The 54,372-nt window shown below is 70.2% G+C and carries 66 protein-coding genes and 2 pseudogenes; 51 read left to right on the top strand and 17 right to left on the bottom strand.

All coding sequences use genetic code 11. The features are described 5' to 3' along the window. The first annotated feature begins 68 nt into the window (after positions 1-68). The 8 genes from AB4039_RS21815 (at position 69) to AB4039_RS21780 (ending at position 4,766) form a co-directional block, all read left to right on the top strand. A complete protein-coding gene (locus tag AB4039_RS21815) occupies positions 69-350 on the top strand; it encodes a hypothetical protein (protein WP_442271565.1) in 282 nt (93 codons plus the stop codon). Continuing rightward, a complete protein-coding gene (locus tag AB4039_RS21810) occupies positions 347-817 on the top strand; it encodes a hypothetical protein (protein WP_442271564.1) in 471 nt (156 codons plus the stop codon). Before AB4039_RS21815 ends, AB4039_RS21810 begins: the two co-directional genes overlap by 4 nt. After that, a complete protein-coding gene (locus AB4039_RS21805) occupies positions 814-1,089 on the top strand; it encodes a WhiB family transcriptional regulator (RefSeq protein WP_442271563.1) in 276 nt (91 codons plus the stop codon). Before AB4039_RS21810 ends, AB4039_RS21805 begins: the two co-directional genes overlap by 4 nt. A gap of 138 nt (positions 1,090-1,227) precedes the next feature. Continuing rightward, a complete protein-coding gene (gene dnaN / locus AB4039_RS21800; RefSeq protein ID WP_442271562.1) occupies positions 1,228-2,352 on the top strand; it encodes a DNA polymerase III subunit beta in 1,125 nt (374 codons plus the stop codon). Between the two features lie 107 nt (positions 2,353-2,459). Further along, positions 2,460-2,594, top strand: a complete 135-nt coding sequence (locus AB4039_RS21795; RefSeq protein ID WP_442271561.1) for a hypothetical protein — start codon at positions 2,460-2,462, stop codon at positions 2,592-2,594. Further along, positions 2,591-3,148 carry a hypothetical protein gene (locus tag AB4039_RS21790; protein WP_442271560.1) on the top strand — a complete coding sequence of 186 codons (558 nt, stop codon included), beginning with the start codon at positions 2,591-2,593 and terminating at the stop codon, positions 3,146-3,148. Before AB4039_RS21795 ends, AB4039_RS21790 begins: the two co-directional genes overlap by 4 nt. Next, positions 3,145-4,281, top strand: coding sequence for a hypothetical protein (locus AB4039_RS21785; protein ID WP_442271559.1), 1,137 nt, complete (start codon positions 3,145-3,147; stop codon positions 4,279-4,281). Before AB4039_RS21790 ends, AB4039_RS21785 begins: the two co-directional genes overlap by 4 nt. Before the next feature lie 35 nt (positions 4,282-4,316). After that, complete coding sequence (locus AB4039_RS21780; protein ID WP_442271558.1) at positions 4,317-4,766, top strand: NUDIX domain-containing protein; 450 nt, start codon at positions 4,317-4,319, stop codon at positions 4,764-4,766. Positions 4,767-5,053: 287 nt separating this feature from the next. On the opposite strand, the gene AB4039_RS21775 is transcribed toward AB4039_RS21780, so the two are convergent. The 6 genes from AB4039_RS21775 to AB4039_RS21750 form a co-directional block, all read right to left on the bottom strand. After that, entirely contained in the window at positions 5,054-6,223 is a 1,170-nt protein-coding gene (locus AB4039_RS21775; RefSeq protein WP_442271557.1) for a hypothetical protein, read from the bottom strand. 60 nt (positions 6,224-6,283) lie between these two features. Further along, positions 6,284-6,511, bottom strand: coding sequence for a hypothetical protein (locus AB4039_RS21770; RefSeq protein WP_442271556.1), 228 nt, complete (start codon positions 6,509-6,511; stop codon positions 6,284-6,286). Between the two features lie 209 nt (positions 6,512-6,720). After that, on the bottom strand, positions 6,721-7,203 hold the full coding sequence (locus tag AB4039_RS21765) for a hypothetical protein (RefSeq protein ID WP_442271555.1): 483 nt from the start codon (positions 7,201-7,203) through the stop codon (positions 6,721-6,723). Continuing rightward, a complete protein-coding gene (locus tag AB4039_RS21760) occupies positions 7,200-9,356 on the bottom strand; it encodes a hypothetical protein (protein ID WP_442271554.1) in 2,157 nt (718 codons plus the stop codon). The genes AB4039_RS21765 and AB4039_RS21760 overlap by 4 nt, the downstream gene beginning before the upstream one ends. Then, positions 9,353-11,050, bottom strand: coding sequence for a hypothetical protein (locus AB4039_RS21755; RefSeq protein ID WP_442271553.1), 1,698 nt, complete (start codon positions 11,048-11,050; stop codon positions 9,353-9,355). Before AB4039_RS21755 ends, AB4039_RS21760 begins: the two co-directional genes overlap by 4 nt. Positions 11,051-11,169: 119 nt before the next feature. Next, complete coding sequence (locus AB4039_RS21750; protein WP_442271552.1) at positions 11,170-12,615, bottom strand: tyrosine-type recombinase/integrase; 1,446 nt, start codon at positions 12,613-12,615, stop codon at positions 11,170-11,172. 166 nt (positions 12,616-12,781) lie between these two features. On the opposite strand from AB4039_RS21750, the gene AB4039_RS21745 reads away from it, so the two are divergent. Together AB4039_RS21745 and AB4039_RS21740 are read left to right on the top strand one after the other, a co-directional pair. Beyond that, entirely contained in the window at positions 12,782-13,009 is a 228-nt protein-coding gene (locus tag AB4039_RS21745) for a hypothetical protein (protein ID WP_442271551.1), read from the top strand. A gap of 116 nt (positions 13,010-13,125) precedes the next feature. Further along, positions 13,126-13,860, top strand: a complete 735-nt coding sequence (locus AB4039_RS21740) for a hypothetical protein (RefSeq protein ID WP_442271550.1) — start codon at positions 13,126-13,128, stop codon at positions 13,858-13,860. Between the two features lie 99 nt (positions 13,861-13,959). On the opposite strand, the gene AB4039_RS21735 is transcribed toward AB4039_RS21740, so the two are convergent. The 3 genes from AB4039_RS21735 to AB4039_RS21725 all read right to left on the bottom strand — a co-directional run bounded on the left by AB4039_RS21735 (position 13,960) and on the right by AB4039_RS21725 (position 16,473). After that, positions 13,960-14,904, bottom strand: a complete 945-nt coding sequence (locus AB4039_RS21735) for an ATP-dependent DNA ligase (protein WP_442271549.1) — start codon at positions 14,902-14,904, stop codon at positions 13,960-13,962. Positions 14,905-15,339: 435 nt separating this feature from the next. Continuing rightward, on the bottom strand, positions 15,340-16,119 hold the full coding sequence (locus tag AB4039_RS21730; RefSeq protein ID WP_442271548.1) for a barstar family protein: 780 nt from the start codon (positions 16,117-16,119) through the stop codon (positions 15,340-15,342). 123 nt (positions 16,120-16,242) lie between these two features. Next, entirely contained in the window at positions 16,243-16,473 is a 231-nt protein-coding gene (locus tag AB4039_RS21725) for a hypothetical protein (RefSeq protein ID WP_442271617.1), read from the bottom strand. 147 nt (positions 16,474-16,620) lie between these two features. Here AB4039_RS21725 and AB4039_RS21720 point away from each other — a divergent pair, with 147 nt between their 5' ends. Next, a complete protein-coding gene (locus AB4039_RS21720) occupies positions 16,621-16,926 on the top strand; it encodes a hypothetical protein (protein ID WP_442271616.1) in 306 nt (101 codons plus the stop codon). On the opposite strand, the pseudogene AB4039_RS21715 reads toward AB4039_RS21720, so the two are convergent. The 4 genes and pseudogenes from AB4039_RS21715 to AB4039_RS21700 all read right to left on the bottom strand — a co-directional run. Then, a pseudogene (locus AB4039_RS21715) lies at positions 16,819-17,181 on the bottom strand (TniQ family protein); the annotation flags it as partial. The gene AB4039_RS21720 and the pseudogene AB4039_RS21715 sit on opposite strands and share 108 nt — an antisense overlap. Positions 17,182-17,185: 4 nt before the next feature. Further along, positions 17,186-18,238: a TniB family NTP-binding protein gene (locus AB4039_RS21710; RefSeq protein ID WP_442271547.1), complete on the bottom strand. Its 1,053-nt coding sequence runs from the start codon at positions 18,236-18,238 to the stop codon at positions 17,186-17,188. Continuing rightward, on the bottom strand, positions 18,235-20,289 hold the full coding sequence (locus AB4039_RS21705) for a Mu transposase C-terminal domain-containing protein (protein WP_442271546.1): 2,055 nt from the start codon (positions 20,287-20,289) through the stop codon (positions 18,235-18,237). Before AB4039_RS21705 ends, AB4039_RS21710 begins: the two co-directional genes overlap by 4 nt. After that, entirely contained in the window at positions 20,286-21,038 is a 753-nt protein-coding gene (locus AB4039_RS21700; protein ID WP_442271545.1) for a TnsA-like heteromeric transposase endonuclease subunit, read from the bottom strand. The genes AB4039_RS21705 and AB4039_RS21700 overlap by 4 nt, the downstream gene beginning before the upstream one ends. A gap of 264 nt (positions 21,039-21,302) precedes the next feature. On the opposite strand from AB4039_RS21700, the gene AB4039_RS21695 reads away from it, so the two are divergent. The 8 genes from AB4039_RS21695 to AB4039_RS21660 all read left to right on the top strand — a co-directional run bounded on the left by AB4039_RS21695 (position 21,303) and on the right by AB4039_RS21660 (position 25,298). Continuing rightward, a complete protein-coding gene (locus AB4039_RS21695; RefSeq protein WP_442271544.1) occupies positions 21,303-21,488 on the top strand; it encodes a hypothetical protein in 186 nt (61 codons plus the stop codon). Between the two features lie 18 nt (positions 21,489-21,506). Then, entirely contained in the window at positions 21,507-21,917 is a 411-nt protein-coding gene (locus AB4039_RS21690) for a hypothetical protein (RefSeq protein WP_442271543.1), read from the top strand. A 153-nt stretch (positions 21,918-22,070) separates the two neighbouring features. Beyond that, positions 22,071-22,526 carry a DUF3307 domain-containing protein gene (locus tag AB4039_RS21685; RefSeq protein ID WP_442271542.1) on the top strand — a complete coding sequence of 152 codons (456 nt, stop codon included), beginning with the start codon at positions 22,071-22,073 and terminating at the stop codon, positions 22,524-22,526. Positions 22,527-22,699: 173 nt separating this feature from the next. Continuing rightward, positions 22,700-23,161: a hypothetical protein gene (locus tag AB4039_RS21680; protein ID WP_442271541.1), complete on the top strand. Its 462-nt coding sequence runs from the start codon at positions 22,700-22,702 to the stop codon at positions 23,159-23,161. A gap of 44 nt (positions 23,162-23,205) precedes the next feature. Further along, on the top strand, positions 23,206-23,541 hold the full coding sequence (locus tag AB4039_RS21675) for a hypothetical protein (RefSeq protein WP_442271540.1): 336 nt from the start codon (positions 23,206-23,208) through the stop codon (positions 23,539-23,541). A gap of 33 nt (positions 23,542-23,574) precedes the next feature. Next, a complete protein-coding gene (locus AB4039_RS21670; protein WP_442271539.1) occupies positions 23,575-24,378 on the top strand; it encodes a RapZ C-terminal domain-containing protein in 804 nt (267 codons plus the stop codon). 41 nt (positions 24,379-24,419) lie between these two features. Then, positions 24,420-24,836 carry a RapZ C-terminal domain-containing protein gene (locus AB4039_RS21665; RefSeq protein WP_442271538.1) on the top strand — a complete coding sequence of 139 codons (417 nt, stop codon included), beginning with the start codon at positions 24,420-24,422 and terminating at the stop codon, positions 24,834-24,836. Between the two features lie 105 nt (positions 24,837-24,941). Then, a complete protein-coding gene (locus tag AB4039_RS21660) occupies positions 24,942-25,298 on the top strand; it encodes an HIT family protein (RefSeq protein WP_442271537.1) in 357 nt (118 codons plus the stop codon). A 45-nt stretch (positions 25,299-25,343) separates the two neighbouring features. On the opposite strand, the gene AB4039_RS21655 is transcribed toward AB4039_RS21660, so the two are convergent. Next, on the bottom strand, positions 25,344-25,688 hold the full coding sequence (locus AB4039_RS21655; RefSeq protein WP_442271536.1) for a hypothetical protein: 345 nt from the start codon (positions 25,686-25,688) through the stop codon (positions 25,344-25,346). A 471-nt stretch (positions 25,689-26,159) separates the two neighbouring features. Between AB4039_RS21655 and AB4039_RS21650 the strand changes: the two genes are divergently transcribed. The 7 genes and pseudogenes from AB4039_RS21650 to AB4039_RS21620 all read left to right on the top strand — a co-directional run bounded on the left by AB4039_RS21650 (position 26,160) and on the right by AB4039_RS21620 (position 29,647). Beyond that, a complete protein-coding gene (locus tag AB4039_RS21650; RefSeq protein ID WP_442271535.1) occupies positions 26,160-26,549 on the top strand; it encodes a hypothetical protein in 390 nt (129 codons plus the stop codon). 57 nt (positions 26,550-26,606) lie between these two features. Beyond that, positions 26,607-27,680, top strand: coding sequence for a DUF6292 family protein (locus AB4039_RS21645; protein ID WP_442271534.1), 1,074 nt, complete (start codon positions 26,607-26,609; stop codon positions 27,678-27,680). A 249-nt stretch (positions 27,681-27,929) separates the two neighbouring features. Beyond that, a complete protein-coding gene (locus AB4039_RS21640; protein WP_266360505.1) occupies positions 27,930-28,178 on the top strand; it encodes a hypothetical protein in 249 nt (82 codons plus the stop codon). Next, positions 28,159-28,482: pseudogene (locus AB4039_RS21635) on the top strand (WhiB family transcriptional regulator); the annotation flags it as partial. The gene AB4039_RS21640 and the pseudogene AB4039_RS21635, both read left to right, overlap by 20 nt. 9 nt (positions 28,483-28,491) lie before the next feature. Further along, the gene (locus AB4039_RS21630; protein ID WP_442271614.1) at positions 28,492-29,007 is read left to right on the top strand and encodes a sigma factor-like helix-turn-helix DNA-binding protein; all 516 of its coding nucleotides are present in this window, start codon (positions 28,492-28,494) and stop codon (positions 29,005-29,007) included. Beyond that, the gene (locus AB4039_RS21625; protein WP_442271533.1) at positions 29,004-29,303 is read left to right on the top strand and encodes a hypothetical protein; all 300 of its coding nucleotides are present in this window, start codon (positions 29,004-29,006) and stop codon (positions 29,301-29,303) included. Before AB4039_RS21630 ends, AB4039_RS21625 begins: the two co-directional genes overlap by 4 nt. A gap of 191 nt (positions 29,304-29,494) precedes the next feature. Then, positions 29,495-29,647: a hypothetical protein gene (locus tag AB4039_RS21620; protein WP_442271532.1), complete on the top strand. Its 153-nt coding sequence runs from the start codon at positions 29,495-29,497 to the stop codon at positions 29,645-29,647. Positions 29,648-29,701: 54 nt separating this feature from the next. On the opposite strand, the gene AB4039_RS21615 is transcribed toward AB4039_RS21620, so the two are convergent. After that, positions 29,702-30,721, bottom strand: coding sequence for a DNA polymerase Y family protein (locus tag AB4039_RS21615; RefSeq protein WP_442271531.1), 1,020 nt, complete (start codon positions 30,719-30,721; stop codon positions 29,702-29,704). A 217-nt stretch (positions 30,722-30,938) separates the two neighbouring features. Between AB4039_RS21615 and AB4039_RS21610 the strand changes: the two genes are divergently transcribed. Both AB4039_RS21610 and AB4039_RS21605 read left to right on the top strand, forming a co-directional pair. After that, positions 30,939-31,304, top strand: coding sequence for a DUF6233 domain-containing protein (locus AB4039_RS21610; RefSeq protein WP_442271530.1), 366 nt, complete (start codon positions 30,939-30,941; stop codon positions 31,302-31,304). 114 nt (positions 31,305-31,418) lie between these two features. Further along, the gene (locus AB4039_RS21605) at positions 31,419-34,070 is read left to right on the top strand and encodes a DEAD/DEAH box helicase (RefSeq protein WP_442271529.1); all 2,652 of its coding nucleotides are present in this window, start codon (positions 31,419-31,421) and stop codon (positions 34,068-34,070) included. 312 nt (positions 34,071-34,382) lie between these two features. Here AB4039_RS21605 and AB4039_RS21600 read toward each other — a convergent pair whose 3' ends face one another. Beyond that, complete coding sequence (locus tag AB4039_RS21600) at positions 34,383-34,877, bottom strand: hypothetical protein (protein WP_442271528.1); 495 nt, start codon at positions 34,875-34,877, stop codon at positions 34,383-34,385. Between the two features lie 375 nt (positions 34,878-35,252). Here AB4039_RS21600 and AB4039_RS21595 point away from each other — a divergent pair, with 375 nt between their 5' ends. Beyond that, positions 35,253-36,569 (top strand): hypothetical protein, encoded by a 1,317-nt coding sequence (locus tag AB4039_RS21595; protein WP_442271527.1) that lies wholly within the window; start codon positions 35,253-35,255, stop codon positions 36,567-36,569. A 494-nt stretch (positions 36,570-37,063) separates the two neighbouring features. On the opposite strand, the gene AB4039_RS21590 is transcribed toward AB4039_RS21595, so the two are convergent. Next, a complete protein-coding gene (locus tag AB4039_RS21590) occupies positions 37,064-37,264 on the bottom strand; it encodes a hypothetical protein (RefSeq protein WP_411107377.1) in 201 nt (66 codons plus the stop codon). Positions 37,265-37,562: 298 nt separating this feature from the next. On the opposite strand from AB4039_RS21590, the gene AB4039_RS21585 reads away from it, so the two are divergent. The 22 genes from AB4039_RS21585 (at position 37,563) to AB4039_RS21480 (ending at position 53,449) form a co-directional block, all read left to right on the top strand. Next, entirely contained in the window at positions 37,563-37,961 is a 399-nt protein-coding gene (locus AB4039_RS21585; RefSeq protein ID WP_442271526.1) for a WYL domain-containing protein, read from the top strand. Positions 37,962-38,200: 239 nt separating this feature from the next. After that, positions 38,201-38,542 carry a hypothetical protein gene (locus tag AB4039_RS21580; protein ID WP_442271525.1) on the top strand — a complete coding sequence of 114 codons (342 nt, stop codon included), beginning with the start codon at positions 38,201-38,203 and terminating at the stop codon, positions 38,540-38,542. 213 nt (positions 38,543-38,755) lie between these two features. Then, the gene (locus AB4039_RS21575; RefSeq protein WP_442271524.1) at positions 38,756-39,313 is read left to right on the top strand and encodes a hypothetical protein; all 558 of its coding nucleotides are present in this window, start codon (positions 38,756-38,758) and stop codon (positions 39,311-39,313) included. A 210-nt stretch (positions 39,314-39,523) separates the two neighbouring features. Next, positions 39,524-40,096: a hypothetical protein gene (locus AB4039_RS21570; RefSeq protein ID WP_442271523.1), complete on the top strand. Its 573-nt coding sequence runs from the start codon at positions 39,524-39,526 to the stop codon at positions 40,094-40,096. A gap of 207 nt (positions 40,097-40,303) precedes the next feature. Next, positions 40,304-41,134 (top strand): hypothetical protein, encoded by an 831-nt coding sequence (locus AB4039_RS21565; protein ID WP_442271522.1) that lies wholly within the window; start codon positions 40,304-40,306, stop codon positions 41,132-41,134. A 98-nt stretch (positions 41,135-41,232) separates the two neighbouring features. Beyond that, a complete protein-coding gene (locus tag AB4039_RS21560; RefSeq protein WP_442271521.1) occupies positions 41,233-41,949 on the top strand; it encodes a hypothetical protein in 717 nt (238 codons plus the stop codon). A gap of 87 nt (positions 41,950-42,036) precedes the next feature. Continuing rightward, complete coding sequence (locus AB4039_RS21555) at positions 42,037-42,663, top strand: DUF6248 family natural product biosynthesis protein (RefSeq protein WP_442271520.1); 627 nt, start codon at positions 42,037-42,039, stop codon at positions 42,661-42,663. A gap of 186 nt (positions 42,664-42,849) precedes the next feature. Next, positions 42,850-43,236, top strand: coding sequence for a DUF6409 family protein (locus tag AB4039_RS21550; RefSeq protein WP_442271519.1), 387 nt, complete (start codon positions 42,850-42,852; stop codon positions 43,234-43,236). 101 nt (positions 43,237-43,337) lie between these two features. Next, positions 43,338-44,735 (top strand): hypothetical protein, encoded by a 1,398-nt coding sequence (locus AB4039_RS21545; RefSeq protein WP_442271518.1) that lies wholly within the window; start codon positions 43,338-43,340, stop codon positions 44,733-44,735. Positions 44,736-44,988: 253 nt separating this feature from the next. Continuing rightward, positions 44,989-45,549 (top strand): hypothetical protein, encoded by a 561-nt coding sequence (locus AB4039_RS21540; RefSeq protein WP_401573215.1) that lies wholly within the window; start codon positions 44,989-44,991, stop codon positions 45,547-45,549. Positions 45,550-45,688: 139 nt separating this feature from the next. Further along, the gene (locus AB4039_RS21535) at positions 45,689-46,090 is read left to right on the top strand and encodes a hypothetical protein (protein ID WP_442271517.1); all 402 of its coding nucleotides are present in this window, start codon (positions 45,689-45,691) and stop codon (positions 46,088-46,090) included. 71 nt (positions 46,091-46,161) lie between these two features. Then, positions 46,162-47,400 (top strand): phosphoadenosine phosphosulfate reductase domain-containing protein, encoded by a 1,239-nt coding sequence (locus AB4039_RS21530; RefSeq protein ID WP_442271516.1) that lies wholly within the window; start codon positions 46,162-46,164, stop codon positions 47,398-47,400. Positions 47,401-47,489: 89 nt separating this feature from the next. Continuing rightward, the gene (locus AB4039_RS21525; protein ID WP_442271515.1) at positions 47,490-47,855 is read left to right on the top strand and encodes a hypothetical protein; all 366 of its coding nucleotides are present in this window, start codon (positions 47,490-47,492) and stop codon (positions 47,853-47,855) included. Positions 47,856-48,341: 486 nt separating this feature from the next. Beyond that, positions 48,342-48,995: a hypothetical protein gene (locus AB4039_RS21520; protein ID WP_442271514.1), complete on the top strand. Its 654-nt coding sequence runs from the start codon at positions 48,342-48,344 to the stop codon at positions 48,993-48,995. 90 nt (positions 48,996-49,085) lie between these two features. Next, the gene (locus AB4039_RS21515; protein ID WP_442271513.1) at positions 49,086-49,742 is read left to right on the top strand and encodes a hypothetical protein; all 657 of its coding nucleotides are present in this window, start codon (positions 49,086-49,088) and stop codon (positions 49,740-49,742) included. Positions 49,743-49,796: 54 nt separating this feature from the next. Beyond that, the gene (locus AB4039_RS21510) at positions 49,797-50,006 is read left to right on the top strand and encodes a hypothetical protein (protein WP_442271512.1); all 210 of its coding nucleotides are present in this window, start codon (positions 49,797-49,799) and stop codon (positions 50,004-50,006) included. 416 nt (positions 50,007-50,422) lie between these two features. Then, on the top strand, positions 50,423-50,797 hold the full coding sequence (locus AB4039_RS21505) for a DUF3846 domain-containing protein (RefSeq protein WP_442271511.1): 375 nt from the start codon (positions 50,423-50,425) through the stop codon (positions 50,795-50,797). 65 nt (positions 50,798-50,862) lie between these two features. Continuing rightward, complete coding sequence (locus tag AB4039_RS21500; RefSeq protein ID WP_442271510.1) at positions 50,863-51,129, top strand: hypothetical protein; 267 nt, start codon at positions 50,863-50,865, stop codon at positions 51,127-51,129. Positions 51,130-51,376: 247 nt separating this feature from the next. Continuing rightward, positions 51,377-51,664 (top strand): hypothetical protein, encoded by a 288-nt coding sequence (locus AB4039_RS21495; RefSeq protein WP_442271509.1) that lies wholly within the window; start codon positions 51,377-51,379, stop codon positions 51,662-51,664. A 315-nt stretch (positions 51,665-51,979) separates the two neighbouring features. Further along, positions 51,980-52,234, top strand: a complete 255-nt coding sequence (locus AB4039_RS21490) for a hypothetical protein (RefSeq protein ID WP_042815416.1) — start codon at positions 51,980-51,982, stop codon at positions 52,232-52,234. A 100-nt stretch (positions 52,235-52,334) separates the two neighbouring features. Continuing rightward, positions 52,335-52,832: a DUF6573 family protein gene (locus AB4039_RS21485; RefSeq protein WP_442271508.1), complete on the top strand. Its 498-nt coding sequence runs from the start codon at positions 52,335-52,337 to the stop codon at positions 52,830-52,832. Between the two features lie 188 nt (positions 52,833-53,020). Next, the gene (locus tag AB4039_RS21480; protein WP_442271507.1) at positions 53,021-53,449 is read left to right on the top strand and encodes a hypothetical protein; all 429 of its coding nucleotides are present in this window, start codon (positions 53,021-53,023) and stop codon (positions 53,447-53,449) included. Positions 53,450-54,372: the final 923 nt, after the last annotated feature.

Here is a 54,372-nt window from a genome sequence, read left to right as displayed (position 1 = left end):
TCAAGGCCTGAGAAACCGCCGGCCGTCCCGGGCCCCTCACCCGCCAAGACGAGAGAGAGACCACCATCATGCACGCCACCCGTCGCAAGCAGCACCACACCTCGACCACCCGCCGGCTGAGCACCGCCGGCCGGTTCCTGAAGTCCCTGGCCAAGGCCAACCCCCTGTTCGCCGACCGCGCGTTCGTGTGCAACCGCTGCGCCGTCGCCTGGCAGGGCGACGAGGCCGACTGCTGGAGCTGCGGCCTCCCCGCCAGCTTCTCCTCCCACCACCACGGCTCCGCCCTCCAGCACCTCCTGGCCCCCACCAAGATCTCCCGCACCCTCGTCCAGACGGGAGCGGCGTCGTGACCGGCCTCATCTCCCTGAACTGGCTGATCGGCGACCAGGCCCTCAGCGACCACATCCTGGCCCGCGTCAACGAACTCGTCGACCAGGGCACCGAGTACAAGCATGCCTGCACCACCGTCACCGACGGCGCCGACGCCGGCGAGGCCTGGGCCATCGCCGCCACCCGCCAGACCTGGGAGCGTCGACCGGACACCGACGAGGACGACGCCCCCATCCATCGCCTGTACGTCCTGGAGCGCACCGGGAACACCGTCGTGGTCGCCGACCTCGACCTCGACGCGGACCCCGACGCCCACAGCACCCTCGGCCTGCCGCCTCGGGGCCAGCACCTCGGAGACGAGGCCGAGGGCGCCGTGATCGACGTCGACCTGCTGAACCTGTACGACCTGACGGCCTGGGAGCCCTTCGAGCACCTGCTGCCCACCGCCGCCGTCCCGGCCGCCGGCACCACGGGGGTGGGGGAGTGACCACCACCGAACTCGCCCCCTGGCCGCAGCTGAACGGCGACGAACCGTGCCGGGCACCCGGCGCCGACCCCGAGGACTGGACCGGCACGCCGAAGCAGCGCCTGAACGGCCAGCTGGCCTGCCTCAGCGCATGCCCCGAGGCCGTCCGCGAGCAGTGCCTGGCCTGGGCCCTGGACCACCCGAGCCGCGCCGGATCCGCGATCTGGGCCGGCACCACCCTCAGCGACCGCCGTCGCCTGCGCAGGGAGCGCCGCGACGCCGCCGCGGCCTGACGGCCACCACCCCGCTCACCCGCCCGTCCGGTACGGCCTCTTCCCGTACCGGACGGGCTTCCCCCGGACCTCACCCGCACTCCGGGCGAACCCGGCCCCCGGCCGGACAGCCGCCCGCACGCTCGGAAGGGAGCCCCGATGAAGCTCCGTACGGACCTCGCCCCGCTCGCGGCCGCCGTCACCGACGCCGCCCGGGCCCTGCCCGCCCGGCCCCCCGTCCCCGTCCTCGCCGCGATCCGGCTGGAGGCCGCCACCGGCGCCCTGACCGTGGCCGCCTTCGACTACGAGACCAGCGCCCAGGCCACCGTGGACGCCGAGGTCACCACCCCCGGCACCGTCCTGGTCTCCGGCCGACTCCTCGCCGACATCACCCGCACGGTCAAGGGCAGCCACCCGGTCGACCTCGAACTCGACGGCGCCCGCCTGGTCCTGACCTCCGGCCGCACCCGCTACACCCTGCACACCCTCCCGCTGGAGGAGTACCCCACCCTGCCCCGCACCGCGGAGGCCACCGGAACCGTCTCCGGGCCCGCCCTCGCCGAGGCGATCCACCAGGTCGCCACGGCCGCCGGCCGCGACGACGCCCTCCCGATCCTGACCGGCATCCAGGCCGAGATCACGGACGACACGATCACCTTCGCCGCCACCGACCGCTACCGCTTCGCGCTCCGCCCCATCGCCTGGACCCCCGCCACGGCCACCGGCGCCACCATCCAGACCACCATCCCGGCCAAGTCCCTCTCCGAAGCCGCCAAGATCCTCGCCACCGACGACCAGGTCCACCTCACCCTCCCCGCCGCCCACGGCGTCCTGGGCCTGGCCGGCCGCACGCGCACCCTCACCCTGCGCGCCATGGAAGGCCAGCTCCCCGACCACAAGGGCCTGTGGCCCACCGACTTCACCGCCACCGCCGACCTCGACGCCACCGACCTCGCCGACGCCGTCAAGCGCATGGCACTCGTCGCCGAGCGCGGCCACCCCGTCAAGCTCCACCTCACCGACGGCGCCCTGGCCCTGAGCGCCGGCAGCACCGACGACGCCTCCGCCCGCGACCGGGTCACCGCTGCTACCGACCTGCTCACCGGCGCCCCGGTCAGCATCGCCTTCAACCCCGGCTACCTCCTCGACGGCGTCACGGCGCTGAAGACGGACCGGATCCGCCTCCAGATCGTCAGCCCGGTCAAGCCGGCGCTCCTCGTCCCCACCGACGAGGACCCCACCGCGCTGCGCTACCTGATCATGCCGATCCGCCAGTCCGGCTGACCCGCCCCGGGGCGGCCCCCAGCCGGGCCGGCCCGCCCCGGCCCGCGGCGCCGACCGCCCCACGTTCAGGCACACCACCCCTGCACCAACCACGCAAGGAGAACCAGATGTTCAAGCCCGGCGACGAGGTAGAGATCCTCGCCTGCGAGCTCACCGGCGGCCGGTGGACGGTGAACAAGATCAGCATCTTCATCGGCCCCGTCCTGTGCCACACGCGCGAGCTGCGTGCGACGGGCCGATGACGGCGGTGGACGCCATCCGGCTGTGGGTCCACGCGCTGATGATGTACCTGTTCTGGGGCGCGGGCGTTATCGCCGTCAGCATGCTCTTCACCTACGGAGCTCCCCGCCTCGTCGCGGCGCTCACCGACATTCTGCGTACCCGGCCCGCCCGGCCCGCTCCAGAGTCCAGCCCTAGCATCGTGCGTCGGCAGGTGGTCCAGCAGGACCACGACCGCATCAAGGACGAGTACGGGCGGCTCTGTATCGACCTCTTCCGCGGCGCCGAGCTCGCCATTCTCGACGACTTCACGGTCCCGGAGGCCGTTGCCCTCATCCAGGCGCTCGCCGAGGCCAACGACGCTGCTGAGGCCAACGACGACCCGGCGTACGAGAAGGCCGTGCTGCACCTGGCCAAGGCCTGGCGTCACGCCCAGGCGCTTACCGAAAGCGCCGAACCCTGCACCGTGGTGTACCGAGCCCTTGCACCTGTGTCACCCAGCACATCCCCCGGCGCCGAACTCGCATGGCGCCGGCCGCACCCGCCCATCCCGAGAGAACGAGGGACCTGTCGATGACCGAGCACCGCAACCGCGACCTCCAGGCCGCCGCCCTCATCGCGGCCGCCGCCACGACCGAGCAGCTGCTCAACCCGGCCGACACCTCAACCGGCCGGCCCAAGGTCGTCACCCTCTGCGGCTCCACCCGCTTCTGGCGCGAGCTCGCCGAGGCCAACTTCCGCGAGACGATCGCCGGCCACGCTGTTCTGGCCCCCGGCTGCGACATGAACAAGGCTCATCCGCTGTGGAAGGAGCCCGCGGCCGCCAAAGAGCTCAAGACCGCGCTCGACGCGCTGCACCGCTGGAAAATCCGCGCCTGCGACGAGGTCCTGGTCGTCAACGTCGGTTGCTACGTCGGCGATTCCACCCGCGCCGAGATCGCCTACGCCCACCAGCTCGGCCGGCCCGTCCGCTACACCGACCCGGTCGGCCACGCCGTGATCCTCGACCGGCCCGGCCTGGACCCGGTACGGATCGGACCCTACGAGCACGAGAGCCGCGCCGAGGAGATCGCCGCCGGCCTGCGCAGGCAGCTGCACTCCACCGCGCACGTGGAGGGCACCGTCATCACCACCGGCGCCTTCCGCCCCGACCTCGACCACCTCGACCCGCAGGTCCCGAAGGACCCGTACGCGCTGGCCGAGGCCATGGACGACGACCCCGAAGGCGACGGCACCGGCCGCAACTTCCCCGACCTCTACGCCCGCTTGTGCGCCCAGGAGCCGGCCGAGTACGCGAGCGACCTGTGGGGGAGGGCCTGCTCCGCATACGACTACCTTCAATCCGGGCGAGCGCACCCCAGACCCCGAAGGAGCAAGCAGGTGACCTCCCTGCCGACCGACAGCACCGCAACCTCCGCCTTGGCCGCGATCACCCTCGGTCTTGACCAACTGCGTCAGCTCGCGCTCGGCGACACCGCCGACGCCGACGACATGGCCCACGCTCTGCGCGCCATCTACCAGCGGGACGAGACCGGCCCGAGCCTGATCGGAACCCTCGCCGCTCTGCTCGCCGACATCGCCGACCGGTTCGACGACCACGGCCTGGAGCTCGAAGCCGAGGCGCTTCACGAGGCAGCACGCTTCGCCCGAGCCCACACCGGACCCTGCATCGGCCTGGCGATCAAGACCATCACCGGGACAGACGCCTGAGCCCGGCGAACACAACCACTACGGGAGCCCGCATCATGAGCAAGACCACGCAGACCGTCCCCGCCGTCTTACGCGACTGGGCGGTGAGCTGGCCGGAGTACAAGCCGGCGGACGTCACCCCGCCCGAGCTGCTGCCCGAGGCCCTGGCCCGGCAGGTGCCCGGCTGGGCCGAGGCCGCCTTGACGCCGGCGGACGTACTGGACTGGGAGCAGCGCCAGGCCGCCGCTCTCGTGCCGTTTCACCTCGACGCGCAGGGCTGGCCCCTGCACCCGCAGGGCCGCACCGGCCGCACCGGCCGGAACTTGGGGAAGTGGGGTGAGAACGCCGCCGCCGACCCCATCGTGGTCGCGGGCACCGGACGGGACCGCCGGCTCCTGCTGATCACCCGGGACGACATCCACGAGGAGGCCATCCCCGGGGGCATGGTCGATCCGGGCGAGGCCGCCCCGGCCGCCCTGGTGCGCGAGCTGCCGGAGGTTATGTGAGCAACTTCTGTGTCCCACGGGAAAGTGTCTCATCTGCGGTGTAGATGTTGGCAACGTCTTGGGTCAGGCGCTGACCACAGGAGGACGCCCCCGGGCATCCTTGAGGTCGATCACCCCAAAGTCTCCTGCCGAAGATCCGGCATGCGCCGGGCCGAACCTCGGGGAGGCGGTCCACGTCCTCCGCGAACAGCCCTCCGCGCGGGGCGGGCGCATCCAGTCGGGCAGTGCGTCATGGCTTCGCCGTAGCGGTGCGTCGGGTCCGGAAGGCGGCGCGCGGCGGGGCTGTCCTACTCGGCCGGCAGACGGAGCATCGGTTCGAAGGCCGCGTCCTCCTCGCCCTCGACCGAAGGGAGGAAGCCGTCCGGGACGGTGCGGGCGGCCGTGGTGAGGAGGCGGGCCAGGACCTCGGGCTCGGTGGCCGGAGGGAGGCGGAGGGCGGCGAGGAGGCGGTCGCGGACCTCGGGGTGGTCCGGGTTGTCCTCAAGGTAGTCGGCGTTGAGCGCGGGGGGACGGAAGCCGGCCAGGGCGTCGTGCCAGGAGGGGAGGACGATGGCCAGGGTCAGGGCCTCGGCGAGGGACTCCGCGATGAGGGAGGCCTGGCCCTCAGAGTCGGTGTAGAGGACGGGACGGACGCGGTCGGAGTCGGCCGGGCCGCAGAGGTAGTGGGTGCCTCCCGCGTTGCAGCCGGCCACGGGCTCCACCGGGAGACCGGCCGGAAGAGCGATCGACTCGATGGGGTCGGTCCGCGTGAGGTCGAACTCGCCGTCGCAGGCGAGGTACGCCTCGATTTCGGGCTCGGCGGCGATCCGGCGGAGCAGGGCCTCGTCGGAGAGGGCGGCCGGGTTGAGGCCGCGGGCGGCTTCGGGGGTCAGGGGGTGGCCTGCGAGGACGTGGCGGACGGTGTCGAGGGGGACGGGCCGCCCGTAGTCCTCCTCGAAGTGCGCCTGGACGGCTTCTGGGGAGCGATCGGTGAGGAGGCGGAAGAGGTGTCCGGAGCCGTCCGGGTCCGGGCTGCCTGAGGGGAACTCGATGCCCGAGCCGGTGTGCCAGGCGCTGCCGCCGGTCTCCCACCACAGGCAGGCGGTGACCCGCGGGGCGCCGAGGCCCTCGTCGACGAAGGCCGGGTCGTCCAGGAGCGAGCGCAGCGCGGCGGGCACCTCGTCGATGACACCGGGCCAGACCTGTTCGTCGTCCGTGGCGTACGGGCTCATCTCCGACTCGTGGTCGAAGCCGCGGACGAGTACACCGGCCGGGGTGAAGAGGACGGAGAAGTCGTCACCCGAGCCGTTGTCCATCAGGGCCGCCTCCGTCCCAGGCCCCCAGGTGGTGGAGAAGGAGTAGCGGGAGAACCGCGGGTCGCGGCAGATCGCCTGGTCCAGCACGGCCAGCGCTCGCAGGTACGCGCGGAGCTCGGCGGGGTCCGGGAGGAGGGCGGCGGTCGTGTGCACGGTGTCCATGGGCTCATGTAAGCAGTCGGCACTGACATCCAGGGCGGCGGTTCGGTCACACCTGCTCTCTCACGCAGGGAACGAAAAGCCCAGCTCACGTAGGCGGGGCAAGCACATTGCGAGGCATTGCTCCACAGACGCGGCATCGGTTCGCACAAGGACGTCCTCGCGCAACGGCGCTCCACTGGCGACGAAGGTCCAAGGCTTGCCCCTCTCTGCCATCCGCTCAGCGTCGGCCTTGAACAGCACCGTTACGCCCTGTTCAGCCAGTGCTTCCATAATCGCGACGATGTCCACCGGCACTCTCCCCTCCCGAGGCGCTTCGAACGCGCCGTCGGACGAACATACTCACTCAGGGCCGGACCCTGGACACCGCCCGCATGACCCAAAGTGACCGATCGGGGCGCTCTGAGCTGGAATACGTGACACCTCAACATGCGAGCTCACCAGTCCCTAGACCGGAGGAGGCCCCGGCCCGGAGGGTGGTCCGGGACGAGGCGGGGATGTCAGGTCGGACGCAGTGCGCGGACCACTCCGTCGCTGGATTCGGAGAGCTGTGACCTGAGCTTGCCGGCGTCCCTTTCCAGTTCGGCATTGCGCAAGGACAGGATCTGGATCTGGTTGGCGTAGGTCGCCGTGGTGTCCTTCAACTCCCGCACCTCGGCGGCATGCTCCTGGCGGAGTGTGCGTTCCTTCTTGCGCAGTCGGGCGACCTCGGCCTTGAGCTCATCAATCTCGGGCCGCTTGACCTCGGGGGCTGAGAGGATCTCCTTGATCGCGGCGGCGACCGGCGAGCGGTAGTAGGAAGCTCGGGACACCCCGCCCTCGGCGGCGATGTTCACTGCTGTCACAGAGCCGTCGGTGATCGCCGGGCGGCCGTCCATGAGTCGTTCGAAGGCCCACATGACCTGCCGGTCGATGTCGGTCAGCGCCTCGTGCTCACGGACCAGCCGGGCGAAGACGCTCTGGGTGATGCTGCTGGTGGTCATGCGGACGCTCCTTCCTCATCGCGGAGCTCGGCGATCAGCTGGGTGAGTGTCGACAGGTGTTCCTCGATGGCGATCCGCTGCAGCTTGGGAACGGTATCGGTGTCGGCGAACTCCTCGGCGGCCAGATCACGGGCCTGGGCCATCCTGGGCAGATGAACTGCCGAACGGCGTGCGTTCGGGCAGGCCAAGCACGCGTTGAGCATTGGGAGCGGTCGTCCGAGGGGCTTGGCGCGCTTGCCGCAGACGGCGGTCCCGGCGTGGTGGAAGCAGTCGTTGAGGATGCCCGGATGCAGGGTGCGAGTGAGGTGCCGAAGTGCGGCTCGCAGCCGTTCGGGGCTGGCGACCGTGCCGGGCAGGTCGCCCAGCTCGGCCCTGATCCGGTCGAAATCCGCTGCCACGCGGCCAGCAGCGCCACCGGCGGACCGGCCACCCTCGTTGTGGTCGTGATAGAGGTCTTCGACGTAGTCCAGCAGCGCAACCGCCTTCTCCGAAGCGACCTCGTCGGCGAAGCCCGAGGCGGAGGTGCCCGCGTAGCCTTCGAAGATCGCGAAGGCGTTGTGCTTGTACTGCCTGGTGCCGGCGACGATGCCGAACGGCTGGTGTGCGATGTGCCAGGCCAGCGTGCGCCGGAACTGCCGGGTGTCGAACCACCAGGGCCGAACCGGCCCCGTGCCCGCGTCGTCCGCGGACTCGTCTGCGGCCTCCTGGCCCAACTCGCCATCGTCAGCGGCCTTGTCCACGGCGTACTCGTCGACGAGGGGCAACGGAATGTAGGGCTGGCCCTGGACACCGAAGAGGTCGTTGAGGTGCTGCTGGAAGTTCTTCAGTCGCAGCGTCACGTCGCTGAACAGGCCGTAGCCGGCCTTCTCCCCGATCCAGGTGCCGAAGAGGTGGGTGGGATCATCGTTGATCTGCCTGAGAACCCCGACCGCCTGGTGCACAACGTCCAGGACCACCCACTCGGCCTCGTCGCCCGTGAGCCTGCGGCCTTTGAACACCCGGCCCTTGATCTTGTAGCGGATGCGGCCGTCGGCCCCTGGCTCGGTGAAGGCACACTCACGGCCGAGCTCCCGCACCTCCACGTCTCTCATTCCGGACAGGTAGGCGATCACGATCCAGCAGGCTGTCCTGAGATGGACCAACTCACCGGCCAGAGCTTCGGCTGACAGTTCGGAGCACCATCGAAGGCCGCTGCCGGGCCACTCCGACATCGGGATGTCAAGGCCGCCGTCCTCCCAACCGAGCTCCTTGCCGGCGGCCTTGATCTCCCGCCGCAGGCCTCGGACGGAGTCGGCCCGGACCAGTAGTGCGGTCATGCTCAGATTGGGGGCCTGCACCACCCCGTCGACGACATCGGCGGAACAAGCGCCTCGATACCTAATCGGCAAAGCCGGCATGCCACGACCCAGCGCGCGGCGCGAGTCGATGAAGGCGTCGAGCCGTTCGCGCGTCTGGCCGATGGAGAGGTCGCTTTTGGACTGCTCCTCCTGCAGACGCTTCAACAGTGCTCGGGCAGCCAGGAGGTCCCGGCTGGCGACTTGGACGTAGAACAGGGCGGCAGACAACAGCGGTCGCATGATCTCCTCGGGGATGCGCGGGGTGCTGTTCTCCCGTTGCGTTTTCACCTTGGCCACCTGCTTGGCACTGCGATGCGGCCAAGGGACGATGGTCAGCCGGTCACCCGTCAGGAAGGGTCCGTGGGCGGAGAGGTGCTTGAGCAGGTCGACCTTGCTGACGACAGCATGCGGCCCCTGCGCTTCCCAGCGAGTGACCAACGTCTCCAGGTGGCCGGCCTCGGCGTCCTGCAGACGCCGGACGCCGACCGAACGCAGGTCCTGGAAGAGGCTGACGAGCCGGGTGCACTGTTGCGGGGCCGCAGTGGGCTTCATCGGGTGGTGGGTGCGTCCGGCGCGGCGCCGCAGCCGCGAATAGAGGAACTCCTTCGCGGTCTGACGGTGGAGCCCGGCTTCGAACCGAAGGAAGTCGATGCGGCCGGATGCCTCGGTCCGGGGAAAGAAGTCGCCCAGATCCCACACATCGTCGCCGAAACGCGGGCCCCGAGAGGCGTGATCCCTGGTCAGCCGATTGGGCAGTACGTAGTCATCCGGTGCCGGGACCGGCGCCGACACCGCCTTGGCCAGCGGGAGAGTCATCGCAGCGTCTCCAGAAATGAGGTGGGCAGCGCCAGACTCGGACCATCGGCCTCCGCGATGGCCTGGGCAATGGCGATCTGACGCGCGCTGAACCGGGCCAGGACGCCCTTGGTGATCCGCTCATACGCGACCGCGAAGCGGGCCGTCCACTCGGCCGTGGAGAACTCCTCGCGCTGAGCCTCGATGGTCCCAAGGACAGAGATCACCGCCGGCAGGTGACGCGTCGTGAAGACCGCGTTCGGGCACTCCAGGCAAACCCAGGGCGGAACCGGACATGCGGCCCCCTTCTTGAGGGAGTACGGCGAGTCGAAGAAGTTGCGGCAGGACGACAACCACACGTCGGTGGCCCCGGACAGGGCATCGCGAACCGCTTCCAGGGACACTTCTTGGCTGCCGCTGTCCAGGCGGCCGCCCTTATCGTCCAGCACGACCGGCGGCGGAAGACGGACGGCGAGGGCCTCGCTCAGGCCGGCCTCGACCGCATGGTCATGGATCTCCTCGTGAGCCCCGATGTCGGCGTAGTGACGCCCCGCGACCTCGCGGGTATGGCCGGTGGCAAAGTCCGGCAGTACACCCCCGGCCTGCAGATACTGCTTCGACTTGTAGGACTTGCGCAGGCGCCGCAGATCCAGGTTGACCGGCTTCCCGCCCCTGTCCTGCATGGCATCGAAGCCGTGCTCGGCCAGGAAAAGGCCCCGATGGCCAGCACTCAGCAGCACCCGTGCCCCGGACGCGGGGCCCAACGCATTGGTCGCGCTGGAGACGCTCACCCACAGGTCGTCGTATCCGCCCAGCTCCCGTGCGCGCCGGGTCAACCGCATCGCCAGCCGTAGGACCCCACCCGGAGAGCGCAGGTTGCCGCCATCGCGGATGCGCATGCTCTTGTGCGGATCACCGCCCGCACGTCGCTTGTAGTACTGGACACTCACGAAGCCGCGAGCCGCGTTGGTCAGGCAGCCCACCTTGAGTTCCTTGATCGCCTCGGGTTCCATCCCCGTCTGGCAGGCCAGCAGGACGTGGAAAGACAGCAAGTCCCGCCTCGACAAGTAGAGGTGGCTGTTGACGCCGCGGATGTACCCGTTCGCGGCGACGCCCCGGATGCCCCGATATTCGGAGGTCAGGGGGCCGTGCTCGTTGATGAACCACAGGATGTTCTCAAGCCGCCCCCAGCCGTGGACTTTCGGGTCCCCACCTGCGGCGGCCAGGCGTTCTCCCGCCAGGATGCGATCGCGGATCCTGTCGACCTCCCCCCGGGCAGCGGCCTCGAACGCCTCGAAGACCGGCACGGGGTAAGCATCCAGTGGCTTCGCGGTGGGCCGCCTCTCGCTCATTGTGTAGGCGATCCGAGAGCGCAGGTCCACATCGAGACGCCCCGGATGGGCCTGGTTGACCTGCCTCAGCAGCCGCACGATCTGCCACATCGCCATCGAAGCCGAGCTGCTGTCTGGGCCGTAGTGGTCCGTCAGCCTCTCCTCATAGGCGTCCACCAGGTCGGAGTCCAGGTCGTCCAGGTCGATGTCCTCGCCGTGCTCGGGCATCACCGCGACCGCGAAACGGAGGAAATCACGGACGCGCACCACCAGCGACCGAAAGTTTGAGACCACACGATTCCCGACTACGGCCTTCGGCGGCGTGACTGTCACGATTGCCTGTCCCAGCGCCCGGGCCAGACGTGAGCAGGGCAGGTCGGACAAGTCGACGTGCTCCTCTGCCTCACCGAACCGGACGCTGAATACCACGGGCCCCAGTACGGGCACGGGGTCAGCCGGTGCAGGAGCTGGAGTTGCCGAGGTGAATCGGGTGCGGCCCCGGCTCATCGACGCACCTCCGCCGGAACCTCGATGCGGTCCAGGACTGCGGACTGTTCATCCCACTCGGCCAAGGCCGACAGCACGATCTCCTGGGCCTCATCGAGCACATCCAGGTAGATGTAGACGGTCTCCTCGTGTGCGTGCCCAAGCAGCAGCTGGAGCTTGCGCATCGGGTTGCCGATCAGCATCCGCTTGATCTGGGCCGACGTGAAGTGCCGGTCCTCGTTCATACCCATCGCCCTGATCGTCTGCCGCAGCAGCAGGCCCAGCATGTGGACGGCGAAGGTGTGCCGCAGCGCATGGGGATGGACGTCGAACTCGATACCGAAGACCGCGCACCGCTCGTTCGCCCGCCGGAACGCGGACTGCCAGGTGGCGCTCGACAACGGCTGGCCGTCCTCACCCAGCCACAACCACAGCGGTCCCGTCGGCCGGCCCCCGGAGTCCACGCCCATCAACCGGAGCCGGTCGCCATACCCGAGGTCCGAGTACTTCCAGGCCCTGCGCTTGCCGGCCACCACCATCGCCTGCCGGTTCGCCTGACGCACCAGGAACGGGTCCTCCCACCGGTAGGCGCCCTCGGCCACCTTGCGCTGCATCAACTCATCGCGCTCGAAGCCGACATGGTGATGCAGATCGCGCAGGACCTTCCTCCGCATGAACACGGTCCGCGGCGTGTGCCGCTTCGTGACGGCCGGCGACAAGTGCACGTCCCCGCGCCCCTGAGCCAGCGGCGGCAGTTCCGGCAGCACCAGGCTCGCCGCCTCGCGCAGCCGCATCCCCGTACAGACCAGCAGGTCGGCGAAGAGGCCGTTGCGCTCCCCGTTGCGCCCGCGCCATTTCGGATCGCGGCCCCCATCGGGCAGGTAGCCCAGGAGCCCCACATCCCGCCACAGCAGATAGTCCTCGTAGGGCAAGAACTTCATCTCGGCGTTCCGGGATCCCGGCTCGGACTCGGAGTTCACCCGCACCTGCTTGGGGCCCTGCGGCGTCATCACGGTCTTGTCGACGTAGCGAAACGGCTCCTCCGCCAGCAGACCGGCGTCGAGGGACCACTTCACCCACTTGTCCAACGCGGCCAGCGTGCGCGTCCAGGTGCTGCCCGTGACCCGGTCATCCGGGTCTTCGGCGTGAAGTCGGGCGTACTTGTAAGCACGCAGGTCCTCGCTGTCGATCTGCCAGATCGACTTTCCTCCCCGAGCCTCGTGGAGGAACCGGCACTGCAGCATGATGTCCGAGGCGTACCCCGCAATCCCATTCTCAGATTTGACCCCCCAGCTCGGCAGGTCCCGCAGGAATCTGTTGAGGTGGAGGTCGTACGAACCGTCAGGGCCGAGGTAGAACGGCTGACCTTCGGTGACGCCGGCGCGCTGGAGTACCCCGCTGGCATCGATGTCCAATGTGGGAACCGTTGCCAACTGGCCCTTGGTGCGGTGCAGTGCGGCCACGGCTTCGGGTGTTTCGTGCTGGGGCAAGTCGTCCTCGCGTCTCGTGAGACATGCCTTCTGTAGGCATAGCAATCCTGTCGTTGAGACACGAAAAGGTGCAGCCATAAGTGAGGAGACCGGCGTCGACCTCTCCGAACACCGGCCGACCATTCTCGGCTGCGACCTCGTGAACGACTGGCGCAACTCCGATCACGCCTGGGTCGCATCCACCGTCGCGCTTTTCCTGCTGCCCGCCACCGTGACCGCCATCGCGGCCGACGACGCCCTCGACGCCACCTGGTGGCCCTTCGGCTCCCTCGACGAGCTCGACAGCGCGATCACCGCGGCCGGACGCACCCTGTACGCCGCGCACCGGCCCCTGCTGCACCTGGCCCTGGAACACCTCGCCAAGTAGGCACCACAGGCTGTGGGCACTCGCCAACCACGGCCCCGCCCCAGACCCGCGCACCGCACAGCCGGCCGGACACCAGCGGGTGACCCGGCCGGCCCCCAACCTCCAAGAGGACGATCGTGGCTCAGCACACCGTCAGCGAGACCAACCCCACCTACGTCACCGGCGCCGACCGGTACCGCATCCCCTTCACCGGCTTCCTCACCCCCGACAACCCGAAGTTCGCGGTGATGGAGGAGTTCGTCCTGCCCGAGCACCGCCGCCCTGAGGGCTACGGCCTGGCCTTCCTGGAGTCCGAGGAGCACTCCCTCACCTACATCGGCTCCGTACGGCAGATCGAGGAGTACCGCGCCTCCAACGGCGACGGCACAGCAGTGCTCGACCCTTCCCAGGGCGTGATGTACGCGTTCTGGCCGCGGGACGAGGGCTGGGACGACTACCTCCCCCACAACACCTGGAACCCGGGAGGCGAAGGCATCGTCACCGAGTTCGACCACCCGCTCGGCGGCAAGGTCGTCGTCTACGAGTACCTCCAGAACGACCCCAAGGCCGACGGCCCGACGCCCATGATCGGCCTCCACTGCGAGCGCTGCCACCCCCGGCCGAACCTCGACTACGACAAGCACCGCCCCAACACCCGTCCGCACGACCGCCGCTGGTTCGCCCGCAACGCCCGCGCCCACGTCCGCCGCCACGCCGAGGAGTGCCGCCCCGCTGACCCCCGCATGGCCGAGGCCGTCCAGCAGATCGTCAACGAGAAGTACGGCGTGAACAACCCGACGGTCACCTGGGAGTCCGGCTGCGCCACCGACGGCCCGTGCTCGCAGATCCGCCACCTGAGGGCCCGCGGATAGCAACGGAGACCCCGCCACGATGCCCGGAGGCAGCCCCGAGCCTCCGGGCATCGTGACGCCCAGGGGCTGGCGGGCCGTCGCCTCGGCGCGCAGCACGGTTCACGGCGCGTGTGGAAGGTGGTCAGGCGTCATGTCGCCGCGGACCCGCAGCACCCGCGGCCGATGACGGAACCGGCCGAACTCCAGCGGACGCTTCTGGTCGGCCTCGATCTCGACGACCACGTTCGCTACGACGGGCCGGTAGCGGACAGGGTCGGCGCCCGGCAGGCCGCCCACCGTCCCGGGCAACTCGGCCTCGTCCTCGCCGACGGGCCGGAGCAGAGGCACCAACTCGCGGCGGACAGCCTGGGCGAGCGGCAGGCTGACGCCCACGGCCCGCATCCGGCCGTCCCCGCAGGGGAGCCCCAGGACCAGGCACTGGGTGCCCGGGGTCCGCCCACTGACACCCATCACCGCCGCCTCGCTGGTGTGCATGCGCCGCCACTTCAGCCACCCCGACCCGCGGCCCGCCACGTAGGGCAGGTTCGGCTTCAAGACCAGCCCCTCGACGCCGTTCAGGCCTCCCACCCACTCCAGGGCGGCGTCCAGGTCACCGGTCGCGGGGACCGGCCGGATGGCGAGAGGCCCGTCTGCCAGCAGCTCGCGCATCTTCATGCGCCGCTGCTCGTACGGGCGCGGCCGCCAGTCCTCCTCGCCCAGCCCGAGAAGGTCGAAGACGGCCAGGTGGACGGTGAAGTCCTCACCGCGCTGCGGCCCTCGCCCGGAGCGGGACTGCAGCCGCGCGAAGGCTACGCTCCCGCTCTCCAGCACCGCCACGAGCTCCCCGTCCAGAACGCACTCCGGCAGCGCACGGGATGCGCCGGCCACGTCGGCGAACTGGGCCGTCAGGTCCGTACCGTGTCGGCTCCACAGGCGCCCGGCGCCGGCCAGGAGCTGACAACGCCATCCATCGAACTTCGGTTCGAAATTCAGCCCCAAGCCGAGGCGTACGTCCTCAACGGGGCGGCACAGGGCCAGCGGGGCCGGAAGTGCGAGGCGAGTCATGGGCTAGCCATATCCCGCGTCCTGGCCGCAGCGTGCGAGCCGCGCAGGCGGATCGGGAAGCGCCGCACCCTCGATGCCGGCTGGGCAAGCGCCGCGCGGCCGGGCGCGCGTCCGGCCCTCGGTGTGAACGGCATCGCGCTTGTCCGTTCTCAGTGGAAGTGATCGGACGTTGCGGGGCTGAGCAGGGAGTCCTCACTTCCGCTGGGACGCTCCGGGCGTCAACCTTCCCGGCGGATATGAGTCCGTGATGCTGCCGCCGATCCGTCCCTCGGGTATCTCGATGGTCCTGATCGGGACGATGGTCACTGAGCTGGGATGATGCAGTTCAAGTGGGACTTCGGATTCCCGTTGTCCCACGGTTTCAGCTCGATTTATCGCCTCGGGCGACTGGCCGCTGGAGCGGGCTCTGCCGCCCACCCGGCCGTGACTGAGTGGTCAGGAGTAGAAGCCCTCGCCGTACTCTGCGGGGCTGATGGTGAAGCCGGCCGGGCATTCGCGGCGCAAGTATTCGTAGCGGGCCTGGAAAACGTCGATGGCATCGTGGATCGAACAGCCAAGGTGGGAGCGGAACAGCTGGATGCCTTGAATGATCCGGCCGCTGAGGATCTCGTCGTCGGCAAAGGAAAGAGGCCCGGTCGTCCAATGGGCCGACGCGGGATCTCCGCCGGGCCAGTCGATGTCCGTCAGGGTGGCGAGCAGGCGGCCGTCCGAGAGGGCCACCGCAACGTCCATGCCACGGGCCGCCCCTTCGACGAAGGCTGCCGGCGCCGTGTGATCCAGGAGAAAGACGAAGTGCTGGGCGAAGCGTTGCCGCCATTCGTCCAAGATCCCGTCGCCGTCGAGGCGGAGGTTGGAGTTCCAAGCTGCCTGGGCGAGGACCGATACGAACAGTCCGAGGAAGTCGGCGTGCCGCAAGTCGTCCGCGTGGTCGATCAGGATCGCGAGGTCCTGGTTTCCGTGGCCGGGGCCGTGCCAGTCGTGGAGACAGTCCACCAGGGCGTCCCAGTTATGGCCGAAGTAGCCGACGAACGACAGCTCCCTTGCGAAGGTGCGGAAGAGAGACGCGGCATCTTGTAGTTCGCGGCCGTCCAGCCGGAGGACCAGGCCGCTCCGCTGCACGAGCGTGGCGGTATCCGACGCCAGCCAGGGATCTGCGGCGGAGGCGAAGACGACCCAGGGAGAGCGGCGTTCCGTCAGTGTGGGCTTCGGCGTCATGAGCGTGATCTTTACACGCCTTCGCGCAGGGGCCGCGTGATTAACGGCATGGACAGGCGCTCCTCCATGAACGTATCCGCCGAGGTCAGCAGGCTACGACGACTGTCTTGGTGGACAGAATCTTCAGCGCGAGAAGCGGACCCTTCCCCGGGGGTCGGTCCAGCGAGACAGGGGGTCGTTGTTGAGTGTCCTTCTCTTCGGCATGTCGCGGAGGGTGGGGACGGCGAGGCGGCGTTCGGCCTCGGTGAACACGGTGTTCATCGTGTCCCGGTGTTCCTCGGCCGAGACGAGTTTGCTGTCGGGGATGCGTAGGGCCCGCCAGCGGGGATCGGCGGTGATTTTGAGCATCGTCACGAACTCGGGGTAGAGGATGATGCGTTGGCGAACATCGCCTCCGTTGCGGATGAGACTGTGGTGGACTGGCTGCTGATGGGGCAGGTTCGCCAGGCGTCGCTCCCACCGCTGTGAAAGGGTTGGCTGAGAGCTGGTCCCAAGCCATGAATGGACGAGTTTGCGAGTCTCACGGGCAGCCTCCTCGATGGTGCCGGGAAAACGGCTGGCCAGACGCTGATGCTGCTGTTGCGCTTCGATCACCTCGGGCAGGCTCTCAAGCCGATAGTGAGTGTTACCGGCGAGCCAGATGCCGTGCTTGGAACAAAGGCGGCGTCCGACGGGGAGATACGCCAAGACTGGTTTGCTAATGCCTCGGCGGTGCATACAGTGCGGGCAGGCGACGTGAAGGTCGCGTCGGAGACGGACGATCTCGCCGTGGTCGCGTGCGGCCAACCGAGCCAGGCCCGGCAGTGACCGCACGAGTGTCTCGGCCGGGGTGTTCGTCATGATCGACAGTCGGGGCAGGGCCCCGGGCTGCCAGTTCTGTAGCCCGTCAGTGCGTGTACCGACTTGCGTATTGCCGCTCGACGAAACAACGGACCGCGCGATCCGGCTTGGGGTAGTGCAATTCGCCTCGGCCAGACGATGCAGATACCAGCCGAGAACTTCGCCGTGGACTGGCGGGAAGGCAACCGGGAGAGGGCGGACTGGGGAATCCCAGAATTCCATCGGTTCAGGCCGCCTTCGGCTTGTGGCCGCGCTTGGCAGCACTCGGTCCGGTCTGTGCCTGCTGGGCGGCATGGTCCAGCTCGACCTTGTCGAGTGTGCGTTTGGTGATCTTCTCCGTGCCGGTGTCGATCGCTTCCACCGCCGCCTCGCGGATCAGCTGGGACAAGCTGCCAATCAGTCCGCTGGTGCGTTCGTGCAGGTAGGCGTCGAGGGCCAGCAGCGTCCCAGGACGGTGAAGGTCAAGACGCAGCGAGCCCTCCATGGTGGCAATCAGAGCCTGCCAGCGCTCACGGTCGGCGCGGTTGCGGCGGCTGAAGGCTTCGGAGGGAACGACTGTGTAGCGGCCGGCGATCTGCTGGCCCCGGATCCCAAGGAACAGCGTGCTGGTTTCGATGCCGAGACCTGCAAGGACAAATGTGGCCGCAATCCTCTCGGATAGGTATTTGAGCTGGTCGGAGGCTTCGGCGCCGGTGCGGGTGGACAGGTCGAGGTTGTGGATCTCGTCAACCAGGACGAGGGTGGTGCCCAGTCTGCCGAGCAGGTCGCAGACGGCGTTGGTGATCTGGACCTGGCTCATGCGGTGGTGCAGCGGGATACCGAGGAAGCGGGCGAACTCGGCCGCGAGCATCTTCGGGGTGGCGGCTGGGGGGACGGTGACGAAGACGACCGGCAGTTGTGTGGCGGCTGCGGGGTTGCGGCGGCGGGCGAGCTGTTCGACGTTCTTGCCCAGCTGGGTGATCGCGGTGGTCTTCCCGGTGCCCGAGGAGCCCGAAACGATCAGTCCTCGGCGGGCTGAGATCTGGTGCCGGTTGAGCAGGATGCGCTTGCGGCCGGTGGTGACGACGCTGCGAATCGTCGGGGTGGCCACGACGACAGAGCGCGTGTGATAGTCGATCCGGGCCTCTCGGTAGGACTCCAGCTCATCCTCATCCAGGACCGTTCCGCGAGCCAGTGGCGGAGGAGGCTCGATGATTTCGTCGACGAATGCCCGCCATCCCTCTTTTGTGGTCAGCGTCGAGTACGGGTTGTCAACGCTGTCTGGCTCTTCCTCGCTCACAGGCGGTTCCCGTCGGTGAAGGCATCAAAGATGCCGAAGGGGATGACATTCGAAGGCGCGTTCTGCATGACGTTCTCGTCTTCAACGTCCGGCTCATCCGGGGGCGCGGGCGGGAGAGCCGGAACGGGCCGGGCGGGCTCCAAAGCGGCCCGGGTGCGGGCCGCGACTCGGCGGTCCGGGCCGGCTTCCGCCCGGGTCAGTAGCCGTTCGACGGCGTCCGCAACAGTGGCCTGATCTGTGTCGTCCCGGCCGCGCAGGGCAAGCAACTCGCGGGCCCGCCGCCAGGTGAAGTCGGCGAACGGCGCGGTGACCAGATGCCGGTGCGTCCATGGGGCCGTGATCCATCGCCCCGTGCGCGTGTCGCGTACCCAGACTTGCGACAAGTCGTACGGGTCGTAGTGGACTTCCCAAAGCCCGCCCTTGTCGTCGACGCCGGACGGGCGCCGACGCAGAGGGTTCAACTCCGCGCAGTTGTAGGTGCGGTGGTCGATCCGGATGCCGTAGTCGTTGACCGACCTCCAGACCACGGGCAGCAGCTCCAGATAATCTTCCCCACTCAGCGGCATGGGCAGATAGCCGGTCCGTGCGACCAGTAGCGCGTAGGCGTCGTTGGGTGACATTGCGCGGCCCGGCAGAAAAGGACTGCGAAGCCCGTCGTGGGGCCGCTGCTGCCAGCAGGCCACAATCCACTCCTGCAACAGGTCGTCCAGCTCGGCGAGAGTCCAGACCGCCTCGACCTGGGTCCCGCGGCGGGTCACGTTCGGCCCCGTATATCCCGCGACATGCTGGCAGAACAGAGTGTTGATTGACGAGAACGTCCGCTCAACTACCCCCTTGTCGGTCGGCGTCGCAGGGCGGGAGGGTTGGACGGAGACACCCAGTGACCGGCAGGCTGAGATAAAGGTGTCGGAAACGAACACCTTGCCGTGGTCGATGCCGATCGTTTCCGGGACGATCACCGGCTTCGCGGCCGCGAGCTCCAGCCGAGCGTCGACATCCAGTAGCCGCGTGTGCGGGACCAGCGTCGACGACATCGCGAGAGCGTCCGCCCAGCCCGGTCGCATCGGCTCCGGAACCAGCATCTTCGCCAGCAGTAGCGCGGCATCCACCGCCTTCGTGCCCGCTGGCCGGAGCGCGGCCGCGCAAATCGTCCGCGTCGCCAGATCGACGGCGATCGTCAGTTCAGGCCGGCTCGTCACACCGTCCTCCAGCACGACCAGTACATCGAGCGGAGTGGTGTCGATCTGCACCATCTCGCCTGGTCGGCAGGCAGCGGACGGGGTGAACGCCCCCTGCGGTCGGCGAGCCTGCGACCTGCGGGACGTGGCTTCACCGAACGCATGCGTGCCTTCGCTCATCGCTTCGACAAGCCGGTAGAACGTCGACTTCGACGGCATCGAGACCGTCCCTGGGCCATGCCGCTCGGCCAGTAGAGCCTCAACCCGGCGTCGCAGTCGGCTGCGGGTTCCGGTGGACTCTTGCACCTGCGCGGCCAGCACCTCCGCGACGGCCGAAACCACCAGCTCATCCGTCCGCCCAGTCGGCGAGGACAGCCGGGTTCTGCGATGGTCCACCAACCCCCAAAGGCCCTGCTCGCGATAGCGCTTGCGCATTCGGCGGACCGTGATCGGACTCGCCTTCCAGCCCAGCGCGATCAGTTCCACCGCCTTCGCAGCCTCGCGTTCCTGAAGCGTCCGCGTGGCCGGGTCGTACTCAGGCAGTGGCCGGGCGTCCGGGGCGGCGTCCACCGGCCTGCCGAACTCCACCTCCGTCACATGACGTTCCCAGTCAGCGGCTCTCTCCGCCTCTTGCTTGGGCACCATGTCCAGCAGCGCGAACGGCGGCATCCGGGGCGGTCCATGGTGTTGTTCGACGAGTTCGAATCCCTCGGAAGTCAGGAGGTGAGAGAACAGGACCAGACTCGCTGTCCCCACCTCGTCAGCCAGCCGCACTGTCGTTCCGGACAGTCCCACCACTGTGTGCAGCCGTCCGTCAATCCGCACCCGGTCACCGACCCGTAGTGCGGCCCGAGCCTGTGGGCGTCTGGTCATGGCTCCTCCACCCGTGTCACCAGCGTCGTATCCGTCAGCGGCCGCGACAGATCCGCTCTCAGTCGGCCCTGCCAGAGCAGATGGAAGACCACGGGCAGTACCGCGATCGGATCACCCACCAGTGCGGCCTGGCCCACCAGGGGAGACGGCACCGAGAACAAGGCGAGCAGCCGGTCGACCACCCGCTTTGAGGCTCCGTGGCGGGGATGCCGATACCCCGCTAGCCAGCGGACGTTCGCAATCCGGACCGCGTCCACCTCGCCGACAACCCGGTAGCCCCACCCCACCGAGGCGCAGGCCGCCCGCGTTCCCGCGAACGCGGCTGCCGACCGATCGTCGATCCTGTCCAGTGGACGGCAGTCCACCACCAGACCCCGCCCGTCTTCAAAGCGCGCGAAGTAATCCGGGGCGTGCGAGGCCACCTTGCCCCGTCCGTTCTCCCAGAACAGCCAGAACGGTTGCGACAGAACCCCGTTCACCTCCGGCGCAAAGTCCAGGAGCATCGCGTGATCCCGCTCCAGCCAGGACTCGAACCCCACATGCCCGCCCGTCGTCGCCGACCAGTACAGACCCGGGAAATGCCGCTGGCCCCGATACGACGGAAACCCCCGCACCGGGAGGCCTGCCTCGAACGCCACCATGGCGACCTCGGAGAGCGGACGCCGGTACTCACCCCCGGCATCGCGCCAGCCAACCTCGAACGCGTCCACTCCCGCCGGCGCCGAACCCGCCAGCCCACGCAGCCCCATGTACGCAACTGTCCAGTTCCCCAGGGACTGAGCAGACCGAATGGGACGAAACCCCTCATGTGGGTGATCCCCAAGGGTCTGCTGGTCAGAATCAGAGGGGCTCTCTCACCTCGCTGATCAGAACCAGCGAGGTGTGCTCAATTCCATCGGGAACGGACAGCGCTGTCCTGAAGTTGGGCCCGCCTGCCCCCTTGCGTCTGTACGTGATTGCGTACACTATGGAGTTGTACGCAATCACGTACAGTTCGCCTCGGGAGGGGACCCATGATGAACGGCGCCGCCACCGGCATGACGCTCGGCGAACTGCGCACCGCCATCGGCAACTTGCCCCAGGAGGATCAGGACCGCTTCTGGCGAGAGCTCGACGAGGTCCTCTTCCCCCAGCTCCCGCTCTTCCTCCAGCGCTGGATGACCGGCGCCCAGAACGGCTACGCCCCCCGCCCCCACTGACCGCCACGGAGTCACCCGATGCTCAACATCCAGCCCAGCGAGACCCAGTCCGGCACCTTCACCGTCAGCTGGACTCGGGACGACGACCCCGACGGCCACCTCTTCCAGGCCCTCACCGACGGCCACCTGGAGGGCGCCCTGGAAGCGCTCGCCGACCCGACCAAATTCGGGGAGACCGCCGCGACCGACGCCCAGGCCCTGGACCGGCTCCGGTCCGTCCAGTGGATGCTCGACCGCCTGGAGCGCCGCCGCGGTGCCCTGCTCGTCGCCCTCCGCGACCGCCGCGACGCCGACCCCGCCGCAGGGGCCAGCTGGGCCGACCTGGCCAGGGCCCTCTACCCCGAAGACCCCGACCCCCAGCGCCTGCGCTCCAAGGTCCAGACCCTGCACGCCGCAGGGCTCAGGAAGGCCGGCCGCCCGCCGCAGTGAGACCGGCCTCACCCCCGCAGCGCACTTCACTGTGCGCACGGAGCAGAACCGCGGCACCACCATCGAAATGCCCCCGGAGTGGCCGCCAGGTCGCCAACCACTCAGCCGGCCCCGCCGGGGTCCTCCCAACCACACGCCGACAGGAGACAGGCCGTGATCACCACCTCCGTGCTGTTCGCCACCGCGTTCATCGTCATGTACGCCGCCCATCTGCTCGCCGACTCCCCCTTCCAGACGGACACGCAGTCGGCCCGGAAGGCCGGATGGACCGAGCTCGACTCCCGGGAGCGCGCGGTTCGCCACCACCACGGCTGGGGCGCCAACCAGGCCCACGCCGGAACGCACACCCTCATCACCCTGGTGCTGCTCCTGGTGGTACCCGGCTGGGCTCTGGGCCTCCCGCTCTCGGTGGCCGGCCTCGTCGCCGCACTCGGCTGGATCCACCTCTCGCATGGCCTTATTGATCGCCGTTGGCCGATCGCCTGGTGGATGGAGCACGCCAACCAGAGCTCCTTCAGGGCTCGCGGAGGGGCGGCCCATGTCGACCAGGCCGCCCACATCGCCCTCGGCCTCCTCCCCGCCGCGCTGCTCCTGGCCAAGCTGGGCTGACCTGGCGATAGCCCCCTCCCTGGCGCAGGGAGGGGGCTATCGCGTTTCCAACTCGCACAACTTTTAGGCGGGTTGGATCCGGCATTCTCGTGAACCCCCTTGCATCTGTACGTGATTACGTACACTATGGAGCTGTACGCAATCACGTACACCATGACTCCGGGGAGACTGCCGTGACCCTGATTAACGCCGACAACCACCGCGTCCACGCCGTCCCGACCTGGATGCCGCTGACCAACGAGCAGATCATCCGCAGCGCCGCCTTCCACGAGGCCGCGCACACGGTCGTCGGCATGGCCCTCGGCGGACGCTGCGAGAGGCTCTCCGTCTTCCCGGCGCAGCTCGCCGACGACCGCCTGCTGACCGCCGAACTCGCCGCCATCCCCCGCGGCACCCACGACCGCGACACCGCCATCAACTGCTGCGCCGCCGCCGGGTTCACCATCGCACTGACCGGCGACGCCCCCGCCGACCCGGACCAGGGCACCACCTGGACCGAGGTCACCAAGACCACCACGGACATGGTCAACGACCTGTGGCCCGCGATCACCGCCCTCGCCGAGGCCCTGCTCCAGGCCCCCGGCCTCGCCCTCACCGGCGACGCCGCGGCCGCCATCACCCTCCCCCACCTGTAACCGACTCCCACGCCGACAAGCCCGGCCACGACCAGGAGGACACCATGGACAGCTCCAAGGACATCGCCCGGATCACCGCCATCGAGACGCCGGCCGTCCGCGCCGACACCTCCGAGCTCGCCGCCCTCGCCCCGGCCGCCGCGGCCGCGCTGCGCCTCCTCACCGACGCCATCAAGCGCGGCGCCGACTACGAGAGCATCGTCGACGCCCTCAAGGACGCCCAGCTCCACGAGGCCTTCGCCGGGGTCCTCGACGCCGCGAGCGCGGCGGTGATGGACCAGCTCGACGACGACGACCCGTACGACTTCGACATCCGCCTGGAGGGCGACAACCTCTCCGGCGCCGCCAGCGAAATCCGCAACGCCTTCCGCTGGCTGTAGCACCACCCTCACCGCCAACGAGGAAGGACAGCGATGACTCCCCGTCTCACCCCCAAGCGCCTCAAGGCCCTCCAGAACGCCGTCGCCCACCCGAAGGGCAACATCGGCCCCCTGATCGAGACCACGAACGCGGGGAAGAAGATCTGGCTCACCGCCGCCGACGAGATCGCGCTGGAGGAACTCGGCTACGCCGACAGCATCGACGACTGCGGCCACACCCAGGGCAGCCCGGACCCCGACAACGTCCACCGCGGGCACCCGCACTTCTTCGCCATCACCGACGCCGGCCGCCAGGCCGTCACCGACGCCGCCCGCACCCCGCCGATTCGGGCAACGGGCAACCCCTCCCGCACCCGCAAGACGACCGACAAGGTGGAGAACATGACCGAGCGCACCGGCACCATCGAGATCGTCTCCTTCGGCTACCTGCACGGCGCCCCCGACGACGCGCACCTCACCATCGACCTGCGCCACCACTTCCGCGACCCGCACGTCAGCCCCGAGCTCCGCTACATGACCGCGCACGACGCCCCCGTCCGCGCCGCCGTCATGACCACCCCCGGCATCAAGCAGCTCGTCACCGCGACCGTGATGCAGATCGAAGCGTTCCTCACCGGGCCCTCCGCCTCCGGCCGCCTCGTCCGCGTCGCCGCGGGCTGCGCTGGCGGACGTCACCGCGCCGGCACGGTCGCCCTCGCCCTCCAGGCCGCCCTCTCCGGCGACCAGAAGACCGCCACCGAGCTCGGCATCGCCGACCTCGCCCAGCCGTACGCCGACCGGCACCTGGACGTCACGCTCCTCCACCGCGACCTCGACAAGCCCGTCGTCGAACGCTGAACCGCCCATCCGTTCCGCACACGACGAAGAGGACCACGACCATGAACTACGGCACCAGCGAACAGCCCTGGATCCAGATCGAGACCTTCGGCTTCGACCACGGCGTCCCCTCCACCCTGACCGGGGCCCTCCTGATCGACCTGCGCAACGCGCCGCTCCAGGACCCCGCCGACGAGGCCGCCCTGGCCGACCGTGACGGCATGGACGAAGACGTCGTCGGCCACGTCATGGAGTCGCCCCGCACCTTCACCCTGCTGTCCCGGACCGCCGACCAGGCCCAGGCCCTCCTCGACCACAACGCCAAGTCGAACCTGACCGTGCGGGTCCTCGTCGGCGACACCGAAGACCGCACCCGCGCCGTCGTCGTCGGCGACGCCCTCGCCGAGATCCTCACCGCCCGCGGCATCCACACCAGCGTCGAACACCGCGGCCTCACCCCGCCCGCCGCGCAGAACTAGCCGTGTCCGGGACTGCTCGTAACAGCCCCGGACACGAAGGACAGCACACCACACCACTCCAGGCCCTGCCCACCGGCAGGGCCTGGGCTCGTCCAGGGGAGTCCCATGCCCGACAACTGCGTCTTCTGCGACATCGCCGCCGGCCGCGCCCCAGCCACCCTCGTCCGCCGATGGCCCCAAGTCCTCGCCATCGTCCCGCTGGACCCGGTCACCCCCGGCCACCTCCTCGTCCTGCCGTACGAGCACGTACCCAACGCCGGAACCGACCCGCTCCTCAGCGCCCTCACCATGGCCGCCGCCTCCGAGCTCGTTGCCGAACTGCCGAGCGCCAAGGGCCGGCCAGCCACCCAGTCCGTGGACCACGTCCATTTCCACGTCCTGCCGCGCCGATCCGGCGACGGCCTGGCACTGCCCTGGGCCCCACCGCGCGCCGCTGTTGCGCGAGACGAAGCCCCGTCCTGAACACCAGCAACCTGGACATGTCCGCAAGCGCGCCCCCGCCGGTGGTCAGCCCGCGCGGACGGGGCCGTGGAGTTCTTCCAGCTCATCGGCCATGTCCAGCAAGATGCCGAAGGTGAAGCCGGGGAGTAGCTGCCCCACGTCTGCCAGGACCAGGAACGCCATCTGCTCGTCCTTCCCGGTCAGCTCCCCGGTACCCCTGCGCCGGAGGGCGGACAGGACCCGCTGATATGCCAGGCGCGGCAGCTGGCTCTCCACCGTGCACAGCAGCTCGACGGCGAGCCCGAGGCCCGGCGGCCAGTCCTTCCGCTCCAGATACTCATCCAAGACCAGCTGCAGCATCTCGTGCCGGTACCGGCCGGGACGCTCCAGAACACCCCTCGTCCTCGTCATGGACTACGGCATACCGCCAGACGGTTCTCTGAACGGTGCGACCCGGCCAGGCATCCCCAGCCTTCACCACATCGAGGTAGCGGCGCAGCACGGCGCCGGGTCGAAGACGATCCGCATCGCGGCCTCCAAGTCGTAGATGCTGCAACGAGGCTAGCGCAGGGACGCCCCACCGGAACCCGGAAGGCGAAGAGGTGCGAAGGCCGGCTGCCGCACAGCGGCGCCCTGTGGCTGGCGGAGACGAAAGCGGCCGGCGCCCACTTCCGCCGAGGCGGGTGGCAAGGGCGCCGGCCAACCGAAAACACACACTCCGGGAGACCCGAGAGGCGTATCTCACCTCCGAGTGTATCCGTACGCCGCGGCGTTGCGGACCCACTCCACTTGCCAACGGTGATGTAAGCTGGGTAATGTTGTCTTGTTCGCGGGTGGTGGCAGCCCGCGGCACCGAACTCACACCGACATCCTGGAGGCCCCGTGTCCTTCTCCCTCACCCACTCCGCCGGCACCGTGACCCAGGCCGAGGACGCCGCATCCGCCTGGCCGGCCACCGCCGCGGCCGCCGATGCCGAACTCGCCCGCCTCGCCGAGCTCCTGGCCGAGGCCGGCGTCACCGTCCTCCCCGACGCGGGCGTCCTGGCGGTCCCCGGCCTCGCCGCCGGCATCCGGGTCCGCACCACCAGCAACCCGCCGCACGCCCTGTATGTCATCGCCGCTGGCCGCATCACCCCGCACGCTGGCGCCGACAGCGCCTTTGCCTACCTCCGCCCGCTCATCGAGGCGGCCGCCCGCCCCTGCGACGGATGCGGCGCCGAGGCCTCCAAGCCCTGCAACCCGAACTGCCTGCCCGACCCCTCGACCGACTGACACCCCCGCCTGGCGGGGCGCCAGCAGCGCCCCGCCACCCCGCATTGGAGGACGAAGATGATTCGCGCAGGACGCCTGAAGTACGTCCGGACCATGGGCGACCTCGCTGCCGCTCAGGGTAAGGAGCTGGGCACATTCCGCAACCAGAAGCTGCACAAGAAGGAAGGGCATCCGGCGCCGATCAGCTCTCCGAAGGCCCGGAACCAGCTCTGGGACGGAGCGCAGACCCAAGCCTTTTACACGGGCAAGCCCATCCCCAAGCTGCCCCAGATCGACAGCGCGGAGGATCTCCTGGACCGCCACGAGGCCGCCGAACTACTCGGTATCAGCCCCGTTACCTGGAACACGTACAAGCGCGACAAGAGCCTGACCGACGGCGTGGTTCTCGTGCCGGACGAGGACGGAACCGAGCACTGGCCCCGCCGCCTGGTGCTCGCCTACAAGGACAGCCGGCCGGGCCGCGGCGCCGGCGGCGGCCGCCGCCAGGGAAGCGGCGACATGATCCCCCGCGACGAGATCCTGCCGCGGATCGCCGAGCTCTTGGACGCCGACCCCGCCGTCACCGTCGAGACCGTCTCCGACACCCTCGGCATCACCAAGTTCCCCACCGCGCAGTCCGGCCTGGCCACCCTCCGCGGCCGCAGGATCGCCGACCTCGTCGAGAAGCAGCCCGGCCTCGACCTGAAGGACGCCGCTCTCCAGCTCGGCTACCCCGCCATCACCCACCGCGCCGCTGTCGCGTTCGCCGAGCGGGAGCTCCGCGCCCGCGGCGCCCGGCCCTACCTGCAGCACGCCGCCGACGTCCTGGCCGCCGCCGGCATCGCCCAGCAGGCCCAGATCGAGATGCGCCAGCTCGACGGAGGCGCCGTGGCCGCCGCCGTGCTGCTCGACACCAACCAGCCGACCGCCGCCGCGGTGTGGGACTCCCGCTACGGATGGCGGACCTCGACCAGCCGCCGGCACCCCATCGGCAAGGACACCGACACCGCGCCCGAAGGCGAGGGCATCCGCTACCTGGGCAGCGGGCTGAGGCCCGATCCCGAAGAGCTCCTCGCCGCCCTGCGAGACGGGCGCAAGGGCACCAAGCGCCCCAAGGCGGCCACGGACGAGCCCATCAGCAGCGAGGACTGAGGGCGAGACATGGCGGCCGAAGAAGAGACCTGGGCTCGGGAGCCGAGGCGGTCACGCGGGTCCGAGAGCACCTGGCCAACGTTGCCCATGGGGTCCGTCTCCTGAGCCGCGCCCAGGCCGAAACCGCCGCCGCTTCCGCTGCAATCGAAGATCTTTAAAAAAAGATGCGGATCGGACGTCACGTTGGGGGTTCCTCGTAGGCACTAATCCTCAACAGCGTTCCCCAGACGGCCGATCGGAGTCCCGGCGATGCAGGAATATGAGATTGCGGCTCTCACCGTTGGCCTCGGCTACCTGGTGAGCGTCGTGCGGACGTGGATTCGGGTCCGCGGGCACACCAGCATGGCGCACACCCGCAGTCACCACCGCGGCGAGATGATCCGGGGCCTGCCGGTCGGCAGCCGGTTCACGGATGAGCACGACAAGATCACCGTTGAGGTCGGGAAGCCGCAGACGGCCGAGCAGCAGGGGGACGCCAGTGTCACAGTGGATCGATGAATGGTCAGAGGTAGCCGCTTGCCGCACCGCTGACCCGGACGAGCTCTTCGCCAAGGGCCCAGCACAGGCCCGGGCGAAGGCCGTATGCACCGGCTGCCCCGTCAGGACGGAATGCCTCGCTGACGCCCTCGACAACCGGGTGGAGTGGGGCGTGTGGGGCGGCATGACGGAACGAGAACGCACCGCCCTCCTTGTGCGCCGCCCTACGGTCACGTCGTGGCGCACCCTGCTGAAGACCGCACGGACCGAGTACGACTCCAGCGCAAAGATCATGGTGCTGGACCGGACCGACACCGCGGCTGAGTCCCTGAACATGCCGACGCAACCCGCTCCGGCCCCAGACCGGTCTGTCGAGCAATACGAGGCCTTCTTCCGGGAGCGGTTCACGTCGGCGGTCGGACTCCTGATCGTCGCGGGCGCAGATCGGCACAGCGCCGAGGACGCCGTCCAGAGCGCCTTCGTGGAGCTGAACCGGGTGTGGTCTTCGGTGACGCACCCTCACGCCTGGCTACGGACCACGGCGTGGCGGCTGTGGCTGAAGGCCAAGGGGAAAGAAGCCACGTGGTCATCGGACCCCCACGACCTGCCCGACGTACCCGTGCGCGACCGAAGCGGTGACGTCGTCGAGCAGATAGACCTCGTGCAGTTGCTGGGGCGGCTCCCTACTCTCCAGCGCACGGTCATGGCCTTCGAGATCGACGGATCCACGTCGGCGGAGACCGCCGAGGCCTTGAGCATGCCTGCACCCAACGTCCGTCAGAATCTGCTCCGCGCACGTCGCAACCTCAACCGCATGCTGCAAGAAGAGGACGCTGGAGGCGCACTATGACGAACCCCACGAACAGCGCTGCCCGGTCCCTGGATGAGGCCCTCGCATCGTCCATGCACCGCCTGACCAACCACCTGGACGCGACCACCGATGTTGAGGGGCGACTGACGGCCGCACGCTATGCCGCAGCCCTTCCCCCCGCACCGCGCGTGAAGACCAGCCTCGACGCGTTCCTTGCCCAGGGCCGTCGAGAGCTGCACGCGACTCTGGAGGCCACGACCGATGTCGAGAGCCACCTGATCTTGACTCGGAGTGAGATCGACTTGGGGCAGCAAGGCGACGTCACGAACGAGTAGGCCCTGGACAGCATGCGCCGGCTCGCCGTACCTCACACGAGCGGCGGCCGGCCGCGGCCGTCGAACCCAGCGACCGGGCGTCCTCGGACGCAGTGCAGCACCACTGGGGCCGGTGCCGCTGCCTGGCTCGGGTGTACTTGCGAGGCGGCTGCGTGCTCGTCCGTCTCGCGCGCGTGCCGAACCGGCGCCCCGTGCAGACTCGCGTCGAGAACGGCGTCCTCCTCGTCACCCCCACCAGCCAGGGAACAACCCTGCGCCTGGGGCCCGCCGAAGACGGCAGCACCCACCCCCTTCGCCCGGTGAACGTCGCGACGCGCAAAGTCCTCGACAGCTTCCACTGCTGACCGGGCGCTCGGAGCGGGTCCCGGCCGGACCTCTGGGCGCCCGCACCGAACGCGTCAGCCGGCCTGCCGGTAGCTGGCCGCCGGTCCCACCGTGCCGGAACCAAAACGGGCGTTGAGCAAGTCGATCGCCTTCTCCGCCTGTAGCCGCCGCTCGCGGCCCTGGTCGAAGGACAGCTGCTCGGCAACCGCGGCCGCGTCGACCAGCTGCTCACAGCGCAGCGCGATGCCGCGCACCCGGGCCCGCTGGAAGCCCAACGCCCGATACATCTCGTACGCGGTGTCGCGGAGGTCCTCGGTGTGCGCGCTCGGGCCGCCGGGGAGCTGGCGGCTGCGGTGGACCTGGGAGCGGTCGGCCAGGGTGACGGTCATCGTGACCGTCCTCGCAGCCTGCCGCCGGGTCCGCAGCCGGTCCCCGAGCTCCACCGCCAGCGACAGCAGCGCGGCATGCACGGCCTCGGGGGAGAGGGTGTCGAGGGCGAACCGCCGCTGCGCGGCCGTGCTGTGCGGAAGCTCCGTGGGCACCACCACCCGGCGGTCGATGCCGCGAGCCACCTCGCGCAGTTGCCGGCCCGCGCGCCCGCCGAGGACTCGCTGCACGGTCGCCTCCGGCAGCTGCGCCAGCAGACCGATCGTGTGCACCCCGAACTGGACCAGGCGCTGCTCCTGGGCGCGCCCGATGCCGTAGAGCTCCCCGACCGGCCGGTGGTGCAAGAACGCGGCCACCTGCTCCGGTGCGGAGCCGACGGCGACCAGGCCGCTGCGCGCGGCATCGCGGGAGGCCATCGCGGCCACCGACCACGTCGGCCCGACCCCGATCACCACCGGCAGCCCGTACAGCGCCATCGCCCGCGTCTTGATCATCAGCCCGAGCTCTGCCGGGTCCCGGTCGAAGAACCGGATGCTCCCCGACACGTCCGCTGCCAGGACCGACGGCGGGATCGCCTGGACCACCGGGGTCACGTCCGCCACCAGGCCGAGGAGCAGCCGGTACACCACCGGGTCCACGTCCACGGGGCAGCGCAGATGCAGGATCGGGGAGCCGGCGCCCACCGGATCCCTCTGCTCGTCGTCCACGGCGACACCTCCCGAAGCCACCGTATCGAAAACTTATTCGAACAAGCACGCCGGAAAGCGGAACGGGGGATTCGAACAGAGATACGATATCGAGGTGATCTACAGTCTCCTGCCCCGAACGCGCCGCCCCGGCCCCACACCGGGCCGCCCGGTGCAGCCGACCGGGGGGATCGTCACCACGGAAGACCACCGCCGGCCCCGCAGGAAGGCGTAGGCGATGGCCTCCGGACGCGACCTCGACTGGCTGCTCCCGCCCGACGTCGAGCGACTGCGGACGCTGGAGCGCTGGTGCCTGGTGCTGCTGGAGCTGATCCGCGGCCGCATAGCGGAGATCGAACGCGGGGACCGCGTCGCCGAAGCCGCACGGAACGGGCCCGCCGTCACCCCGCTCAACGAATGGAAGCTGGAGTACCCCATCGGCAGAGGAGGGCGCATGCTCGTCCACACCGCCGACTGCCGCCTCGCCTCAGGCCGTACGCGGCCCACCACCCGCGAGCAGGCACTCGACGCCCTCCGCCAGCCCCAGGTCGAAACCTGCTCGATCTGCCCAGCCGCCCAAGAACTCGGCAACACCGACCCCTGAGTGCCGTCGCTCCTGGCATCGGAAGTTCCGCCGACGGCTGAGCGAGGCGGGACTACGATCACTGCGTCGAGGAGCGGAACGTACGCGTCGGCATCCGGCGCCGAGGGGGTCAGCGTGGACGACAACAAGCAGCCAGTCCGATTCCGGCAGCGCGCGAAGCAGGTGACGGCGCCGCCGACACCGGAAGCCCTGTTCGGCGTGCTCCCGCGTACGACCACCGGCCACGGAGCGTTGTGGTCCCACCAGGCCGACATGCTGCGCGCCTACGCCTCACCCGAGCTCCTGAACAAGCCGGATGTCGCCCTGGAGCTCCCGACCGGCTCGGGCAAGACGCTGGTCGGTCTGCTCCTCGCGGACTGGCGGCGGCGCTACTTCAAGCACCGTTCGGTGTACGCCTGCCCGACCAAGCAGCTCGCCCACCAGGTCTGGACAGCCGCCCGGGCCCAGGGCGTACCGGCCGCTCTGTTCATCGGCGGTCGCTCCGACTTCTCCGACCAGGACCTCGCCCGCTACGAGGGCGCCGACGCCGTGGCGATCACGGTCTACAGCCACGTTTTCAACACCAACTCCGCCTTCCCGGACGCCCAGAGTCTGCTCTTTGACGATGCGCACGCCGCCGAGAACTACGTAGCGGACGCCTGGGCGGTGGACATCCCGGCCGCGGCCAACCAGTTCACCTCGCTGCTGGACGTCTTCGGCGACGACCTCGACCCCCACCTGGTGACCCGGCTGACCGACCGGCACAGCGGCGCGGAAGTCCGGCTGGTGCCGGCGACGGCGGTGGCCAAGCACGCCCCCGACCTGGACAAGGTGCTCTCGACCCTGTCCGGCAACGCCTCGTACCGGTTCAAGATGATCCGCCCGCACCTGCGCGCCTGCCTCTTCTACGTCAGCCCGCAAGGCTGGTACATCCGGCCGATGCTTCCCCCGACGTTCACGCACGATCCGTTCACCGGCCCCCAGCAGCGGATCTACCTCTCCGCGACCCTCGGTGAAGGCGGCGAACTGGAGCGGGCCTTCGGCCGACTGAAGATCAGCCGGATTCCGGCGCCGCCGGAGTGGGAGAACATCGGCAGCGGCCGCCGCTTCTTCGTCTTCCCCGACCTGGCCGAGTCGACCCAGGACCCCTTCGGCCCCGCCGGACTGCACGCCGCAGACCCCAACCCGCCAACCCCATCCGACACGGCCGAGGCCCCTGCCGACCCCGAGATCAAGGGCGGTCTCGTGGGCCAGCTGATCGCACTGCGCGGCAAAAGCGTCGTGCTGACACCCGACAAGAAGTCGGCCACCAAGATCGCCGACACCCTGGACATTCCTCACACTGAGCGATTCCAGCCCGGCGACACCCTGGACGGACTCCAACCGTTCAAGAAAGCCCAACGAGGCATGCTGCTCGCCCCGAGCCGATTCGACGGCATGGACATGCCCGACGAGTCCTGCAGCATCATCCTCATGCACGACCTCCCCAACAGCCTCCACCTGCAAGACCAGTTCCTGCAGACCCGGCTGCGCGCCGGCCGCGTCGCGCAGGAGCGGGTCCGCACCCGCGTCATCCAAGGCGCCGGACGCTGCACCCGCGGACCCCGCGACTTCGCCCTGGTCATCGTGACCGGGCGCGAACTCCAGCGCTTCCTCTCCCGCCTCGACGTCCGGGAAGGCCTGCCTCCCGAGCTCCAGGCCGAAATCGCATTCGGCCGCGACAACAGCCAAGTCGCCCCATCCGACCTCGTCGCCCTGGCGCGCAGCGCCCTGGACCGCGACGAAATCTGGCAGGAGGACGCCGAGCCGGACATCGTCGAGCGCCGCTCCGAGTGCATCAAGCAGGAACCCGCCTACGTGGCCAAGCTGGCCGACAGCGCCGAGCACGAGGTCCTGGCCTGGCAAGCCGCCTGGCTGGAGGACTGGGACGCCGCCTCCCAGCGCGCGGTACAGGCTCTCAACCTCCTGACCGGCGAAGAACTGCGCCCGTACCAAGCGATGTGGGCCTACCTCGGCTCCGCGTGGGCCCGGCTGGCCATCGGGGCCCCGGCGGCTCCGGCGCGCGCCGAGCAACTGCTGGACCGAGCCCGGAAGGCAGCTATCGGTACCACGTGGCTGCGGGAGATCGAGGGCCAGGCGGACGCCGAGCCCGAGCTCGGCGTCGTGGACAGCGAGGCCGTGGCCGCTGTCGCCGAGGCCTACCGGTCCAAGAAGCTCAAGACGGCCGCCAAGTACGAAGCCTTTGCCACCGAGATGCTGGCCAACCTCGGAAACCGAAACGCCACCAAGTACGAGCAGGGCCTCGTCTCCCTAGGTGAACTCTTGGGGGCTCGCTCGTTCAAGTCGTCGGACCAGGGCCGCGAGGACGCGGCCTGGCTGTGGCCCTCCTGGTGGCTGACCGTGGAGGCCAAGAGCGAACAGAAGTCCGAGGGCGGGATCAGCCTGAACGACATCCGGCAGACCAACACACACCTGCAGCAGCTTGCCGGAGACCAGCAAGTCGACAAGCCGCCGGCCGACAGCATCAGCGTCATCGCCTCACCCAAGGGCATCGTCTCCGACGATGGGGTAACCGGCGCGCTGCCACACCTCTATCTCGTCTCCCCGGAGACGATTCTCGCGCTTGCCATACGGGCGACACAGGCGTGGACCCGGATCCGCGGGGCCGCGCCGGCCGGGGTCGAGGGGGACGACCTACTCACCGTGGTCGCGCAGGCCCTGCGCACCAGCCGGGTGCTGCCCTCCTACGTGAAAGAGACGATGACCGCCGACCCCGTCCGCGCATAGCCTCCCGGAGTCGCTCGCTCCGATGCGCCAGCTGCGCCGAGACGAACGCCCGGCCCTTCACAGGGCCGGGCGTTCTCATCCCGCCGGAGAGAGCCTGTGTGCTTTGTGCTGACCAGCTTGCCCCGGCTCGTTGGAACGGCTTGCCCACGGGATAGGCAGGCTTGCCCAGGCGGGTGGACCAGGGCTTGCCCAAGAGACGGACAGGCTTGCCCGGGCCGTATAACACCAGCTCAAGAGGCTTGCCCACAGGGTGAAGGAGCGGGTGATCGCAGCGGCTGGCTCGGACCCAGCTGTAGCCCGGGGTCGGGACGGTTAGGCGCTGTGCGGATCGTGCAGGATCGTCGCCCAGCCGGCCACGTCCTGCGGTACGCCGAACCCCATGTCGACGTTGCCGAGGAACCCGGTGGACACGCGCATGTCCCGCAGCGCCATCCTGTACCGGCCGACGAGCACATCGCCGACCCACACCGGCAGGTCCGGCTCGGCGACGCCCTCCTGGACGGGGGCGAAGCTGGTGTCGATGTCGCCGGGCAGGGGCTCCAGGAGCAGCGCGACCTTGGCCTGGGCGTCGAAGTCGCCGACGGCCGCGGCCGCGCGGACCCAGGTGTCGGAGACCGGAATCGGGGCGCCGATCATCTGGCCGTGGACGAAGAGCCCGAGGTTGTTGTCCACCACGTGTAGGGCGGTGGGCACCGGCAGGTTCGGGATGTCCTCAGCGGAGTCGGCCGCGAGCAGCAGCATCGCGTTGTCCTCGTCGCGGCCCATCATGGCGCCCGGAATGACGGCGGTCGTGAAGTGGACGGTCATGCGCCCAGAGCCTAGTGCCGGCAGGTGACACCGGCGCCGGACCGCCGATCACCCGGCGAGAGAGCACAGGCCCGGCAACCGGGCGGGAGCCCCCGCCAAGCCGGCCGCCCGTCGGTAGACTTGCCCGGTGCTCTCCGCGCAAGCGGAGGTGGGCCGCTGACGATCAGCCAGGACGGTCTGTGCGCACGCTGCTCCCCGCCGGCGCGGGGGTGTGTCGAAGGACGGCACGGCTTCCCGACGGAAGCTCGTCCCCGCGGTCGCGGGGCTCACGGTCCAGTCCCTCCTGTTGCCCTGCCCGCGCGGGGCCTCCCCTTCTGACCCACGGCGTAGCGCCGTCCTCCCCGCGCTGGTGGGGTGATCGAGAGGTGATCTTCCTTGTCCCGCATCACGGTTCCCACGGTTCCCGACGACGCCGATATCTACCGGTCCTGGCGCCAGCTGCTGACCGACCTGGACACCGCGGCCGAGGGCCACCGGGCCCTGGCCGGCCCGGAGCTGGGCCAGGGTGCCGTGGTCGAGGTGCCCCCCGGCACCCTGCTGCTCGTCGTCGACGAACGCCGCACAGGCTGGGCCGAGACCCGCCTCGGCCGCCCCTACCCGGTCATGGACGCCGCCGTCGCTCTCCACCTGGTCCACACCGACGGCACCCTCCAGCCGCTGTGGCAGCGGCGGTTCGCCCAGGCCAAGTCGATGTTCGGCGCCGCCGCCCGGAAGATGCTCGACAAGCACCTGACCGCACACCCGCAGCCCGCGGACCCCGAGGTCGAGGAGATCACCCCCGGGCCCGGTCGGCCGAACATCAAGGCGGAGCCGTGCGTCTGGTGCTCGACAACCGTGGCCGTCCGGGCAGGCCGGCTTCTCGGCCGGGGCCCGGACGCCGTGGTCGAACACCGGCGAGGCAGCTGCCCCGCCCCGGGCCCGGTGACCGCCGGCGCGCCCTGCGCGCTGTGCCAGGCGGCCGCGGCCCCGCAGACGGCCCACTACGTCCAGATCCGGCAGGCCCCCGGCCCCGGCCGCTGGGAGGTGCAGCACGTCGGGACCTGCGATCAGCAGCCCACCCTGGAGCAGTACGAACAGCGGCAGGCCACCCTGGCCGGACAGCGGGCCGCCGAGCAGGAACAGGAGGCCAAGAAGAAGGCCGCAGCTGCGCAGCGGAAGGCCCGGGCCGACGAGAAGAAGGCCGCGCGGGCGGCCGCGGCCAGGGAAGCCGCCGGCGCGAACGCGCGGGCGGTGGAGGAGCACGGCTTCATCTCGGCCGTGGACGTGCAGACCCCGTACGACAAGGGCGTGCGCGGATCGGGGCCGACGGCGGCCCGCATGCGGATCGTGGAACGGGCCCTGGCCCTCGGCGACGGGCAGTCGGTCACTGCGTGGGACGTCGAGGTGCATGGTCCCCAGGCCGACGAATTCGCGGACGCCCCCGGACGGTTCTACCTCCTGGAGGACGCCCGCGCCGAGTACCAGCGGCACAGCTGGACCGCGGACCTCCCGGCCTACCCCAGCACCAGGAGCTCCGCGCCGCTTCCGGCAACCTGTCCCACTCCCGACGTCGACCACTGCGGCAACTGCGGGACGACCGTCGCGATCGGCGGCTGGATGATCGCCTCCCTCGGGCTGTCGTGCCCCGACTGCTACGACGTGATGCCCGGCGAGCCCGGCCGCCACGACCTCCGGTACCACCGCCAGAGGTAGGAAGGAGCCGGCCCGCCCGGTGCGCTGCCGTGGTGGGCAAGCCCATGCCGCGGTGCCTCTGCGGCAGTTGCACCGGAGGGGGGCTGGAGGGTTGCTTGCAGAGGTGCACTAGGAGTTGCACCGGAGGTGTGACCGTGAGTGGGACCCCCACTTTTTCGATCTTGAGCGTTATGCCTGGTCAGGCCCCGTGGGCAAGCCCCCTCGCCGCGACGACACCTCTTTCTCCGCGATAGCCGGAGGAAGAGGCCTGATTCTTCTCGGGGCCGGGCCGGCCTCGACCATCACGGTCCATCCCAGCCCAGCTCAGGCCAGCACGGACCCGGCCCCCGGCTCGCTCCGCAGCCCGGTCCCGCTCGCCGGCGCCCGCTCTGCATCCGCCGCCGCCCGCTGCCCGCCCCGGCCAGAAACGCCGCGTGCGCTCCCGATCGAAGGCTGTGCCCGGACATGCCGAAGCGGCCCCGCCGGAAGGCGGGGCCGCTTCGTGTGGAGCTTGGTCAGTGCATGTCCCAGTCGACGCAGCGGCGCTGGGGGAGCGGCGGCTCGACGCCGAGGCGCAGTGCCAGCCGGACCGCCGCGCGGTCCCGCTTGTGTGCCGCCTGCTGGTACCACTTCCTGCTCCCGTCCTTCAGGTGGGAGATCCACGGCCGCTCCTGGGACTGCAGGTGCGCGGGGCGGTCGTTGTAGGTACGGGCCATCTCGGGGCTCCTCGCTGTGGATTTGTCGTAGTGCGTGTTTCGCGGTCCTGACCGGCTGCCACCGCCGATCAACTGAGACAACTATAACCATTACTCGTCACTTTGGTCAAGTGGGAGTGGCGTGGTGTCGCCGTCCGGCGCGATGCGGGCGGCCGAATGGGTGAATGCGAAATCGGGGCGAGGAAAAGACCGTTCCGACTTCCCGAAAGTGATGTGTGTGAGTTATAGTTGTCTTGTTGGTCGGGAGTGGCACCCGGCCAACACCCCCACCGAACTCACACGCTCCAGGGAGAAACCCGTGTCGAACTCCATGAAGATCACCGCCGGTCAGACCACCACCCGCACCCTGACCGACCTGATCCGCGCCATGGACGGCGAGCGCGCCACGACCATCACCTATGTCGACAGCAAGGGCGAGGAGTCGGTGCGCACCATCGAGATCCACAACATCCTCACCACCAGCAAGGGCGGCATCATCGTCCGCGCGATGTGCCGCGCCCGGGGCGAGATGCGCACCTTCACCCTGGAGCAGATCAAGGCGTACACCATCCACCGCATGCGCTTCGTGCTCGCCGTCCCGGAGGAGAAGGCGGCCGAGGTGTTCCCGCTGGCGCACTTCGTCTTCACCCCTGAGCAGATGATCGACATGGAGCTGGAGCGCGACTACCCGGCGCCCAAGCTGAAGCTCGCCGCGTAGGCGAGCGGGGGCCCGCCCGCCGGGCGGGCCCCCGCTCGCCCTCCCCTGGGGCCGGGGATCGGCTGCACGGAGGGGGCGCCCCCGCCACGCCCCGGGCGGATCGAATTCCGCCCGGGATACCCAAACTGACCAGTGCTTATGAATGAGGAGTCATGGCAGACCAATTCCGCGAGACGACGGTTCGTGTAGCTGGTGCTGACCACCGGGTCCGCACGGACATCGGAGGCAGGGTCCGCACCGTGGCGCAGCTCGAATCCGCTCACACGAAGGCCGTCAAGGCGAAGATCGCGGAGCTGCGCGGGGCCAACCTCCCCGCCTACCGGGCTGCGGCCGTCGCCGCTGAGGCGGCCTCGCAGCGTGTGGGGAAGCGGTGGCTTGAGGAGCAGGGCGCGGTTCGTGCCCGCGCCATCGTCCGGCGCGCTGAGCGCGGAACGTTTGTGTCGCACGCATCCGCATGGGCTGCAGACCTCCGCCCGACGCCCAAGTTCCGCTTCACGGGTGAAGTTCCTGACTACCTCGTGGAGGTCGAGCCCAACCACTACGCGACGCCCGACGCGGTTGAGCAGTTGTCGCTGATCTAGCCGGAGCCACTCGCGGCGGGGCGCTGCGCATCGGCGTCCCCGCCGCGCCGCACGGCCTTTCCCAGGCAACCTCTCTAGCCGCCTGGCTGTGCCGGGCTGGCGGAATCGCCCCCCGCCCGCCCCCGGCACCTCTCCCGCTGAGACCCGTGCCACGCCCGGCCCACGTCGCCCCCGCCCCGGGGCGATCCACCCTCTCTCGACCCTGGAGGCCACGTGCCCGCTGCCGACTCGTACGAATGGCGAACCGCGCCTTGCCCCGAGTGCGCGGATCCCGCTGCCCGCCTCGTGCCCGGTGACAGCGACCGCGCCGACATCCTGCTGTGCACCCGCTGCCCCGCGCACGGGCGGCTTCCGTACCGCGACCCCGCCGACATCCGCGCGCCCCTCCCGTTCGGCGTCCTGCTCGCCATGCGCGGCGGGGCGCTGCACATCGGCGTCCCCGCCGTACCGCACGGCCTCAACGCGTACACCCGCTCGGTCGTGGCGCTGGCCACAGAGCGCGGGCTCCTTCCCGTGTGGCGCTCCTCCATCCGGCGCCACCACGTGACCCTGGCTGCGCCCGGCCCCGAGGGCGGTTGGGGGTGGATGGAGGTGGGCGCCCGCTCCGGGAAGATCCTGCGCGCTACCGTCCACCCGCACGGGCGCAGTGCGCCTGGGATCCGCGCCGCCGGGCCGCGTGCCGTCCGTCAGCTGGTGGCGCGCCTCTGCGTCCCGGGCGCGGCGGACGATTGCGGAGCGGTTGTTCCGGGCGCTGCGGCGGCTTCTCGCTGACATCTCCGGGCGACGTCGGCCCTCGCGGCCGGCGGGGCCCGGAGGGTAGGGGCCGCCGGCCGTTCCCGACCCAGGAATCTGACGAGCAATCAGGGAAGAGGGCAGAGTTGCGCGAGTGATGAAACGTGGGTATTGTTTTCTCATCGGGACGGGGTCCCGAGGCGGCAGTGGCAGCCGCACACCGAAAACGCACCACCCAAGGAGATCCTCGTGAACACCTCCCGCGCCGCGTACGCCGTCCTCGACACCGCCCGCCGCCTGTTCCCCGGGGCCGCGACCGTGGACGTCTACAACTACGGCGGGACCACCCGCCTGGACGCCTTCAAGGCAGACACCGAGCACGACCGGACGCTCCCGGGCTTCACCGTCCGCTCCGTCCGTACGGCCCTGGACGGCGCCGCCGAGGCGTACGCGGCGCTGGCCTTCGGCCCCCGCTCCGCCTGGCCCAAGCACTTCACCATCACCCACACCGGGCCCCTCGACGTCACTGACGCCGACCGCACCGCCGGGGACCACGTCTTCAACGGCCGCGTCTGGACCGGCATCGGCGAGCAGGCCATCCAGGCAGCACACGACATGCTCGACTACCGCCGCGAGATGGGCCGCTCCGAGCTCATGCGCGTGGTCTTCGGATTCCAGTACGACGTGGCAGTCCGGAACCTGGAACTGGCCACCGGCGCCCCGAAGGGATATCGCCTCTTCGCCCTGGCCCGCTCCATCGTCAAGCACAACCCGGTGAGCCCCCGCTCCGCCTGGGTCGCGGCTGGCGCCGTCACCCGATAGCCGCTCCTCTCCGGCCCGGGCCGCTGATCCACGCGCGCCCGGGCCCTCCAGCGGGGGCGCCTCCAGGGCGGGGTCCTTCGGCAGAGCCGCCCCCGCCCGCGCGTCCCGCGCCCCGGCCCCGCAGCACGTCCACCCGGGCCCGGGCGCGCCCCAGCACCTCGCGGCAGTGGCAGCCGCACCACCGAACACGCACCCCTGAAGGAGACCGTGTTGCACCCTCCCGCGCATCACCCGCACCTCCCCGCCCCGTCGCGTGGCTCCGGCCCCCGCTCCGCCCGCAAGCGCAGGACGGTCCTCACATGGGGCCTGGGGGCGGACTCCACGGCCAACATCCTGCGGTTCATCAACGACCCGGTCGGCAATGGCCTGGAGCCGGACCTGTCCGACCTCGTGATCGTGCACGCCGTCACGGGCGACGAGTTCAGCGACTCCCTGTCCTACGCCGACCGCCTGGTCCTGCCGCTCCTGCGCGCCTGGCGGATTCGCCTGGTCCAGGTCTGCCGCGGCGGCCCCCGCGACGCCGACGGCGTCCTGGTCCTCGACGACTCCCGCGCTCCCCGCCGCATCCACGCGGTCGTCGACCAGGGCGGCGCGCCGGTCGACGCCGAACCGCAGTGCCTCGGCGACGACGAGCGGTGCCGGGGCGCGCAGCAGAAGGGCCCGACCTGGCGATCGGTGCGCACCGTGTACGAGGGCCCGCGCGAGCGGGCCGAGGGACTGGTCACCCGGTTCGCCGGGCGCTTCCCCGACCGCGTCCGCCTGGTCGACGGAGAGGCCTCCGGGATCCGGCGCGCCCACTACCTGGACGACCCGGAAGGCCTGCCGCACGCCGAGGCGTTCATCGTGGCCGCACCTGCGGGCGTCGCGGACAAGCAGCGCCCGGGGTTCGAGAAGCGCTGGAAGGAGCACACCGGGAAGAGGCCGGTCTTCCGGCCGCTTCGCGACCTGCCCGAGCCGGCGCCGCGTAAGAGGTCGGCCGGCGGCCCGGCGCCGCTGCACCGGGCCAGGGTCATCGGGGACGTGCTCTTGATCGCGTGACTGCACCCCCTTGCGAAGTGATGAATAGCATGTATAGTTGTCTTGTGGTTCGGCGGTGGCAGCCGACCACCCGGAAACGCTCAACTCGGAGGCACTGCATGAGCACCCACACCCTCAGCACGACCCGGCTCGACGCCGTCATCGCCGAAGGGACCGACCGCGGCTTCACCCGCATCCGCCTGGCCGACGGCCACGCCCTCCTCGTCAAGGTCCGGCCCGGCGGCCGCGCGGCGGACGAGGTGCTCCTCTCGCCGGGCCTCACCGCCCCGGACACCGAAGCCTGGGCCGAAGAGGACTTGTGGGAGCAGTGGCTCATCGGCGCGGACCTCGACGCGGAAACCGTAACGTTCCTGGACGTGCCCACCGAGGCGCTCCGCGACCTGATCGCCGAGCACGGCGGCGAACACGAGGACCAGGAGGGCGAGGACCCCGCGCCGAGCGCCGGGGGCACCGCGGCCGGAGAGGTCGCCCAGGAGCTCGGGGCCGAGCTCGCCGAGCTGCACGGGGCGTTCGAGCACGGATACGGCGCCGACGACATCCGGCTCGTCTTCGGGCGCATCAACGACGAGGGCGGCCCGTACCTGGTCTGCGTGTGGGACGTCGCCGACGACTACGGATTCGGCGGCAACGCTGAGTTCTACGCCGAGGACGAGGAGTGCAGGCTCTTCGAGCTCAAGCCGGACGTCTACCGCTGGCTCACGGGCCAGCAGGACAGCCCCGGCCCGCTGGGCACCTGGGTGGGCGCGCACGTTCCCGAGCTGGTCGAGTTCGCCGCCACCGACGACCGCCACAACTACGCCCGGACCGAGCGCTGACCGTCGCTGTACGCGGCAGGGGGCGGATCTCCGCCCCCTGCCCGCGATTGAGCAGGCTGCCGAACGCTCAGCATCGAAGGGATCTGCATGAACGAGACCCGACGCGCTGCCGGCCCGCGGCCGGAGGCCGGGTTGTTCGCGTACCCGGTCATCCGCCGCCCGCAGCGCACGCTCACCCCCGAGGAGCGGGAGATCGTACGGGGAATCTCCAACCTGAACTTCCAGGGCGCCCTGATCATGGGCATCGTGGATCCGGTCCCCAACCCCTCGCCGATGGAGGAGGCTGAGGGCGCGTGGGTGTGCGAGCAGGTGTGGCCCGCCTACCTCCAAAAGATCGAGCGCAAGTACCCCTTCGGCTTCGCCCGATGGGCCATGTGCGAACGGGGCACCTGCTGGAACTGCGTGGCCGGCCGCTGCGACCTGTGTGTCCACCGGCAGGAAGGCGGCCCTCACGTGGACGACAACATCGACTGGGTGCGAGACACCCGGGGCCGGTGCGTCGCCCGGTTCATCGTGCGCCCCGGCGGCGAGCCGTGCGTGTGGTGGTGCCGGTGCGCGTGCCCCAAGAGCGAGCCGACCTCGGAGGGGCCTGCGGCTCCCATCGAGGACGAGGCCGTACGGGGGGAGCCCGCGGGGGCGGGTGGAGCCTCGCCAGGCATCCGCCGGCGCCAAGGCTCTCCGGGCAACGCTGGAGCGCAGTACGCCCTGTTCTGACGGCCACCCCCGCTCCCCGCTGTCGGCGGCGGCGCGGCGTGTGCCTGATCGCCGGTGAGCATCTGGGTCCGCCTGTGGCGCGCCTGAGAAGGGGGCACCCTTGCGCAAGTGATGGATGGTGGGTATAGTTTTCGTGTCGGTGGGGGATTCCTGCCGACGCCCCCACCCCTCTCCAAAGGAGTCCACATGACCGTCGCCACCGCCTCCGCCACCCAGACCGTTCTGGAGCCGGGCACGGTCGTGCGCACCCCCCGCTACGACGAGGGCAAGAACACCGGTATCCGCCGGGCCATCGTCCTGGGCCTTTGGAACGAGAACGCGCCGAAGGACGGATACCGGGTGTGGTTCTACACGCTCGGCGCCCCCTCGTTCGCGCCGAGGACGCTGGGCATGGCGTTCGCCAACGAGCCCGTCGTGGTCGGCACGGTCGACGACATGTCCGAGCGCACCCTGCTCCGGCTCTGCCTCCAGCTCCGGGACTACAACCTCCGGAGCCGCGCTGGATACGGCGCCGTCGAGCACCGGATCCAGAAGGCGGGCCTGCGCATCCGCGCGCTCCGCCGGGGCCAGTAGCCCGATGCCGGGGGCGGCACCACCGCCCCCGGCCCCGCCCCCGGTCGGCCGTGGCAGCCGACCGGCACCGAAAACACACCCCACACGCAAGGAGCCCCGTCATGGCCCGTACCACCTTCGTCGCCTCCACCGGCTGCACCCGCACCAGCGAAACCCGCCACTACACCCACGCGGTCATCGCCGACCGCCGCGACGGCGAGGGCCGCATCGTGCACACCTGGTCCATGTCCGCGGCAAACGTCACCAGGGCCGCCCGGACCGCCGAGCGCGCGGGCTGGAAGAACATCACGGTCGAGGAAGTCAACGTCCAGGAGAAGCCGGCCCGCACCCGCAAGGCCACCCCGAGGCAGGCACCCGCCGCCGCCCAGCCGGCCCCGGCCGCCGAGCGCGAACCGCTCGCCCTCTACACCGTCCGCCCGGCTGCGAACGGAGGCTTCGACGTCGTCAACACCTCGGGCCTGGTCGTCCCGGGCGACTGGCAGACCGAGGCCGACGCCCAGGAGCGCGCCGACCACCTGAACGCCCAGGAGAACCACAAGCGCGCCGAAGACGCCCTGACCGAACCGCAGCGCCGGGTGTACGCCATCGTCAAGCGCGACGGCTCGATCGGCGCCGGATACGGTCACAACCTCACCGCCGTCCGGAGCCTGCACGCCGCAGGCCTCGTCAAGCTCACCGAGTACGGCCCGGGCTCTTGGAACGCCGCCCTCGTCCCGCCGCCCGCCGCCGGCCCGGCCGAGACCGCTCCGGCGGCCGGTACGGGCGTACTGCCCCAGGACGCCGAACACCCGGCGGCCGCCGCCGCGGTGACGGCCCTGGCCGGGCAGCCGCTCGCCGACGTCACCGGCCCCGACGACCTCGGCGAGGTGGCTGGCTACTGGGTCCGGCCGGACGGCACCAGCGGCCGCCTGGCCGTCGCCTGGGTCGAGGACGGCAGGCTGAGCACCAGCGCCAACGGGCGGCCGCCCCTGACTCGGCTGAGCGTCGCGAAGGAGCTGTTCGAGCGCACCGAAGGCTGGATCGTCGAGCCCGGTGGCCACTCCTCCCTGCACGTTTGGCACGTGCCGACCCTGGATGCCGCGGCCAAGCAGGACGCCGCCGCCGACCAGGCCCGGGGCGCGATCACCGACACCTGGACCATCACCCACACCGGCCTGCCCGAGGGCCGCTGCTTCCTGAGGGTCGAGGCCCCGGACTCCGACGCAGCCTTCGCGGCCGCCCTGGCCACCCGCGCCGGCCGCCTGGTCCAGCAGGCCGGACACCGGCTCGGCGCACGGCGCCTGAGGGAAGCGGACCTGGCCCGCACCGTCGGCGAGCGGGTCAGGCACGTGGCCAGCGGCCAGACCGGCACCGTCGAAGCGGTGGACGTACGGATGGCCGGCGGCCGCGCGTACCGGGACGGCGTGACCGTCGCCGTTGACGGCCGCTCCCGCAAGACCGCGCGCTCCCTGGAATGGGAGCCCCTGCCGACGGCCGATGACCCCGAGGCTGCCTGCTGACGGGCCCCGCCCGGCCCCAAGGGGCCGGGCAGCTCCCCTTCCCCTCCGCCGCCATCGCCCGCGTCCGGAGCGCTGCGCCCAGGCGGCGCACTGCCAGTGGCCGCCCGCAGCAACGCCGGTGCCGACTGCGGATTTCTGCCGAGGGGGTAAGGGCGAGCCCTTGCGTGATGATGAATAGCGGGTATAGTTGTCTCATGGTCGACGGTGGCAGTCGACCACACCGGACACACATCCTCAGACCCTTCGGAGAGTCATGATCATCAGCACGCCGCTCCCCAACGCCCTGCACGCCGCCGCCCGGGCCCGCGCCATCGCCGGTATCGCCCGACAGAGGAGCGTGCTCAACCACCCGGCCGAGGAGGCGCTCACCACGGTCGCCGAACTCCTCGACGACGTCGCGCTGGCCTTCGAGACCGACCTTCCTCCGGTCCTGGACGGTGTCGTCATCACCAACACGATCCCCTTCGACGCCTCCCTGCTTCTGTCCATCGCCGAAGACGTCGTCGCGCAGAACACGGCGACCGGGCTCCCCGCCTGCCTCGGCCAGTACGTCACCAGCGCCGTGTTCGGCACCCTCGAACTGCCCCGGCCTCTGCACCCCGTCAGCATCCAGCTCGCCTCCCAGGAGACCAGCCTGCGCGGCGCCCTCCAGCTCCTCCACGAGCGCCACCTGACGGGAGCCGGTGAGCGGCCGGAGGCGGCGGCGCTCTACCTGGAAGCCGCATTCAAGCTCCACCTGAAGTGGGGGCGCCTCGCCGCCGCCGTCGCCGTGGACAACGCCCGCCCCTACAACCGGCCGACCGTCGCTCAGTAGGACCTCGCGGGGCGTACAGCGCGCCCCGCACCCCGGCACCCGGCCCACCTCGCGCCGGGTGCCGGGGTCCGGCACCCCCTGCGCACGACACCGTCCGGCGCGGCAATGCGCCCCTGCCCGCTCGATGCGAAGGAACGAGATGACCAACCAGACGGAACCCACCGAGGGCGACCTGCTGCTCGCCGAACTGGCCGCCCTGGGTCGCCGCGCCTTCCCCGGAGAGGAGGGCGGCATGACCTTCCTGATCATGGCCGTTGACCTGGACGCCCCGGACGACGAGGACGCCGCCTACGGCGTCCTGCACGTCCTGATGTACGCCGGCGAGCGCGCCGACCGGCCCGCGGCTGACCACCGCGAACCCTGGTCCGCGCATCTGCACGCCGCCGACGGCACCTACCTCACCACCCTCGTCGGCGGTTCCCCCACGCCGCTCGACCCGGCCGCCGACGCGGCCCGGTGYGCCCGCGAGGTGACCGAACGGCTCAGCGAGCGCCGCCGCAGCAGCATCCGGCCGCTCGCACGGCGGTTCTGCACGTTCTGATCCACCCCCGGCCGGGCGGCAGTGGCAGCCGCCCGGCGCCGAACTCACCACCCCGCACCCAGAGGAGACCCATGGACATGCTCACCCGGCGCCGGCTGCTGGAGGGGATCCGGCGCGCCCACCAGGCCGACGCCGCGTACACCGCCGCCGGCCGCGCCCGCACCCGGGCCGCCAAGGCCAGCGCCGCGCACGGACGCATCACCCGCGACCTGCAACTGCGGGGCGCGGCCGACGAGCTGCAGGCCGAGCAGGCCACCCATGCCGGCCTCGTCCGCCGCGAGCAGGAGGCCCGGGCCAAGGTCTGCCGGACCTTCAACGCGGCCCGCGTGGCCAACCGCGCCCTCGCGGCGCTCTACACCCCGCACGCCCCGGGCCGCGGAACCGGCGGCGAGCGCCGGTCCGGCGTTGCGGCCGCCCTCCTCGGTGAGCTCGCCGAGACTCCCCGCGAGCTCATCCTGGCCGCGGACAAAATCCTTGTCTCCACCAGCGCGGGCAAGGACTCGCTCGTCTGCGCGTACCGCGTGGTCACCCTGGCCGCCGAAGCCGGCTGCCTGGACAAGGTGGTCATGGTCCACGCGGACCTGGGGGAGGAGTCCGAATGGCCGGGGGTGCGCGAGCTCGCGCAGCGCCAGGCCGAGCGGTGGGGCGTCGAGTTCGTCGTGGTCCAGGCCGACCGCGGTCTGCTCGGCCTCGTCGAGAAGCGCGGCATGTGGCCCGACGCTGCCCGCCGGCTGTGCACCTCGACCCTGAAGCGCGACAAGATCGCCCCGCTGTTCAAGCAGATCACCGACGCCCTCGGCCTGGACGGGCAGGTCCTGATCCTCTCGGCCCTCGGAATTCGGGCGGCCGAATCCCCCGCCCGGGCCCGGAAGCTGCCTCTCGCCATCGACATGCGCGCGAGCACCGGGCAGCGCCTGGTCCTGACCTGGCACCCGATCCTGGAGCTCTCCGAGACCGACGTCTGGCAGCAGATCGCCGAAGCCGCCCTGGAGTACCACCCCGTGTACGACGCCGTCATCCCCCGCCTGTCCTGCGTCTTTTGCGTACTCGCCGGCCGGGACGTCCTGGTGCGCGCCGTACGGCTGTGCTGGGCCCTGGGCCTGGACCTGCCCGCTCGGTACGTCGCCCTGGAAGAGCAGATCGGCCACCGCTTCAGGGAGAAGCTCAGCGTTGCCGAAATCGTCGCTGCGGCCGCCCGCGTCGAGGCGGAGGAAGGCCCACTGCTCTGGGCGCGCGGGGACGCGCTGCGGCGCCACGTCGGCGAGGAGGCCGCGGCCGACTACCTCCGCCGGCTGGCCCTGGCTGCCTAACCGCGGAGACGGCGCGCGAGGGGCACCCGGGCCGGACGGGCTCGGTCGTTTCCCCTCCGGGCCCTGGCGCGGGTTCCTACAGTGCCCCTATGGCGATTGATGCACCGCCCGGGAGGGTCCGGGAAAAGATGATTGTCGAGCGTCCGGCGGGGACGAAATTCTCACGGTCCAGGCAGCCGGGTGGAGGAAGTAGCCCTCTTCTGCGGGGCGAGGACAACCGGCTGCAGACGCAGGCCGTGTTGTTCCCCGACGACACGGAGGACGACCTCGACCCGCGGATCGTCGCAGCCTTGGCCGTCGGCCTGGCCGCGGGGGCGGTGGCGGTCAAGGCAGCGCCCCTCGTGGCGGCCACGCTCAGAGACCTCCGGTCGAGGATGTCCCGCAAGAGGCAGACGGCCCTCAGCGCCGCGAAGCCGTCGACCGGCGCGGAGGAGCCGCCTACCACGATGCCGTAGCTGCCTATCAGTTGAGAACCGGGCCCGGTTCCGGCCGGGGCCGCCCCCAACAGGTCTGCATGGCCCGAGGTGACGTGCGGCCCGGGCCGGTTGCCCGGCCTCGTCGAGGGTGATGATGGTCTCCCGCGCCGGGGGAGGGACGCAACCGACCGGGACGCCCTGCAGCCGCTCGCTGGCTGCCGCGGCATCTGCGAACAGCGCGCCCGTCTCGCCCGGCTGATCCGAGCCGAGCAGCCGCTGGACGTCCTCCACCAGCTGATCACCGCGGGCGCATCAACGGCCTGAACGCCGGCAATCCATTGGCCTCGCCCCGTACGGGGCGAGGCCAGTTCTGCGTGATGGGCGCGGATGGTGATGAGCCCCTGAGCAGCGGAAACAGGGTCCAGGCGCCTCCCGGAAGTGATGAGTGTGTGGTATAGTTGTCTTGTGGTCGACGGTGGCAGTCGGCCAGCACCGGACACGCGCGCGAACACCCTGGAGACCCGTATGCCCCTGGACTTCACCAACCCGCACGAATTCAGCTGCTTCGGCACGCTCCACCCCGACCGGCTCGTGAACTGGTCCTTCGGAGACGCCCACATCGAGTGGGACCTCACCGGCCTCTTCTCCGGCCCCGGCACCTACACCACCGTCCCGCTCGACGCCGAGACGGACATGCACTACCTCCCCGGCGACTCGGGAGCCACCAACACCGTGGCGCAGCACCTCGCCGCCCGCTACGGCTTCGACGGCCTCGACATCCGGGGCCCCGTCCACTTCACCGGCCCGAGCGGCGAGACCGACCGCGCCCTGGGCATCGCCCCGGACGCCTTCGACGTCATGTACGGCAGGGTCCAGGACATCTGCGCCGACCTCGGCGTCCGCACCTGGTGCAAGCTCCACCCCGGCGACACCGTCAGCGTCCCCTACACCGACCTGGAACGCGGCGACGTCTACTGGTTCCTGAACACCCCCCACCGCTTCCTGCACTTCAGGGATTTTCCCGTCGGCAGCAAGACGCTGGAGTTCATCCCGGACGCCCGCGTCCTGGTCTGCGACGACGAGTTCGAGGTGACCGCCTACGGCACCTACCAGTGCCGCGCGGACCGCGCCCCGGCCGGGTACTGGCAGCGGACCGGCAATCAGCTCCTCAGCGCCTGACCCGCTCCTCCCCCCGGCCAGGCGCCGGGGGGAGGAGCCCAGCTTCGGCCGGCCGAACCGCCGGCCCCTCAACACCCTTCAGGAGGACCGATGCACACCAACCTTCAGGACTGCCAGGACGCACTCGAAACCGCCCGGGCCCAGGCGCAGGGCCTGACCCACACCCTCGCCGCCACCCTGGCCCACATGTACCCGCACGCCGCCTACCTGGTGCTGCGCCGCGACCCCCGCTCCGGCGAACTCCACCTCGACAGCCTCCGGACCGCCGGCGGCGCGCAGGGCGTCTGCGGCGACCTGGATACGCTCCCCGAGCTCACCGACCCCGAACTGCGCACGGCCTGGGGCGGGACCGATCCGCGCGATCCCCAGGCCCTGCTCCAGGTCCTTAGCGACCTCGACCGTCTCGGCGCCCCGTTCGGCCGGCTCCCCGACTCGGCGCAGGTGTATGCCGACCCGTACGAGGACACGGCGGCCCTGCTGTGCCTCGTGGTCAACGCCGATGCGCCCGAGCCGGAGGGCCACGACCGGGAAGTGACCGCGCACCTCGCCCTGACCGTGACCGAGGAGGTCACGTACGAGTTCACCGTCGAGGTCGAGCTTCCCGCGTACATCGCCAGCAACCCGAACGCCCTGCGCGACTACCTCGCCGACAACGAGGACATCTGGCTCGACCACCTCGACCCCCTCAGCGGCGTCACCATCAACGAGCGCAGCCTGGACGACGTCGAACTCACCCTCGCCGCCTAGACCCCCAAGAGCCGACACGCGGGCGCCGAGGGCGCCCAGGAAGGGCAAGAACGCATGCCGGAGTACAGCGTCACCTGGACCATCGAGATCGGCGCCGACACGCCCGTACACGCCGCCTACGAAGCACTCGCCGTCCAACGCGACCCCGAGTCCTGGGCCACGGTCTTCACCGTCCACACGGACGACGGTGACGTGACCGTCGACCTCAACCCCCGCCAGCCGGGCCCGCCGTCCCTGAGCGGCCCCTGGACCCTGACGGCATAGCCAGCACACCCTCGCGCCCCGGCCCGGCCCACCAGCCGCGCCGGGGCGCCGTCATGTCCGGCCCCGGGCCACGCCGGCCGTCGGCAGCTGGACGGCGCCGCGCGGTCCGTACGGCGCCTTCGGCCGCGGCGACGGTCTGTGCGCCGTCGGCTCGGGCAGCGTGCCTCCACCGCGCGCCTCGGCACTGCGGACGGGCGTCATCTTCGCGGTCGGCCATCGCGACGCCGGCGCCGGCGCCCTGGAAGGCCGGCGGCGCGCCAGGGCGTGCCGCCGGCGGGCCTTCGGCATGCCGCTGAACAGGGGAAACGCACCTCCAAGACGTTCACAAAGTGATGGATAGTAGGTATAGTTATCTTGCGGGTCGGTGGTGGCAGCCGACCCGCACCGAAAACCAACTCCCAGGAAAGGGGACCCCCATGCCCACCCTCCTCCAGGACAGCTACGCCCTTCGGGTCGAGCCCACCGGCGGATTCCGCCTGCTCGACTGGGGCTCCGAGATGCGCCCGCAGGACGCGCTGGACGCTGACCAGGTCCGATGCGTCGACCTGACCACCCGGCTGATCATGTGGACCGACGAGTGGGCCTTCCCGCTCGGGCACCCCGACAACGGACCGGCCAGCGAGCTCCTGCACACCTACCGGACCAGGCCCTACACGGTCAGCGGACTCGCCGTGTTCACCGGCACCACCACGTCCGGCGGCAGCGTGCTCGGCCTCACCGAGGACCAGGCGCTCGTACTCGTCGACCGCTTCTTCAACCGTCACCGCGACATCCCCCGGCCGCGCCGCTAAACGCAGGTCACCCCGGGCCCCGGAACCCAATTCCGGGGCCTCCGAATTCAGCGAAAGGAAACACCATGAAATTCACCATCATCGGAGACTGGTACGAAGTCTGGGATCTCGCCTCACCATTCGCAGTCGTCGCCGACGGAGCGGATTTCGAGGAAGCCAAGGCAAACGCGGCCGCCGCGGTACTGGAGGCCTTCCCGCACCGTGCCGAGGAAGACGGGGAGACCCCCGAGACCCTCTGGGGCGGAGACCACGGCGCCTACGTCGTCGCGGCCTTCCTCGGAGACCTCGGCGCCCAGGCGGTCGACGCCGCGCACTTCGAGCTGATCGCGTGACCGCCGCCACCCAGACGTACACCGTCATCGGACTGACCCTCGACGTCGACAGCACCGAGCTGCTCATCGCGACGTCCTCGCGGGCCCCGTCGCGGACCAGGTCGAGCTGCTCGCCACCAGCGAGGAGGACTTCACCCGGTGGGCCGAGGAGTTCGACGCCCCCGACCCGGACACCGCCGCAGACCTCGTCTACACCCACTGCCGCACCTTCGGCAGTGCGCCGAACGCCGGAGAGTACCTGCACCAGGTGCTGGAGGACGAGGACATCGAGGCCACCGCGGGCGGCCACCCCGGCTCCGGGTGCTACTGGGTCTCCATCGGTACCCCCGATGGCGGAGAGATCCTCATTAGCGGCCAGGGCCGACACGAGGCCGAGGTGTACTACCCCCTGACCGAACACGCCGGTTGGCTCGTCTGCCGCTACGACGAGAGCGGCCTGGAGTTCACGATCCTGCACGACTCCCACGACCCCGACCTGGCCGCCGACACCGCCGCCGCCGTCGAGGCCGTACGCGCCAGCCTCGCTACCGGCTAGGCGCGCCCCGCCCTGCGCCCCCACCGTGCCGCTGACGCACGGTGGGGGCGCAGCTGTGCTCCGGCCGCCAGGGCGCCGAGCCGGAGCGACGTCCGGGCAACAACGCACCCTCTACCGGCTCCCCTCTTCCCGCCGGCCGCGGAGGGGAACGCCGGCGGTTCACTCGCGGTCGGCGAAGGGCGGTCGAACCGCATTCACCCAGGTAGACGAGCCAATGAGGGCGCGAAAGTGACTTGTGTGTGTTATAGTTGTCTTGTTGGTCGGCGGTGGCAGTCGATCACAAACCGAATCCACGCACAGCCGTGAGGAGACATCATGTCCGACACCCTGCTCCGCACCCTCGACCTCATCGAGCCCGGCGACCTGGTCATCTACCACGGGAGCATTCCGTCGCACCACGGCCTCCACCTGGCCCGGCCGTGCGACTGCTTCGACTGCGGACGCGCGGACTACCTCGGGAGCACCGACACCCGCTACCGGCTGAGTGACCCCTTCGCCGAGGACCCGGCCGCCCTCACGCTGCGCTGCGTGCGCCGCCAGTCCATCACCCGGTCCACCGCCAACGCCTGACCCTCCCTCGGGGCGCAGCCACCCGGCTGCGCCCCGCCCCGGGCGGCTGGGAGTGGCACCCCGCCGCCGCCGAAAGCACCCCCTCACGAAAGGGCAGACCATGACCGACAAGACCCTCATCAACGGCGCAGCGAACCGGGACAGTCTGGGCCCCGACGCGATGCGCTGGACCCCCGAGCCGGAGCAGCCGGCCGTTTCCGTGGCCTACGTCTTCGGGGAGGTCATCCACGGCTACAGCCGGGCCCGCGCCATCGCCGACGGGGTCCTGGTCGCCGTCGGCGACGACATCGCCCGCGAAGCCGGGTTCAGGTTCCCCGTCGCGCTCACCGCGGCCGCGTGGGCCGACTGCGTCGCCTGGACGGACGAGGACAACCGGCAGACCTACCAGGACGAGGAAGGCCGCCTCTGGGATGTGCTCCGGATGACCCGCTACGCCATCCGGCGCTCCGACGGCGGCCCCTCCTGCACCGTCGAGCTCTACCGCGTCCCGCGCGACGGAGAGAGCGAAGAGGGCGAGCGGACACAGCAGCTCGCCACGTGCGGGCCTGGCGACGACATGGAGCCCGTGATCACCATCTCCCTGCCTGGCGAGGACTGACCGCCAGCAGCAAGCGCCCCACCCCCAAGGGGTGGGGCGCTGTGCGTTCCTGGCCCTCCCCACGTGCGAAAACACCCCGGAAAAGATCCACGCAGCCTCCCGAAAGTGGTGAATGTGAGGTATAGTTGTCTCATTGGTCGGCGGTGGCAGCCGCCCAGGGAACCGGAAGCAGACCGAGAGGAATCGGCATGGCAATCACGTCGTACAACCAGACCCCGTACGAGATCCAGCGCGCCGCCGCGCTGTTCATGGGCTTCCTCGACGCGGTAGGGGACGGCTGTCACGTGCTCGTCGTCGCGGCATCGGCAAACGGCGACTCCATCGGGATCACCGTGCCGTTCCGCAACGAGGGCCAGACGACCGACGTGGACCCGGACGCCGCCCTTGAGGCGATGATGATCATCACCCTCGCGGCGTCCGTCGGCGGGGGTGCGGTGATCCGTACGAACTTCGCCAACGAGACGTACCGGGTGTGCGGTTGGAAGCTCGTCGAGTTCTACGCGAAGCCGCTCAACGCCGCCGAGATCTTCAACGTGTACTGCACGGACGCAGACGGTGAGCCGGTTCCGCCGGAGTGGGGTGTGGAGTACGTGGCTGCGCCCCGCCTGGGGGTCTGATTCGTGGCCCTGGGGTGCGGCAGGCCGGGCCGCACCCCAGGGCTCTACGGGCCCTAGAACGGATCTGAGACCCCGGTGCTGCCCGGTGGTGTGAAGTGGGTTGGTGTTGGGGTGTTTTGACGGTGTGATAGCCGGAGCGGGAGGCCCGGAAGGGCCTCCCTTTTTCTTTTCTGGCGGTGGTTTTCTATTCGATTCGCGGAGGGCCTATATTTATTCTCCATTCTCTGACGTGACATCATCTTCGGAGGTCGTGGCGGTCCGTCCGCGACGTACGCTAGAAATGTGGGAGCGATCCTTGATGATGGGATAAGGCGAATCCCGGCGCCCCGGAATTCGGCCGTAAAGGCCGCCCCCGGAATTCAGACCCGCGCTCACACCCCTGTGAATCAGGCGACCGGCAGGGCGTCTATCCCTGACACGGCGCCCGGAAGGGCACTGAAACCCCCTCAGGAATCACGCCGTCACCCTCACACCCGAACGCCCCACCCCACCCCCCGGGACACCCGCACACGCTCCCTCCCACCCCCACAGGCCCCGACAGGGGCCCCCACCCCCCACCAAGCCACCACCAACCCCCCAACCAGCCACCACACATGACACCAAACCCCAGACCCTAGCCACACCCCTCCAACGAAACACCCCCACAGCCTCAAGCCCCGAAGGGGCCCACACCACCCACCACCCCACCCSCCGGCAGGCGGGCCCCACCCCACAACCAACACTCCATCAATCCCCGCAACGCGGGAATTAAAGAAAGCCTGAAAGGCTTTCAAAAACCACCAACCAAGAATTGCCGAAAGGCAATTCAAACCCGCCCAACAAAACCCCCGAAGGGGGTTGACCGGAACCACCCCGAATTCCCCGAAGGGGAATTCCCTGCGGGAATTGCCGAAAGGCAATTCCTTTAGGGGCATTTATGCCCC

The organism is Streptomyces sp. M-16 (assembly GCF_052114405.1).
Lineage (GTDB): Bacteria > Actinomycetota > Actinomycetes > Streptomycetales > Streptomycetaceae > Streptomyces.
Note: the sequence above shows the minus strand (reverse complement) of the source record. Positions and strands in the feature narration are given on the sequence as shown.

What these genes read in the sequence shown, in the direction of transcription:
- AB4039_RS21530 (WP_442271516.1), top strand. Translation starts at nt 46,162, where the DNA reads ATGGACATGCTCACCCGGCGCCGGCTGCTGGAGGGGATCCGGCGCGCC.
- AB4039_RS21515 (WP_442271513.1), top strand. Translation starts at nt 49,086, where the DNA reads ATGCACACCAACCTTCAGGACTGCCAGGACGCACTCGAAACCGCCCGG.
- AB4039_RS21610 (WP_442271530.1), top strand. Translation starts at nt 30,939, where the DNA reads ATGGCCTCCGGACGCGACCTCGACTGGCTGCTCCCGCCCGACGTCGAG.
- AB4039_RS21510 (WP_442271512.1), top strand. Translation starts at nt 49,797, where the DNA reads ATGCCGGAGTACAGCGTCACCTGGACCATCGAGATCGGCGCCGACACG.
- AB4039_RS21525 (WP_442271515.1), top strand. Translation starts at nt 47,490, where the DNA reads ATGGCGATTGATGCACCGCCCGGGAGGGTCCGGGAAAAGATGATTGTC.
- AB4039_RS21600 (WP_442271528.1), bottom strand. Translation starts at nt 34,877, where the DNA reads ATGACCGTCCACTTCACGACCGCCGTCATTCCGGGCGCCATGATGGGC.
- AB4039_RS21630 (WP_442271614.1), top strand. Translation starts at nt 28,492, where the DNA reads ATGCCGACGCAACCCGCTCCGGCCCCAGACCGGTCTGTCGAGCAATAC.
- AB4039_RS21815 (WP_442271565.1), top strand. Translation starts at nt 69, where the DNA reads ATGCACGCCACCCGTCGCAAGCAGCACCACACCTCGACCACCCGCCGG.
- AB4039_RS21625 (WP_442271533.1), top strand. Translation starts at nt 29,004, where the DNA reads ATGACGAACCCCACGAACAGCGCTGCCCGGTCCCTGGATGAGGCCCTC.
- AB4039_RS21555 (WP_442271520.1), top strand. Translation starts at nt 42,037, where the DNA reads ATGAACGAGACCCGACGCGCTGCCGGCCCGCGGCCGGAGGCCGGGTTG.
- AB4039_RS21505 (WP_442271511.1), top strand. Translation starts at nt 50,423, where the DNA reads ATGCCCACCCTCCTCCAGGACAGCTACGCCCTTCGGGTCGAGCCCACC.
- AB4039_RS21655 (WP_442271536.1), bottom strand. Translation starts at nt 25,688, where the DNA reads ATGACGAGGACGAGGGGTGTTCTGGAGCGTCCCGGCCGGTACCGGCAC.
- AB4039_RS21730 (WP_442271548.1), bottom strand. Translation starts at nt 16,119, where the DNA reads ATGACGCCGAAGCCCACACTGACGGAACGCCGCTCTCCCTGGGTCGTC.
- AB4039_RS21795 (WP_442271561.1), top strand. Translation starts at nt 2,460, where the DNA reads ATGTTCAAGCCCGGCGACGAGGTAGAGATCCTCGCCTGCGAGCTCACC.
- AB4039_RS21540 (WP_401573215.1), top strand. Translation starts at nt 44,989, where the DNA reads ATGATCATCAGCACGCCGCTCCCCAACGCCCTGCACGCCGCCGCCCGG.
- AB4039_RS21665 (WP_442271538.1), top strand. Translation starts at nt 24,420, where the DNA reads ATGAACTACGGCACCAGCGAACAGCCCTGGATCCAGATCGAGACCTTC.
- AB4039_RS21790 (WP_442271560.1), top strand. Translation starts at nt 2,591, where the DNA reads ATGACGGCGGTGGACGCCATCCGGCTGTGGGTCCACGCGCTGATGATG.
- dnaN (WP_442271562.1), top strand. Translation starts at nt 1,228, where the DNA reads ATGAAGCTCCGTACGGACCTCGCCCCGCTCGCGGCCGCCGTCACCGAC.
- AB4039_RS21675 (WP_442271540.1), top strand. Translation starts at nt 23,206, where the DNA reads ATGGACAGCTCCAAGGACATCGCCCGGATCACCGCCATCGAGACGCCG.
- AB4039_RS21560 (WP_442271521.1), top strand. Translation starts at nt 41,233, where the DNA reads ATGAGCACCCACACCCTCAGCACGACCCGGCTCGACGCCGTCATCGCC.
- AB4039_RS21720 (WP_442271616.1), top strand. Translation starts at nt 16,621, where the DNA reads ATGGACGAGTTTGCGAGTCTCACGGGCAGCCTCCTCGATGGTGCCGGG.
- AB4039_RS21645 (WP_442271534.1), top strand. Translation starts at nt 26,607, where the DNA reads ATGATTCGCGCAGGACGCCTGAAGTACGTCCGGACCATGGGCGACCTC.
- AB4039_RS21690 (WP_442271543.1), top strand. Translation starts at nt 21,507, where the DNA reads ATGCTCAACATCCAGCCCAGCGAGACCCAGTCCGGCACCTTCACCGTC.
- AB4039_RS21705 (WP_442271546.1), bottom strand. Translation starts at nt 20,289, where the DNA reads ATGACCAGACGCCCACAGGCTCGGGCCGCACTACGGGTCGGTGACCGG.
- AB4039_RS21590 (WP_411107377.1), bottom strand. Translation starts at nt 37,264, where the DNA reads ATGGCCCGTACCTACAACGACCGCCCCGCGCACCTGCAGTCCCAGGAG.
- AB4039_RS21780 (WP_442271558.1), top strand. Translation starts at nt 4,317, where the DNA reads ATGAGCAAGACCACGCAGACCGTCCCCGCCGTCTTACGCGACTGGGCG.
- AB4039_RS21550 (WP_442271519.1), top strand. Translation starts at nt 42,850, where the DNA reads ATGACCGTCGCCACCGCCTCCGCCACCCAGACCGTTCTGGAGCCGGGC.
- AB4039_RS21545 (WP_442271518.1), top strand. Translation starts at nt 43,338, where the DNA reads ATGGCCCGTACCACCTTCGTCGCCTCCACCGGCTGCACCCGCACCAGC.
- AB4039_RS21660 (WP_442271537.1), top strand. Translation starts at nt 24,942, where the DNA reads ATGCCCGACAACTGCGTCTTCTGCGACATCGCCGCCGGCCGCGCCCCA.
- AB4039_RS21480 (WP_442271507.1), top strand. Translation starts at nt 53,021, where the DNA reads ATGGCAATCACGTCGTACAACCAGACCCCGTACGAGATCCAGCGCGCC.
- AB4039_RS21735 (WP_442271549.1), bottom strand. Translation starts at nt 14,904, where the DNA reads ATGACTCGCCTCGCACTTCCGGCCCCGCTGGCCCTGTGCCGCCCCGTT.
- AB4039_RS21760 (WP_442271554.1), bottom strand. Translation starts at nt 9,356, where the DNA reads ATGACTCTCCCGCTGGCCAAGGCGGTGTCGGCGCCGGTCCCGGCACCG.
- AB4039_RS21775 (WP_442271557.1), bottom strand. Translation starts at nt 6,223, where the DNA reads ATGGACACCGTGCACACGACCGCCGCCCTCCTCCCGGACCCCGCCGAG.
- AB4039_RS21670 (WP_442271539.1), top strand. Translation starts at nt 23,575, where the DNA reads ATGACTCCCCGTCTCACCCCCAAGCGCCTCAAGGCCCTCCAGAACGCC.
- AB4039_RS21520 (WP_442271514.1), top strand. Translation starts at nt 48,342, where the DNA reads ATGCCCCTGGACTTCACCAACCCGCACGAATTCAGCTGCTTCGGCACG.
- AB4039_RS21695 (WP_442271544.1), top strand. Translation starts at nt 21,303, where the DNA reads ATGATGAACGGCGCCGCCACCGGCATGACGCTCGGCGAACTGCGCACC.
- AB4039_RS21700 (WP_442271545.1), bottom strand. Translation starts at nt 21,038, where the DNA reads ATGGGGCTGCGTGGGCTGGCGGGTTCGGCGCCGGCGGGAGTGGACGCG.
- AB4039_RS21500 (WP_442271510.1), top strand. Translation starts at nt 50,863, where the DNA reads ATGAAATTCACCATCATCGGAGACTGGTACGAAGTCTGGGATCTCGCC.
- AB4039_RS21785 (WP_442271559.1), top strand. Translation starts at nt 3,145, where the DNA reads ATGACCGAGCACCGCAACCGCGACCTCCAGGCCGCCGCCCTCATCGCG.
- AB4039_RS21640 (WP_266360505.1), top strand. Translation starts at nt 27,930, where the DNA reads ATGCAGGAATATGAGATTGCGGCTCTCACCGTTGGCCTCGGCTACCTG.
- AB4039_RS21485 (WP_442271508.1), top strand. Translation starts at nt 52,335, where the DNA reads ATGACCGACAAGACCCTCATCAACGGCGCAGCGAACCGGGACAGTCTG.
- AB4039_RS21490 (WP_042815416.1), top strand. Translation starts at nt 51,980, where the DNA reads ATGTCCGACACCCTGCTCCGCACCCTCGACCTCATCGAGCCCGGCGAC.
- AB4039_RS21765 (WP_442271555.1), bottom strand. Translation starts at nt 7,203, where the DNA reads ATGACCACCAGCAGCATCACCCAGAGCGTCTTCGCCCGGCTGGTCCGT.